This window comes from Mucilaginibacter agri, assembly GCF_009928685.1.
GTDB classification, from domain to species: Bacteria; Bacteroidota; Bacteroidia; order Sphingobacteriales; family Sphingobacteriaceae; genus Mucilaginibacter; species Mucilaginibacter agri.
The window spans coordinates 690,099-747,769 of the sequence record NZ_WWEO01000043.1; the positions used below are offsets into that span (position 1 = coordinate 690,099).

The following is a 57,671-nucleotide window of genomic DNA, read 5'->3' on the forward strand; positions in this document are numbered from 1 at the left end:
ACCAAGGAAAAGGTGATTGTAGATTGGGGCTACAATGCATGGGGAGGCAAGTATCCGCCGTTCGATCTGGACGATGTGATCCCAACCCGCATTGCTTACCAATTTGGGTTGCTTGTATACCATCCGGGTATTGTGATGGAAGGCGGTTCGGTTGATTTTAATGGTGCCGGCACGGTTTTAACCACCACAGCCTGCCTGCTCAATGAGAATCGTAACCCACATTTAACCAAAGAACAGATTGAAGAATACCTGCAAAACTACTACGGTGTTAAGCAGGTTCTTTGGCTGGGCGACGGCATTATTGGCGACGATACCGATGGCCACATAGATGATATTACCCGCTTTGTAAATGAGGATACCGTAGTTACCGTTGTAGAAAGCAATCCGGAGGATGAGAATTACCACATCCTGCAGGAAAATCTGGAAACCTTAAAAAATATGCGCCTGTTGGATGGCCGCCCGCTAAATATTGTGGAGTTGCCAATGCCGGATGCTGTGATTTATGACGATCAGCGTTTGCCGGCATCGTATGCAAACTTCTACATTGCCAATAGCGCTGTAGTGGTGCCAACGTACCGTTGCGATAAAGATGCGCTGGCATTGGAAATCATCCAAAATTGCTTCCCTGATCGCAAAGTGGTAGGTATCGATTCAACTGATATTATCTGGGGCTTGGGTAGCTTCCATTGCTTAAGTCAGCAGGAACCTTTGTAAGAGAATCAAGAAGCGAGAGTCAGGAATCAAGACGAGCTCCATCAACCAGCACGTCTTGTTCTACTATTTGCCGTTTCGAACGCATGTGAGAAATCTTTTGCTGTATGTTATTTACATTGTACAAGATTTCTTTCTATCGTTCGAAATGACAGATTTAAAATAAAATAGCATCATGCCAGAGATCACCCTACAAACCTTTATCGCAGCACCGCCAAAGGTTTGTTTTGATCTGTCGCTCAGCATCGATATGCATAAAATTTCAACCGCTCACACCAACGAAGAAGCTGTTGATGGTACTACCACCGGCCTTATTAAACTGGGCGAACATGTAACCTGGCGTGCCCGGCATTTCGGTATTTGGTTTAAGATGACTTCCAAAATTACCAGCCTTATACCTAACGAATCTTTTACCGATGAAATGATAAAAGGGCCGTTAAAATCAATCAAACACACGCATACATTTCAGCCTCAAAACGACGGCACGTTGATGACGGATGTTTTTCAGTTTGAATCTCCTTTTGGTGTGTTGGGATATGTGGTGGACAGGTTGATACTTGCTGCTTATCTCACCAAGCTTCTCATCAAAAGGAACAGCGTGATTAAAGAATATGCTGAGAGCGGGGGCTTAATTAGTTGAAATAAAATACCACGGGATATTTAGCAGGCCTGGTTTAAGATAAACATTTACATTTTGCCCTGTGTTAACTTCGTTATAGAGAGAACTTGGTACACTTTCGTCCTCCGAATTTGTTCGGGTTCCCCATTTACTGATTTCTAAATAATAAGTTGTTGATTTACCATGGGAAATGTGCTTGCTTAAAATAGTAGCATGGTAAGTTTTTGCGCTGCTAGAGTCAAATACGCAATTCAGGGCGACAACGCCTGCATAGCTATAGATGATAATAACGATGGCAATTGTATATCCAAATTTATAGGATTTCCTTAATTTATAGATTAAGAAAAAAAGGAATGCTAATGATATCGAAACTACAATAACAGGGGTAACACATTTGGCGTAATCAAGTAAATCGTAGTCAATCATCATCCTTAACAACAGCCCTGCGGCAAAAAGGAATAAAGCGGTAGAAAGAGTTGGGTACGCATTCTTTTTACTATCGTCAACCATAGTAATTGTACCTGCGTATACACCGAAAACAATAATGCAAATTACCGACAACAGTAAGTCAATTGATATCACTAACTGATAGGGTTTTGGAAATACAAGCAGCATAAAAAAGGTAACTATACCTGCTATGTTAAAATAGGTACAAATCTTTTTAACGGATGCCAGCTTTTTTTGCCGATCTTCTGTTGTAACACCAAGGTTTGTATCTTCTAAAATTGTCTGCAATTCTTCTTCATAAGCGGCAGAATCAAGGTCGATAAGATTGGTTTGCAGCCAGTGTTGTATTTCTTGCGAATTTCGCCAGTAGCTTATTCCGCTGATGCTTATTTTAGGATAGGCCGAAGAAATTGGTTTTATAAAAACATTGTCTTTTTCAGTCCTGTAGCCCTTTATATCTTTTATGGCTAATTCTTTACGTTTAATAGAGGTTTGTCTGGCAATACTGTCATGCGTAAGTATAATCTTGTTTTTGTCTGTATCAAGCCAGGCCCAATAAGCCAAAACGGCTACAGGTATAGCAATGGCAAGTAATATGTAAGGGTTTTCATCTTTCTGCGTTAACAGATACAAGCAATATGCTGCACCCGCAAACATGAGTAGGGCAAAGCCTTTAATAAATATTTTCCAGCCTTGTTTAAGGGTATACTCTTTTTCGGATTGTAGTAAGGTGGTTGAGGCGTTCATGCCCCGAATATAACTGATGCCAACTATTTCACCTAATTAACTCCGTTAACAATTCACTAACTTCGTGATATGGAAACCCTTGCAGCCAAAATCCCCAAAAAGATCTTCGCCCGCCAGCACGAAATTACTGCAGATTATCTGAAGGCTATAGATAAACACCTCGACGATGTTTTGGGCGGCAAGGTGAACGATATGTTCGAGATCAGGGATTTTGCAGAGCTGCTGCATATCCATCCCACGCATTTGAGTAATACCATCAAGTTGACCACGGGTAAAGCGCCCTGCTATTTTATAGAGCATCGCATCCTTGACATTGTGCGCCATCAGCTGGTGAATACCAATATGCCTATTGCCCAGATAGCCCGCAACCTTACTTACGATCCTTCAAACTTCACCAAATTCTTCAAACATTTTGAGGGGATGACACCAAACCAGTACCGCCAGGCGCATCAAAAAACTGAAACAGTCACCATTTAATCTGAAGTAGTCACCATAATATTGATTGCAACTATTTGGACATTTGTATTGTTCAAATTAACAATCAGACATTTATGGAAGCAACAAATAAAATAGCACTGGTAACCGGCAGCAGCCGCGGACTAGGTAAAAACGAAGCCATCGCACTGGCTAAAAATGGCAATGACGTTATTATAACCTACAACAGCCGTAAAGATGAGGCCGATAAAGTAGTGGCCGAAATTGAAGGCCTTGGCCGCAAAGCCGCCGCCCTGCAGTTAAACACTGCCGAAGCAAAAACTTTCGAAAGCTTTAAAGCGGCTTTATCAGAAACCCTGCAGCAGGTTTGGGGCACAGATAAATTTAATTTCTTAATCAATAATGCAGGTATAGATTGGGCAGCACCATTTGCCCAAACCACCGAGGAGCAATTAGACGCTCTTTACAACATCCACTTTAAAGGCGTGTTTTTACTAACCCAAACGCTACTGCCCGTAATTGCCGATGGCGGTCGCATCGTAAACACTTCTACGGGTTTGGCCAGGTTTTCAACACCGGGATATGCGGCTTATGCTTCCATGAAGGGTGCCATCGAAACATTAACTAAGTACATGGCCAAAGAGCTGGGCAGCCGCGGTATTACGGTTAATGCGGTAGCCCCCGGCATTATCGAAACCGATTTTACAGCCGCTGCACGCGAGCATCCGGGATTGGTTGAGTTCCTGTCGTCGCAAACTGCGCTGGGCCGTATCGGTCAGCCAGATGACATTGGAGGTGTGGTAGCATTCTTATGCTCAGATGCTGCTCGTTGGATCACCGCGCAGCGCATCGAGGCTTCGGGCGGGATGTTCCTTTAAGAGAATCAAGAATCGGGAATCAAGAGTCAAGAGAAGCTCTACAAGCGTCATTGCAGGCTACTGTAATGACGCTTTTTATTAAGGCTTTGTCCTGATTCTTGATTCCCGATTCTTGATTCTCTTCTTTTTCACCGCTTCATCAACCCCGTTTACCGAGTTTTTTTCACTAACAGCCAGTTATTAATTGGCATATGTGAGTTGTTATTATAGTTTTGAATCAGATTTTATTTCAGAACAATGAACAACGATACAATATATCCTAAAAAGGCTGGCAACGGTAAAGTAGTTGCCGGTCTGATACTGGTGCTTCTGGGCGCTATCTTGCTGTTCCAACAATTAGATATGATCATTGCACCATGGTGGTTATTCCGCTGGCCGGTAATACTTATTATAGTAGGTATATACACCGGCGCTAAGCATAACTTCAGAAACGCAGGTTCAACCATTATGATCCTGGTGGGCTGTATCTTCCTGGCAAACGATATCTTCCCCGGTTTTAACCTTTGGCATTTTATCTGGCCGGTAGTATTTATTATGCTGGGCCTTTGGGTTATTCTTGGTAAAGAAAAATTCAATAAGAGTTTCAAACGCAAATGGGGCCAGTATGACAATGCAGGCAATAGCTACTCGTATAACTATAAATACGAAACCGAGTGGGATGCTAAAGTAAACCTTGATGAAAATGGCAACCCAATTGAGCCAGAGCCAGGCCAAACTCAAACCAAATTTGCGCAAGGCGACGACCATATCGACACCACATCTGTTTTCGGAAGCGTACACAAACATATCCTTTCTAAAGATTTTAAAGGCGGCGAGGTGGTAAATGTGTTCGGTGGCACCGAGCTTAACTTTACCCAGGCCGATATCAACGGCAGGGTTTATATCGATATCACCCAGATATTCGGTGGTATTAAGATCATCGTTCCGCCGCACTGGCAGGTAACATCAGATATGGCAGCAGTATTTGCCGGTATCGATGATAAACGCCGCCCCGGAGCAATTCCGCTAAGCGCCGATAAAATTCTGATACTCAAAGGCACCTCGATATTTGCCGGGGTAGAAGTTAAAAGTTACTGAAAACACAATCACTAAATCACAAATCATCACCTAAAACAATAATTCATGAACTGGTACGTCGCAAAAGTTATTTTCCGCATCATCAGTAATGAAGGCAACAATCAGGCGCAGTTCGATGAGCAACTGCGCCTCATTAGTGCCGAAACCCGTTTCGAGGCTTTTGAGAAAGCAACCCAATTGGGTAAAGATAATGAAGACCGTTTTTTGAAGGATAGCAAGCAAACTGTTAAATGGCAGTTTGTAAACGTAGCCGAGGTTAACCAGCTTACCGAGCTGGCCGATGGCACGGAGCTTTATTGCAATATCCACGAAGCAGAGAATGCTGATCTATATATAGGCTGGGCTAATCACAGAGCCTCCCTTATTGAACTTGACAATTAAAAACTAACCGTTTTGAGTGCACCTGTATCAACCTTTGTAAACCTTCGCTGGGGCTTTGTAGCCTGCGGCGTTGTATGGACTGCCATACAGGTGTACCTTATTCACAGCTTTGGTTTTAACTGGTACATTGCGCTTACCGATAGCATTATAAGCTCGGTAGCTCTTGCAGCAGCTTGTTGGCTTATTGATAATACGCTGCGTTTTTATCAACCATCTAAAAGCAGCTACCTTAACTTGTTGATATGGTGCGGTATATTGGCCGGCATCTGTTTGGCTATATCGCGTTTTGCCTTACCACAGATCATCGGCGATGGTGAATACTTTGTGTTTGTGATTAAATCACTTATTCTACGCTATTTTACCAATTTTATGGCCATAGGCTGGATGGCAATGATCAGTTTAGTATGGTACGCCCAGCAAGACAATAAAGAGAATGAAAAGCGTAAAGCCGAAGCAGAGAAACTGGCTAAAGAGGCTGAGTTATATAATCTTCGCCAACAATTACAGCCGCACTTTTTGTTCAATAGCTTAAATTCTATAAACGCGCTAATTGGTTTTAAACCCGAAGAAGCCCGTAAAATGATTCACCAGCTCTCTGACTTTTTGCGTGGTACTTTGAAGAAAGACGACCAGCAGCAGGTTAGCTTAAGCGAGGAGCTGGCGCACTTGCAGTTATACCTCGATATAGAGAAAGTTCGTTTCGGGCACCGCCTGCAAACCGAGATCAGTTGCGATGACCAATGCCGCGTTGCCACACTGCCGCCTTTATTGTTACAACCCGTTGTAGAAAACGCCATTAAGTTTGGTTTGTATGATACCACCGGTAGTGTAGTAGTAAGCATAAGGGGAGAGGTAGAGGACGGCTATCTGGTGATAATTGTGCAAAACCCTTACGACCCGCAAACTGCCAAGCCAAGGCAGGGAACCGGTTTCGGTTTAAGTGGGATGCAACGCCGTTTACATTTGATATATACCCGCAACGATTTGGTTGAAACTTATGTAAATGATAATATCTTTACAACCATAATAAAAATACCTCAGGCATAATGAAACAAGTATTGGTCATTGACGACGAACCACTGGCACGCATGGTGGTTCTGGAATATTTGCAGGATTACAAAAACGATTTACAGGTAATGCAGGAGTGTGGTGATGGCTTTGAAGGAATGAAAGCCATTATGCAATACCAGCCCGACCTGATATTTCTGGATGTGCAAATGCCCAAGATCAATGGTTTTGAAATGCTTGAGTTATTGGAGCAACCACCTGCTGTTATTTTTACTACCGCTTTCGACGAATTTGCTATTAAAGCCTTCGAGGCTCATGCTATCGACTACTTGTTGAAGCCTTTCAGCAAAGAACGTTTTCAGAAGGCGGTCGATAAGTTCCTGGCGCAAAGCGGTAGCCCAGTACAACAGCAAAAGCAAACCGAAAGCTTGCTCGAAGCCGTGTCTGAATCGCCGGTACAGCATGATCGTATTGTGGTTAAAACCGGCACTAAGGTTAAGATCATCCCGGTAAATGATGTGCTCTACCTCGAAGCCGACGACGATTATGTAAGTGTGCACACCGCCGAAGGCTCGTTCCTGAAAAATAAGACCATGAGCTTCTTTGAAAAAGTGCTGGATACACGACAGTTTGTGCGCGTACACCGCTCCTACATTGTAGCCATAGACCAAATAACCCGAATAGATCCTTACGAAAAAGATTCCCACATAGCCATTCTGAAATCAGGCGCCAAAATCCCGGTTAGCAAATCTGGTTATGTGAAATTGAAGCAGGTTTTGGGGATATAAAGCCCGCTAGCCCCCTAAAGTGGGAATTGAAAATATAAAAACATCTTCATTACGAGGTACGAAGCAAACCCCGATTAGCAGATCCGCTATGTATAGTTTGGGATTGCTTCGTACCTCGCAAATGACGTGTGAAGATAAAAAAGCTATTTCTTTACCCCCAAAATACTCCAATCACTATCAGCCTTGGTAATCACCGTTCCTAACATTCCCAAGCCGGTAACATCCATCTCAATCAAATCGCCCGGAAGCAGCCATTGCGCAGCATAATTGGGGTCGTTAAGCAAACCGGTCCCATTCAGCTCGAGGAAACATCCTGTACCAACCGTGCCCGAGCCAATAACATCTCCCGGCAAGATATCACAGCCATAAGAGCAGCGCTCAATGATTTCGGCAAAAGTCCAGTCCATATCTTCAAAGTTGCCTGCGGATACCTGCTTGCCATTGATACGACAGTTCATTTGCAGGTTATAGGCATTGCCGGTGTGGCCGGGTTTGGCAGGTATCTTGTATTGTTCCAATTCATCGGGGGTAACCAGCCAAGGGCCTATAACGGTGGAGAAATCCTTACCTTTTGCGGGGCCAAGATTTAATAGCATTTCCTCCATTTGCAGGGTACGGGCACTCATGTCGTTCATAATCATGTAACCGGCAATGTAACTGTCGGCATCAGCGGCTTTAATGTTGCGTCCCTTCTTATTAATTACAATGGCAACCTCTAGCTCAAAGTCGAGCTTGTCAAAATGGTCGGGCATGCACTCAATTTCGCCCGGGCCTTGTATGGCGTTATGGTTAGTAAAATAAAATACGGGGTATTGGTCAAACTCTGGTATCATGGGCACCTTGCGGTTGCGACGGGCTGTTTCTACATGCTGTCTGAAAGCATAAGCATCGCGGCATGAAGCGGGGTGGGGTACGGGCGCCATGAGCTCAAAAAATAACTCTTCGCGGGCCTCCATGGCGCCGCTGCTAATGGCCTGATGCACGCGCTGGGCATGTTCCATTAATTCGTCTCCTTCGGCTAAAAAAGCGTTCATGTTATCGGGTATCAGCTTATCGCACGAGTGCAGATTATAGATATGTCCGTTAACAAATATGCCCAGGTGTTCCCGGTCTTCGGTTTTGTAGGATACTAACTTCATAAGGTTGGTAATAATGTGGTTATATCAAAACTAAAACAAATTTTGTTGCGTTAATATTATGCTTGCATATTAATTTTTAAGCATTAACTTCGTAACACCAATTAGTACGTTGAACCTATTTAGCCAGACATATCGCGTTCAGAAAATGATCTCTAACCGGATCGTTGCAGCTATTCGCTATGCTATGCTGTCGAAAATAGTGTTCGCTCAATACTCGGTTACCCAATAACCTTTTTTGCGGTCTGTATCAATTGCGATATAAGTAGCCGCATCTGTTTCATTACAACCAATTTCTTGCTGTAACGTTTTATTACTAACCAATTAGTAATCCATTATGCCATTTTATCATACGCTGGGAGAGGTCCCACATAAGCGTCATACCATTTTCCGTAAACCGGATGGTTCGCTGTATGCCGAAGAGCTGGTTTCTACCGAAGGTTTTTCGAGCATGTATTCGTTGGTATATCATTGCTATCCGCCAACTATTGTTAAAGAGTTGGGCGAACCTTATAGTGTAGAGCCTAAAATAGCCAGAGAAAAGCACCTGAAGCATACCAGCCTCATCGGGTTTAATATTAAGCCCGAGGATGACTACCTGCAAAGCCGGAAGCCTATATTGGTTAACAACGATCTGCATATCTCACTTGCCGCGCCACGCCAAAGTATGACGGATTATTTCTATAAAAATAGCCAGGCCGACGAGGTGATCTTCATTCATAAAGGATCGGGCACCTTAAAAAGTGGCTTCGGCAAAATTAAGTTCGAGTATGGCGATTACCTGGTTATCCCCCGCGGTACTATTTATCAACTGCATTTTAATGATACCGATAATCGCCTGTTTATTGTAGAAAGCTTTAGCCCAATTCGTCCGCCTAAACGCTACCGTAACGAATTTGGCCAGCTGATGGAGCATTCCCCCTATTGCGAACGCGATATTAAACGCCCGCAGGATCTGGAAACCCATGATGAGAAAGGCGACTTTAAAGTGCTGATCAAAAAGCAAGGCTTGATCTATCCCTACATATACGGCACGCACCCTTTCGATTTTATTGGGTGGGATGGCTTGCATTACCCATGGGCATTCTCTATTCACGATTTTGAACCGATAACGGGTCGGCTACATCAGCCACCACCGGTGCACCAAACCTTCGAAGGGCACAATTTTGTGATTTGCTCGTTCGTGCCACGCAAGTTCGATTACCATCCACAGTCGATACCCGCACCGTATAACCATAGCAACGTAGATAGCGACGAACTGCTTTACTATGTAGATGGCGACTTTATGAGTCGCAAAAACGTGGTTAAAGGACAGATAACCTTACATCCTGGTGGTATTCCGCATGGGCCGCACCCGGGTTCGGTGGAGAAATCAATTGGTAAAGAAAGCACGGAAGAATTGGCGGTAATGATAGACCCTTTCAGGCCACTGATGTTAACGGAAGAGGCGTTGAAAATAGAAGACCCCAATTATTATAAAAGTTGGGCGGAGTAAAAGCCTGAACCAGAATTTACAGAATTAAAGAATGATCCGAATTTCTGGAGTTAGGACATTAGATAAAATATCCAGGAAATACTAAAATATATAACTACTAAAAATTCCCTCTCCTCTGGAGAGGGTCAGGCTGAAGCAAAATGGAAACATTAACAATAGAACAACCGACAAAGACGCAAGATTTCCTGCCGTTGAACGGCACGGATTATATCGAATTTTATGTAGGCAATGCCAAGCAGGCCGCGCATTTTTACAAAACCGCTTTCGGATTTCAAAGCCTGGCGTATGCAGGTCCTGAGACTGGCGTGCGCGACCGCGTATCGTATGTATTACAGCAGGAGAAGATCAGGATCATGCTAACTACGCCCTTGCATTCGGAGCATCCGATAGCAGAACATATTAAAAAACATGGCGACGGTGTAAAAGCTTTGGCCCTTTGGGTTGACGATGCTTATGATGCCTTTGAGCAAACCACCAAGCGCGGCGCAAAAGCTTATCAGGAGCCACAAACCTTGACAGATGAACATGGCGAAGTACGTACCAGCGGCATTGTGCTGTATGGCGAAACGGTACACCTGTTCATCGAACGTAAAAACTATAACGGTACTTTTTTACCGGGATATAAAGAATGGAAATCTGACTACAATCCGGAGTCAACAGGCTTGCTTTATGTAGACCACTGCGTGGGTAACGTAGGCTGGCATAAAATGAACGAATGGGTAAACTTTTACGAAGACATTATGGGCTTCCGTAATATCCTGACGTTTGACGACAAAATGATCTCGACCGAATATTCGGCGTTGATGAGTAAGGTAATGAGCAATGGCAATGGTTACGTGAAATTTCCGATCAACGAACCGGCTGAGGGTAAAAAGAAATCGCAGATTGAAGAATACCTCGAATTTTATGAAGGCGAAGGTGTACAACACATGGCTTTGGCTTCACATGATATTGTAGAAACTGTAACGGCATTAAAAAACCGTGGTGTGGAGTTTTTGACTGTACCTAATACCTATTACGATGACCTGCTCGATCGTGTAGGCCATATTGATGAAGATCTGGAGCCGCTAAAAAAACTGGGTATCCTCGTAGACCGGGACGACGAAGGATACCTGCTTCAGATTTTTACCAAACCTGTAGAAGACCGCCCAACCGTGTTCTTCGAAATTATACAACGTAAAGGCGCCCGCTCTTTTGGAGCGGGTAACTTTAAAGCCTTGTTCGAAGCCATAGAACGCGAGCAGGAGCTAAGAGGCAATTTGTAACTGTTAACTGATTGATAGTAACCCAGAAATGGGTGGAGCCCCCGACGTGTCGGGGGCTTTTTTGTGTACCACAATATGCCTAATAGTTAATAAAAAAGGTGTTTTCACGGTATCAATACGGGTGATAATGCGGATTGCGCATTTTGGTCATTTTTTGTCTCTTTATATCATATTTGTTTAATAGACCTATACCTTATCAGAACCAAATAGAAGAGCCCTCTTCTACATCATCGCAGAATACGAAGCCCGCACAAGCGGGCTTTTGTAGTTAATGGGGTTTTCTTAATTTAGTATTTAACAAAACCCATTATCTGTAAAATCATGGCAATTCTCGATCCTCGCGTAGACGCTTACATTGCTAAAGTTCCCGCGTATGCAAAGCCGGTATTGGAGCATTTCCGCGACCTGGTACACCAAGCTGATCCCGACATTAAGGAAACCATTAAATGGGGACACGTACACTTCGATCTTAAAAGCCCAATTTGTTATATGGCCGCGTTTAAGGCGCATTGCAGGATGGGTTTCTGGCACAGCGGTATGTTGCCCGATCCCGAAGGGTGGTTTAAAGGCGGCGAAGAAGAAGGTCGCTTATACAAAATTACCGGCCTGGCAGATATGCCACCCGATGAAATCATTTTGTGGTATTTAAAGAATGCGATAGATAATAACAAGCAAGGTATTAAACCAAGTAAAGCTAAAGCCCAGCCAAAGGCCAAGGTAGAATTATCAATGCCCGATGATTTTGATGAGCTGCTTAACGGCCATGCCGCAGCCCGGGACAATTATGAGAATTTCAGCCCATCCAAACGCAGGGAATACCTCGAGTGGTTTGCCGATGCCAAAACAGATGCCACCCGGCTGAAGCGTTTAAATACTGCTATAGAATGGATTGCCGAAGGGAAATCGAGGAATTGGAAGTATCAGTAAGTACGACATAAAAAGGGTGTCATCCTGAGCTGCGTCGAAGGATAGCGGGCAGGCCATCTGCACCATACTTCGAGGCCCTCAGCATGACACCCCATATTATTATTGAGTATTATTACTCTATATAACTCTCCAAAATCTTAAACCCGGTTGAGGTCACCAGCTCAACCTTATCAATGGTCTTCGGTAACAACATGCAATCGCCCATTTTTACATCATAGCTTTGATCTGCGTATTTGATTTGGAAGGCGCCTTCAACACAAACGTATATTACAAATGAATCCAGGTTGCTGTAATCTTTTGAGGTGTTCTCGGTAAAGTCCATTACGTTGGTGGTAAAGTAAGGGCACGTTACCAGGTGAACGTCTTCGTTTTTCTTAGGCGTATACGCGGTTTTGTACTGGTTGTAAAACTTATAATCTATAGCGGCAAGGGCCTCTTCGGTGTGCAGTTCGCGTTTGTTGCCTTTATCGTCTACACGGTCGAAATCGTAGATACGGTAAGTAATGTCTGATGTTTGCTGAATCTCGGCAATCAGCAAGCCCTTACCAATGGTATGCACACGGCCGGCTGGCAAAAAGAACACATCACCTGCTTTAACGTCCTCGCGGTTAAGGATGTCCATAATGTGGCCGCTGTTCAGTTTATCTAAATAAATCTGCTCGTTTACTTCCTGGTTAAACCCGCTGATCAATGTAGAACCCGGATCTGCTTCTATCACATACCACATTTCGGTTTTGCCGAAAGAGTTGTGGCGTTTTTTAGCCAGCTCATCATTAGGGTGTACCTGGATAGAAAGGTCGTCATTGGCATCAATAAACTTAACCAGCAGTGGGAAGATATTGCCAAAGTGGTCGTATACCTTTTTACCTACCAGTTCATCTTTATATTGTTCTAACAAGTCGGCTAATGATTCGCCGTCGAGGCTGCCGCCGTCAACAACAGAAACATCGCTTTTTACGCCCGATATTTCCCAGGTTTCGCCACAGTTAGGCAAATCGCCAAAGTCTTTATGCAGGTAAGTTTCAATCTTGTGCCCACCCCAGATTTTGTCTTTGTAGATGGTTTTAAATTTTAATGGATATAATGATGACATGGTAAAATGTGTATGTTTCTTTAAAGTAATTTGCTAATAGTACGCCAGTTCACATAATTGCGAGGTACGAAGCAATCTCCAAACTACAGAGCAGTTCTGTATATCGGATGCTTCGACGTAGCTCAGCACAACAAACGCTTCGTTTTTCGCATGATGATGGCCGGCAAACAAATATATACATAAACAACAAAGGCCGCTTAATGTTAAGCGGCCTTTTCAATATACAAAAGCGAGAAATTACTTACCTAATTTAGCTTTCAGGTTTTCGTCAATTGCTTCTAAGAATTCTTCGGTGTACAGGTAGTCGGTACCGTGTTCAACTTTAGGTTTAATGGTGATAGCCAAATCTTTGGTCATTTTACCACTTTCTACAGTTTCGATACAAACTTCTTCCAGTGCTTTACAGAAATCGATCAGCTCCTGGTTGCCATCTAAAATACCACGGAACTCTAAACCACGGGTCCATGCAAAAATAGATGCAATTGGGTTGGTAGAAGTTTTGCGGCCGGCTTGATACTCGCGGAAGTGGCGGGTAACTGTACCGTGTGCAGCTTCAGCTTCCATAACGGTACCGTCTGGAGTAACCAGGGTAGAGGTCATTAAGCCTAATGAACCAAAACCTTGTGCTACAGTGTCAGACTGAACGTCGCCATCATAGTTTTTACAAGCCCAAACAAAGTTACCATTCCATTTAAGGGCAGATGCAACCATGTCATCAATTAAACGGTGCTCGTAAGTGATACCAGCATCAGCAAATTTTTGTTTGTAATCGTTTTGGTAGATCTCTTCGAAAATATCTTTAAAACGGCCATCATATTTCTTTAAGATGGTGTTTTTAGTAGATAAGTATAAAGGCCAGCCTTTCATTAAAGCCTGGTTAAAGCAAGCGTGAGCAAAGCCTTTGATAGACTCGTCGGTGTTGTACATTGCCAAAGCAACGCCATCGCCTTTAAAGTTAAACACTTCGAATGATTGCTCTTCGCCGCCATCTTCTGGTGTAAATTTGATAGTAAGTTTACCTTTGCCTTTGGTTACAAAGTCGGTAGCACGGTACTGGTCGCCAAAAGCGTGACGGCCAATGCAGATAGGTGCAGTCCAGTTAGGTACTAAACGAGGTACGTTGTTCATTACAATCGGCTCGCGGAATACAGTACCATCCAGAATGTTACGGATAGTTCCGTTTGGCGATTTCCACATTTGTTTCAAGCCAAACTCTTCTACACGGGCTTCATCCGGTGTAATGGTTGCGCATTTGATACCTACACCATATTGTTTAATAGCGTTGGCAGCATCAATGGTCACCTGATCGTTAGTTTCGTCACGATATTCGATACCAAGGTCATAGTACTTAATATCCAGATCAAGATAAGGCAGGATAAGTTTATCTTTAATAAACTTCCATATGATGCGGGTCATTTCGTCGCCGTCCAGTTCTACAACCGGATTTTCTACTTTAATTTTTGACATTTCTGATAAACTTTTGCGGTTAGTGGTTCCAAATATATAAAATTGAGTTTATCTAAACCGATTAAAACCGAAATGTATGACTTTGTAAATACATTTATACAAGAGTGTTAATGATTTGGAAAGGTTGACTTAATGTTGGTAATCTTATGATGCAAAAAATGGGTATCAATGGAATCATAACTTTAAGGACAATCTTTAACTTTGCGCTAATGGTAAAAAGAACCGCCTGCTGTTTTTTTGCATTACTGTTTTTTGCGAGCGGTGTGATACTGCCATTGGGCGATTTTTCGTTACTACGTGATATCCCCCAGATGTATAAGAATTATACGGCCGTTACCTCGGCAGATGAAATGGGAGCGATTGATTTTATTGGCGACTACCTGCTCCACGGAAAAGAAATTTTCGGCAACAATAAGGACGACAAAATACCAGCCAGCGGAAACCCGGTTCAGTTTCAGCATCAGGCAAGCCCTTTGAACGTGGTTTTTGTACAACCTACCGTCACTTTACTACTTGTGCCCGAAGTCGTGATAACTCATTCGCAATTTTATCAATCATTTTACCCCTCGGGTTACCGTAGGGTGCTGCTTCGCCCGCCGCATAGCTAGTCATAGCATTCGAAAATCTTAATCAATCTATTTATTTTATTATAATAGCCAATGGCATGCCTTCCCGTATCCATTGGCTGAAGCTATATGCAAATTCATGAAAAAAACCATCGTGCTTATTTTCTATGTGTTGTTATCTGCCACTTTGGTAACGGCACAAAATATCTTTAGAGCAAAAGTGGTTAATAATCAAACTAAAGCTTTGTTAAAAGGAGCCACCGCTGCTATACCCGACCTTAAAATCTCTACCAGTGCCGACACCAGCGGAATGATAACAATAACTAATATTCCAGATGGGAGCTTTGCAGTTACCATTACTTATGTTGGTTTTAGTGTGAGTAAGCTTGTTTATAAATTTCCTTTAAAGAACCCGGGGCAAATTTTTGAGATTGGTCTCGAACCGGCTTCGGGTGAATTGGCGGAGGTGGTAGTACAAACCACCCGTATAAATCAAAATCTACGGGATGTTCCCACCAGGATTGAAGCCTTGCCCTCCGAAGAGCTGGACGAGAAGAGTACCATGCGACCGGGCGACATTAAAATGTTGTTAGGTGAAGCAACGGGCGTCCATGTGCAGCAAACCTCGGCTGTGAGCTCAAACGCCAGCTTTCGGATTCAAGGTTTGGATAGCCGTTATACGCAACTTTTGCAGGATGGTATGCCTTTATATTCCGGTTTTTCGGGTGGCTTGAGTCTTTTGCAGATCAGCCCGCTTAACCTAAATCAAGTAGAGTTTGTTAAAGGTTCGGCATCGACACTTTATGGTGGCGGAGCCATAGCGGGCTTAATTAACCTCATTAGCAAAACCCCGCAGAACAGCCCCGAACTTACTTTCCTGTTAAACGGCACGAGTGCTAAGGGCGCAGATGCGAGTATCTACTATAGCGAAAAGGGTAAATCTGTTGGTGCCACTATTTTTGGCTCTTATAATCATAATGGTGCTTTCGATCCTTTCAATACAGGTTTTAGTGCAATTCCTCAAACTAACCGTTTTACAATTAACCCTAAAGTCTTTCTATACTTTAATGAGCGGAATACAGGCTGGTTTGGCATAAATACTACCTACGAGAACCGCTACGGCGGCGACATGCAGGTACTGGACGGTAACACAGATAATGTGCATCAGTATTTTGAACGAAATAAAACGTTCCGTTTTTCTACACAGCTATCGTTTACGCATAAAATTGATGAAGAAAGTCAAATTAATTTTAAGAATTCGATCGGGTATTTCGACCGGCGGTTGAGCGAGCCTGGCTTTGATTTCAAGGGCAAACAAGTTTCATCTTACAGTGAAGTAAACTACGTGCGAAACGGTGAAAAAGCTTCATGGGTGGCAGGTTCCAGCCTTGTAACTGATAATTTTATGGCGAAGCCACCACAAGATAACTTAAATTATAACCTTACTACCATAGGGTTATTTGCACAAAATACCTACAGGGCAACATCCTGGTTTTCGCTCGAAAGCGGGTTGAGGGTTGATGAGAATACGCCGGCGCCAGCTAGGCCATCAAATGGGTTTTTCTTTTTACCCCGAATAAATGCCTTGTTTAAAATAAACGCTCATTTAACCAGTAGAATTGGTGGTGGCTTAGGCTATAAAATGCCGTCATTATTTAACGATCAAGCAGAAGATGATGGATATCAGCATATCAAACCCTTAAATATTGGCAGTACCATGGCCGAGCAATCGAGCGGATTAAATGCCGATCTCAACTACAAAAGCGCACTTGGCGACGAAGCCTTTATCAATGTTAATCAACTGTTTTTCTATACGCATATCAATCATCCACTGGTGCTGCAAAACAATACCTTTATTACTGCCCCCGGGTTTTTAGCAACTCATGGAGCCGAAACCAACATTAAGTTGATTATGGATGAACTGGTGTTTTATTTAGGATACACTTACACAGACACCAAACAACATCTCAATGACATGCTCGGCACGCAGCCTTTAACCCCAAAAAATCAATTAAATTTTGATGCCACCTACGAAATTGAGGGCAGTTACCGTTTTGGAGCCGAAAGCTTCTATACAAGTTCGCAATTACTTAATGATGGTACAATGGGGAGAGGATTTGTAACCTTTGGTTTGCTGGTACAAAAAATGTGGAAACACCTGGATTTGTTTATCAATGCCGAAAACCTTACCAACCGAAGTCAAGCCAAATGGGGTAGCATTTATACAGGCAGTATTACCAATCCGGATTTTAAGGACATCTATACCCCGTTAGAAGGCGTAGTAGTTAACGCTGGTGTTAGGATTAAGCTTTTGAATAAATAGGGTTCGTTATTCAATAATTATTTTTCGCTAACTTGCTAACACAATCCCTCGTTGCGTGTGTTTTATAAGCACAGGTTTATACCGTAATATTTAAAAATACAACCTATGAGTAAACAACAATTTAATCCGGAGTTTAACGATGAAAACCTGGACAGAGATAAAAGAATAAGAGAAGACCTTGGTGAAGAACCTGCTGCGCAAGACTTGAAATATGATCCGGAAACTGATAGCTACGAAATAGAGGTTGATGGCGATGATCCGGACTACGATCCGCCCGCATTGTTCGATACAGCGGCTCCAGGGGGTAGTGATGCCAATTCTGACTATGACGAATCGAACCCTTACGATACCCGCGGTGAGTATGACAGGACCCGCTCAATAGAAACCGATGTTGATTCCTTAGGTATGCATATTGACGACGGTAAGATCACCGAATTAAGCCCGCTCGACGAAGAACTTTCGCGTACGCCGGAAGATGACCGTGACGATTTGGACGAAGAGGGTTACCCGAAAAACGACGGCGAATACAAGCAATAATACAAGCCATAAGAAGAGGGGCCGGCATTAACTGCCTGCCCTTTTTTGTTGCTGGTGCGCCAAAAACGTGCAATAATAGCAGCCGTAATTTCACAGTAATTTCATTTAATTATTACAAACGGAAAGCACTCAAAGGGGATTCATTCCTTTACATTTGATAACATTATGGCAAACCTATTTTCTCCTTTAACAATAAAAAATCTGCAATTAAAAAACCGTATCGTGGTATCGCCCATGTGCGAATATTCGAGTACCGACGGTTTTGCCAACAACTGGCACCTGGTACATTTAGGCAGCAGGGCAATAGGGGGCGCAGCGCTGATTATAACAGAAGCTGCAGCTGTATCGCCCGAAGGCCGCATCTCCTACGGCGACCTTGGGATCTGGAAAGATGAACACATCGAGAAGCTAAAGGAGATCACTGACTTTGTGCACGAGCAAGGTGCATATATAGGTACTCAACTGGCACATGCCGGCCGTAAAGCCAGTCGCGAAAAACCCTGGTTGGGTAACGCCCAACTGCTGGCGAATAACGAAAATGGGTGGGATACTGTTGGAGCGAGCCCCATTCCGTTTACAGAAACCGAACATGCCCCAATCGCGCTCGACAAGGCAGGTATCGAACAAGTAAAAGCCGATTTTAAAGCTGCAGCAATACGCGCCGATAAAGCCGGGTTTGATATGATTGAGTTGCACGGCGCACATGGCTACCTGATCAATCAGTTTTTGTCGCCCTTAACCAATAAGCGTACCGACGAATACGGAGGTTCTTTCGAAAACCGCACCCGCTTTCTGTTAGAACTTATTGACAGTGTACATGAAGTATGGCCTTCGGAGAAAGCTTTATTTGTGCGTATATCTTCTACCGAATGGGTCGATGGCGGTTGGACTGCCGACGACTCTGTTGCTTTGGTAAAAGTTTTAAAAACCAAAGGTGTAGACCTGATCGATTGTTCGAGCGGTGGTAATTCGCCATTACAGAAAATACCTATCGGCCCCGGATACCAAGTGGAGTTTGCAGAAAGAATAAAAAAGGAGGCCGATGTACTAACCGGAGCCGTAGGATTGATCACAACCTCCAAACAAGCAGACGAAATTATCAGTAATGGTCAGGCCGACTTGGTGTTGCTGGCTCGTGAGTTTTTGCGCGATCCTCATTTCCCACTGCGTGCAGCACACGAACTCAATGTTGACATTAAATGGCCCGATCAATACGACAGGGCGCAGTGGAGGAAGAAGTAAGAGAGTCCGGAAGTCGGAAAGACTGGAAGTCCGAAAGCTAAATACCTGTGCAAAGACATTAACAAATTATCAAATAGACAAATCAACAAATTAATCACACACTATGAAACGTACAGCAAACGCCCATTGGGCAGGCACACTTAAAGATGGTAAAGGCGAAATAACTACCCAAAGCACTACTTTAAACAAAACCCAATACTCTTTCAAAACCCGTTTTGAAGATGGTGTAGGCACTAACCCGGAAGAACTAATCGCGGCAGCGCATGCTGGTTGTTTTACCATGGCAGTAGGCGCAGCGCTTTCTCAGCAAGGCATTACCCCTGGCGATTTAACAACCGATGCTATTTTAGATCTTGATATGATTGCTTTGGAAATTAAAGGTATCCATCTTGATTTGAAAGCATCTGCTATCGATGGCGTATCTGAAGAACAATTTAAACAAATTGCCGAAGGCGCTAAAGCTGGCTGTATCATTTCAAAAGCACTGAGTGTGCCAATTACAATGGATGTAACTTACGGGGTATAAACGTTGATATGGTGTGTCATTGCGAGGAGGTACGACGAAGCAACCTCGTAGCCAATGCATAATCAACGCGCGACGAGGTTGCCGCGCTAACGCTCGCAATGACACAATTTTATAAGAACATATTAAAAAGAGCAGATAAACCAATCCGCTCTTTTGTTGTCTAATAGCTATATTTAATTATTATGGCTTCAAGCTCGCGTTCGCGCATTTCGATAACACTGGCGGTTACCCTGGCAATTGCTGCCTTTCTAATTTTCATGTTCTTTTATCTCAAGCATCAGTTTACGGCAACACATACCGAAGTTACTGAGGATGTGATGGTGCAAAAAATAACCAGCATGGGCAAGCTCGAACTGGTTAAATACTCTATGAAAGATGTGATAGAGAAAAAAGAAGTACACACCTTTTTACCCGATGAGAAAGTGCTGTTCCTGGCAGTAGGGGAGGTAACGGCTTGCATCGACCTTACTAAAATTAAGAAGGAAGATATTAAGCAAAATTTCAACCACGACACGGTAACTGTTATGATGCCCAAAGCCGAGATCTGCTATGTAAAGCTGGATCATCAACGGTCGAGGGTTTATGATATTACCGGCGCCATCTTCCCCGGCAACGCCAAAAATATGGTAGAAGATACCTACAAGCTTGCCGAAAAACGCCTACTGGATAACGCCAAAGAAATGGACATTACCACCAAGGCCCAGGATAATGCTTACCTGATATTTAAGCCTATGCTGGAGAATATTTCGGGTAAAGTGGTGATGATTAAGTTTAAGTAGGTTTAGGTGATAGCGGATTAATTTATTTGTTAAAAAGTCTATTGCTTTTTAATCCTATTAATCGATAATGATAGATTTGTGGAAACAACTATATGACTAAGATGCCTTATCAATGTTCCGTTTGTAACGAAGTACACCACGACTGGCCTGCAATAGCTTTTAATTCTCCTCATTATTATCATATTCTTTCGCAGGAAGATAAAGACAAACTAGCAACTCTTAGCGAAGATTGGTGCATCATTGATTATGGCGACCAGACTGACCGCTTCATTCGGGCCATACTTCGTTTGCCAGTAATTGATACCGATCAGACGCTTGAATACGGAGTATGGGTGTCAGTCAGTGAAAAGAACTTCGTCCATTATATGGACAACTTTAATGAAGATATCGAAGGCACCACTTTTTTCGGCTATCTCTGCAACCAAATTTCCGAGTACGATAACACCTTATCGCTCAAAACCAACGTTGTTTGCGGTTCCAAAGGTCAACGACCAGAAGTGTTTCCCCACAAAGACCAAGACAATGCCTTTGTACACGATTGCATTTATGGCATTACTCAGGAAGAAGCAGATAAACGGGTACATGTGTTGTTGAATTAACGGTCTAGTTATTAAATTTTAAGTGTAAATCTAACAATGAGGCATCCATTTTACACCATTTTAAATGTTATTTATCAAGCCATAATATGTTGGATATTAATTATTTTGAACGCATATTATAATGAGTTGATCATCCCTGAAAACTTAATGCATTCACCCGAGAAAGCTTGGCTGAAAATACTAATTGCCCTTACGGAAGGGGTTACAATGTTAATGATAGTTTATGTGAGTAATCGAGTCGCTTTAAGCGACACAGCCGATGATCTGCGTTCAAAACGTATTGTAAACAGAACCGGAAAAATACAATTAATAATTACAGCTTGTTTTATGATTGCAGTGATCTTAAATTGACCTGATTGGCACTTGCAATTATGTAATTCCATAGCTGGCGGAGCCTGCCGGCGTGACCAATAAACCCACTACCCCCAAAAAGCCCTCTCCTTTAGGAGAGGGCAGCACTATCATTGCACCTCGCACTAACATTCACGGGTGAGGTCTTCGGTCTTTAAAACCTTGTATACAACGCAATCTGCGCTACGTGGTTCATGGTATTGTTTGTCAATCCATTAATGTATTGGTTGAGGTAGCCTGCCTCTAAATCTAGCTTCCTGCTAAAGCGGTAGCCAAAGGCAGCGTATGCGCGGTTCTGGTCAAAAAAGGCGTTGTTGGTTTTATCCTTGTTTTGCACGTTCACAAAAACTTCGTTTTGCAGGCCTACAAAAGTGCCTTTGGTAAAGTCGGCGGTTTTTTGGGTAGGTATTACGCCGCGGATAAAATAGCGGAAGCGCTGGGCAAAAAATGCGTCGCTCGGCCCCTGTTTATCTACAAAGCGTTGCTCTAGTCTAAAGCGGTGCATAACAGCGGTGCGCTGTATTTTGTGGGTGTAAATATATTGCTCCCAAATACGTTGTTCGACACGGAAGGTATTTTCGGTATCAGTTACCCGGTGTGTTCCAGTAAATAAGTATCCAACCGTAGCTATCTTATTTTTCTTAAAGTAATAGCTAACGCCAGGGCGAATCAGTGGGTGTTTTAAATACTTCCAGTCGTCGGCAGATCGAAACTGGGCATCAAAAGCAAGCCCCCAGTGCTCTGAGAATTTTTGTGTATGAAACCATGCCCCCCAGCCCGAAAACTCTTGCTTGGTTTGTGCCTGCGCAGTAAACGCAAGTGTAACAGCCGCAAAAGCCATTAATAATTTTACTCTCATAAGTACCCTTAATTGTAAAGTTTGTAAGTTCTAAAAAAAAGAAATTGTTATAAATGATCTGGGGGCTTGATCGTCTGCAAATATAGGAATTCTGATCAATACCTAAAATATTAGGTATCAGACTAGTTACATTCAAACAGAAGTGTTATCTTAGAAGATTAACTCTAAAAGCTTCAAACAATTATGACTCCAAACTTTATCAAACGCCTGTGTTTATCAGTCGCAGGTGCTTTGTGTATGCTCATTGTGCATGCGCAGCCCCGGCTTCCGCAAAGCTATTTCTGGAAGAAATTACCTAACGGACTGGAAGTAGTAGTGATAGAAAATACGAAGGTTCCGTTAACCACTATCGAAATTGCGGTTAAAAATGGCGCATATACGGAAGGCCCCGAGTACAGCGGACTTTCGCATCTGTTTGAGCATATGTTTTTTAAGGCAAATAAGGACTATCCCGATCAGGCATCGTTTTTAAAACGTACCCAGGAACTGGGTGCCATCTGGAATGGTACCACCGATGTAGAACGTGTTAACTACTTCTTCACCTTTGATAAAGACAGTTTAAATGCAGGTTTAAAGTTCATGAACGCGGCTATCCGCTTCCCGATTTATCGCGAAGAAGATATGAAGAAAGAGCGCCCTGTAGTTGATGGAGAGTTTCAGCGTGCCGAAAGCGACCCGGGTTTCCAGATCTGGTACGAAACACAGAAGCATCTTTGGGGCGATCTGATTACCCGTAAAAATCCAATCGGAATCCACGAGATCATCAACACCGCAACGCCTGAGAAAATGATGATCATCAAGGGGAAATATTATGTACCAAACAATAGCTTGCTAACCATCTGTGGTGATGTAAAGCACGATGACGCATTTGCCATGGCCGAAAGTATTTTTGGAAGTTGGGAAAGCAGTGGCGAAGACCCTCAGGTAAAATATCCGATCCCGCCATTTAAACCTTTAGACAAAACCGAATACTACGTAAAAGAATCATCTATCGCACAAACGCCATATATGTTGTTCTCGTGGCAGGGGCCTGGTTTTGCTACAGACTCTGCCGGTACCTTAGCTGTTGATGTATTTAATACTATTTTGGGCCTTAACTCGTCAAAAATACAGCAAGCCCTGGTTGATAAGGGTTTGGCAACCGCCGCACAGGCAAGCTATCAAACTACGCGTTACACAGGTGAGGTTGATCTATATGTTCTGCCAAACCCTAATAAATTAAAAGAGTGCTATGACGAGGTTCAAAATCAGTTAAACCTGCTGGTAAAACCAGATTATTATACCGACGATCAGCTGAAAGATGCTAAAGCAATTCTACTGCGAAATGCTGTGCGTAATAAGGAAAAACCATCGTCGCTGCCTAGCCAGTTAAGTTATCAATGGTGCAGTACTTCGCTTGATTATTTTACAGATAACGACAGTAATTATCAAAAAATTACCCGTGACGATATAAACCGTTATGTACAAAAATATCTTGCAGGCAAACCAATGGTTGCCGGTATCATCATCAAACCCGAACTAAGTAAACAAACTAACGTTGCCTCTTTTTTTGCAGCTAAATAATTTTTATCGTCATGAAAAAAAGAATTTTTATGCTGCTTGTGGCAGCTACCTTATATAATATTAAGCCTCTACATGCGCAGAATAAGGCTTACGAAACCACAATTGATGGTGTTAAAGTAATAGTGCAACCCAGCGGTAATGATATTGTAGAGATACAAACCGTAATTAAAGGTGGCGTGCAAAACTATCCGGCAACCAAGCAGGGAATCGAGGCTATAGCGATGGATGCGCTTACCGAATGCGGCACGGCCAAATATCCCAAGAACGACTTTAAAAACCAGTTGGATAAAGTAAGTGCTCAGGTTTTTAGCGGCACCTACAAAGATTACTCCGTACTTCGAATGAACTGTATTAAGAGTGATTTTGAAACTGTATGGCCACTGTATGTATCAGCACTTAAAGAGCCGGCATTTGATGCTAAAGAGTTTGTCCGTGTTAAGCAAGATGAGATCAATAATTTGAAAGATGCCGATTCGCGCCCTGATGTGGCTATTAACAATTACGCCAACCAGGTAGCTTTCGCTAATCGCGACTATGCTAAAAATCCGTCGGGTACCGCCGCTATAATGCAAACCTTCACGCCGGATGAAGTTAAGGCCTACTATAAATCTGTTTTTGTAAAGTCGCACCTTACCATTGTTATCGTGGCCGATTTAAGCAAGGAAGAGGTGGAGACTAAAGTGAAGGGTTTACTGGCTGGTGTAAAAGCGGGCTCGCCATTTCAGCAGAAAAAATCATTCTTCAGGGTGTATAAAAATACTTTCTCGTCGCAGCCGCGCGAGTTGGCCACCAACTATGTAGTAGGAATAACCAGCGGTCCGCAACCAGGCAGCCCGGATTACGATGCGTTTTTGGTAGCAATGCGCATATTTTACGATCGTCACTTTTTAGATGTACGTACCAATAATGGCTTATCATATGCGCCGGGTGCGCAGTTTAGCAATGGCAGCACCTCGTTCGCCAAATTCTCGGTATCCACCACCCAACCAGATAAATATATTGCGGTGTTTGACAAACTGGTTGCCAAGATCAAAAGTGAAGGCTTTACTGCCGATGAGGTTAAAAATATGAAAACAACCTACCTCACAAGATTCTACAATACCCAAGAAACCAACAGTGCGCAAGCCAGTTCGATTGTATCTAATGAAGTTATTCAGGATAACTGGCAGCGCTCTTTAACCCTGGCAGATGATGTTAAAAAACTAACTCAGTCGCAGGTTAATGATGCCTTCCGAAAATACATTGGCAACATTGTTTGGGTTTATCAAGGGGATACCAAAAAGGTTAATCCGTTGCTATATACTAATGGTACAATGGGGGCTGATAACCCGGTTAGCCATTAATTAAACATTCGCATTTGACGCAAAGGCCGGCTTTACAACCGGCCTTTGTTATTTCTTACGGCCTTTACCCTCAATCATGGTGACTTCGGTGTTGCCATTCCTCCTTCGCCACACCTGGCCCATGTGCCGGGTAGGCACGTTGTCGCCCAATAGTTTGCCCCAGGGCTTGAGGTCATCTATGCGGTCGAAAACGATTTTGAGTACTGCAACAAATGGCACCGACAAAAACATACCCGACACTCCCCAAAGGGCGTTACCTAGCAAAACGATTACTATAGAAATCAAGGCGTTAATCTGTACCTTAAAAGATACCACTCTTGGAAACACGATATTGTTATCAATAAACTGAATAACGAGGTAGGCTATTACAATGCCAAATTGTGTAGAATAACCGTCTTTAGTAACTGTGGCCATCAGGATCGGTAAGGCGATAGCAATAATACCGCCTATATAAGGCAACATGTTTAAAATTGCACCAATAACGCCAAGGAGTATGGCATACTTAACGCCCAGTAAAAGCAATGCTACAGAGTTCATAATACCCACAATCAGCATTTCTATCAGTAAACCCACGATATAGCTTTGCACGGCCGATTTAGTTTCTTTCAAGATTTCTGCTACACGCGCCGAATTTTCTTCAGAGAATACTTCGTATAAAAAGCTTAAAATCAGTTGCTTGTAAAACAGCATCATAAAAGTATATACGGGTATCAGGAACACGATACCCAATGTGCCTAAAACGGTGTTGAGTGTACGGCCAACCAATGCGTCACCGCTGCTTAAGGCCTTTTTTACAAAATCTACCTGTTTCTGGGTTTCTACGCCAAAATGTTGATATATCCAGCCTTCGAGATCGGTTACGATCTCGCCGAATTTCTGTTCCAGCGTAGGTAATTGGTCGCTAAAAGAAGCAATTTGCGAGGATAAGAAATACATCAAGGCTCCAACAACTATAAAGCAAATAAGTAAGGACAACAGTATAGCAGCAACTTTAGGTATCCTATGTTTTTGAAACCAACTGCATAAGGGGTTTAATAGTATGGCAATCATCAGGGCAAAAGCCAACGGTACCAAAATATCACCCAGCGCCGATAGCATATAAACCAGCAATATCAGCCCGAATAGGATTACGGTGGTTTTAAGATAAAAAGGGTATTCTTTTACAGCCATATAGAGTGTTGAGGGGTATATTATAGTGAATAAAAATTTGGCTAATATGTTTTGATCTGAGACTTTTTTCCCTCTTGAAAGGGGTTAGGGGGGCTTTCTTGTCCTAGTTGTCCTGTTGTAGAATGACTCACCCTTGCCACCGCACGATCCCAACGCGCCCCCTCCAGGGAGGGGAATTGGATAACATTAAAATAAAAAAGGTTCTGCATTAAATGCAGAACCTTTCACTTTTTTACTTTGGCTTTTGCCTCAAAAGTCTATTTCAATATATTTTTCCAACTTACAAAATCACCGATGATCTTGTCTAGCTGATCTGCAGGCACGCGTTCTTGTTGCATTGAATCGCGATGGCGCAGGGTTACGGTGTTGTCTTCCAGTGTCTGGTGATCTACCGTGATACAGAAAGGTGTACCGATAGCATCCTGACGGCGGTAGCGTTTACCGATGGCGTCTTTCTCCTCGTACTGCAAGTTGAAATCCAATTGCAGGCTTTCCATAATTTCACGTGCTTTCTCAGGCAATCCGTCTTTTTTGGTGAGCGGGAAAATAGCAGCTTTAACCGGAGCCAGGCAAGGGTGCAGGCGCAATACGGTACGGCTATCTTGCTTTTCTTCGGTGCTCAGATCTTCTTCTTCGTAAGCATTGATCATGGTCAGCAGGAACATACGGTCCAAACCAATCGAGGTTTCGATTACGTAAGGGATGTAGTTACCATAAGGTTTGCCGTCTTCGCCTAATTCCGGATCGAAGTATTGCATCTTCTTTCCAGAGAATTTCTGGTGTTGGCTTAAATCGAAATCGGTACGGCTGTGGATACCTTCTACCTCTTTAAAGCCGAATGGGAATTCGAATTCAATGTCGTAAGCAGCATCTGCATAATGTGCCAGCTTAGTATGCTCGTGGTAACGGTATTTGGCGGCATCTGTACCTAGGGCCAGGTGCCATTTTAAACGTGCAGCTTTCCAGTGTTCAAACCATTCTTTCTGCGTGCCAGGGCGAACAAAGAATTGCATCTCCATTTGCTCAAACTCGCGCATGCGGATAATAAACTGGCGGGCAATAACCTCGTTACGGAAAGCCTTACCAATTTGGGCAATACCAAACGGAATTTTCATCCGGCCCGATTTCTGTACGTTAAGGTAGTTCACAAAAATACCCTGAGCAGTCTCGGGACGCAGGTAAACTTTATCAGCATCATCTGCAATGGCACCCATTTGGGTACTAAACATCAGGTTAAACTGGCGTACTTCTGTCCAGTTGCGGGTGCCGCTAACCGGGTCGGCAATTTCGTGCTCAACAATCAGTTCGCGTAAACGCTCCAGATCGTCGGCCTTTATAGCATCGTCCAGATCTTTCTGTAAAAGCTCCGCTTTATCTGTTTTGCCGTCCTGATCGTAACGGGCAATTTTATCTTCTAGTAATTGGTCGGCGCGGTAGCGTTTTTTCGAATCCTTGTTATCAATCATCGGGTCGCTAAAACCGCCCACGTGGCCGCTGGCTTCCCAAATTTTGGGATGCATAAATATAGCCGAATCAATACCAACGATGTTTTGGTTCATTTGCACCATGGCTTTCCACCAGTAGGTTTTGATGTTGTTTTTCAATTCAGCCCCAAACTGACCGTAGTCGTAAACGGCGCTTAAACCATCATATATCTCACTCGATTGGAAAACAAAGCCATACTCTTTGGCATGTGCAATTACATTTTTAAATAGTTCGTCGGTGTTTTTGCTCATAACGGGGGTAAAGATATAGATTTTTAGGAAGTTCATAGTTGATGGTTCATAGTTCATAGCGAGAAAAACTAACGAGTGAATAATAGAGGGGGGAATTGTAGAAAGTGGCAGAGGCAGTCCTCTTTTAAATAAGGATGTCATACCGAGTGTGGTTCAGAGAGGCCAACGCTTATGCTTCGAGCGCCTCAGCATGACAGCGCTTCTTTTTTATTTCGCTTTACTGCTACTGCCACTCACCACTGCTACTTCTTATGTGCTACTAAAAAAAATCTCAAATCTCGTATCTAAAATCTATTTTTACGCCATGAGTATCCGGGTTGAAGCATTGACCAAAATTTATGGTACGCAAAAGGCGGTAGATGGCATTAGCTTTAGTGCACAAAAAGGTGTAACAGGTTTTTTGGGGCCTAACGGTGCGGGTAAGTCTACCACTATGAAAATCCTGACGGGCTTTATTCCGCAAACTTCGGGCAAGGCCACGGTGTCGGGGTTCGATGTTAGTTCACAGTCGTTAGATGTTCGTCGCAATATTGGTTATCTTCCAGAAAGTAACCCGCTATACCTGGATATGTACGTAAAGGAATCACTTGCCTTTGTTGCCGGTATCCACAAAATAGCATCGCCCGAGGCGCGCATTGCCGAGGTTATAGAGCAAACAGGTTTAGGGCCAGAGCAGCATAAAAAAGTTGGGCAGCTATCTAAAGGCTACCGCCAACGGGTGGGGCTTGCTCAGGCCATTATTCATAATCCGGAAGTTTTGGTGTTGGATGAGCCTACCTCGGGGCTCGATCCAAATCAATTGATCGGCATCCGCCAGTTAATTACTGAGCTGGGGCAATCTAAAACTATCATTCTCTCTACACATATTATGCAGGAGGTTGAGGCTGTTTGCGGGCAGGTGATTATCATTAATAAAGGTTGTATTGTTGCCGATAACAGTCTCGAAAAACTTCGTGCAGATAACGACGGACAATCGCTCGAGCAAATTTTTATTAAACTCACCAATAATTAGTGTTCGTGCGCGGCGTTTAAAAGAAGCCTGTCTATACTTTATTCATTTACATGAAATACCCCATTCTGTTATTATTCTGCATATGCCTTTTTCAGCTTGCCAATGCGCAGGACGATATTGGCGGGCGAAATGCTTTTGCTGTTAGCGCCGGGTTTGAGCTTGGTTTGCCTACACAAAGTATTTACAGCGTAGGTTTGGGCGGATCATTGAAACTGGAAGTTCCTGTCGCGCATAAATTCAGCCTGTCTGCAACCGGAGGCTTTACTACCATGACTTACAAGAGCGCTTTTTCGCGTGCATTCGGTGCACCAGGCAGCGATACTTACGTGCCATTAAAAGGTGGGGTAAAATATTATGCCTCACAAGGATTTTACTTAGAAGGCGAATTGGGAACGGCCATTGAAACCTCGCACGATTCGCGCAGTTTATTCGCATGGTCATTAGGGCCGGGCTTTGTAATACCGGTTAACCACGGCAAAAGTGGCGTTGATTTGGGGTTTAGATACGAAAGCTGGGGCGGTAGCGAAGTGAGACAGACTGCGATAAGAGTGGGTTATCGGTTTGGATGGTGATTGAGGTTGCCTCACCCCGACCTTCTCCGAAGGAGAGGGAGTAAAGAAATAACATAGAGACAGGGAGGAACTTTAAAGAGCGTTGGCCTGGACAGAAAAGCGTGACCGAGGGATGGTCTCGTGCGGTGGAGCTTTTTTCTGTCTTGATTTTTTGGTTACTTTTGGATCAAGCCAAAAGTAACTAAGCCCCTGCGGCTATGAGCAGACTAACGATAACATTAGTACTACTTATTATAAATAGCAGCAACTTTGCGTCGCAATGAGATGCTATATCAAAAGATAAAAATATTCGTATACACAACCAAATGTTCACAATACTTAAAAAAGAAATAACCTTATACCTCAGCTCCATGGTGGCCTATATTACCATTGGGGTGTTTTTAATTGTACTCGGGCTGTTTTTATGGGTATTTCCCGATACCGGTATACTAGATTATGGATACGCCAGTTTAGAAAGCCTTTTCAATACAGTACCGTACCTTTTTATGTTCCTGATTCCGGCTATAACCATGCGGTCGCTGGCCGAAGAGCGCAGGGAAGGTACGTTCGAATTACTGGCAACACGGCCGATAACTTTCGGACAAATTATTATGGGCAAATACTTTGCCTGCGTGGCTTTAGTGCTGTTTGCTTTATTGCCAACCTACGTTTACTATTATTCGGTTACGGTATTGGGCAACCCGCAGGGTAACATTGATAGTGGTGCGGTTATCGGCTCGTATATCGGTTTGTTTTTGCTGGGTTCGGCTTTTGTTGCTATCGGGCTATTTGCTTCGGCTATTACCAAAAACCAAATCATTGCTTTTACTATCGCCGTATTCCTGTCGTTCTTTGTTTTCAGTGGGTTCGATTCGCTAAGCCAGCTGCTATCAATGCAAAACTCGGGAGTGGAAGAACTGGGTATTAGCACACACTATAATTCAGTAAGCCGTGGTGTTTTAGATACGCGCGATCTGTTCTATTTTGTGGCGCTTACTACTTTATTTATCTTATTCGCGCTCGTTGCACTTAAACTTCAAATGCAGCGAAAGTTGCTGCAAAATGATGTTTATATCTATTCGGGTGTTTTTGTGCTGGCCATTGTTGCGGCTTTGATAGGCTTTACACGGGTGGATTTTACTAAAGAAAAGCGATTCACACTTTCACCTGTAAGCCAGAACATGATGGATAGCCTGCGAGCCCCTGTTAAGGTTACAGTTTATTTACAGGGTGATAATTTGCCCAGTGGTTTTAAGCGCTTACAACGCGCTACACGCGATATGCTGAACGATATGCAGGCTTACAGCCACCGCAAATTGCAGTTCGAATTTGTTGATCCGCTGAAAGGGCAGGCGCAGGCTGAGCAAGACTCAACCATTAAAAATATGATGGCCGGCGGTATTGAGCCGACCAATCTTTCGGTAAAAACAGATGACGGTTTGATCCAGAAACTGATTGTACCGGCCGCAGTAATTACATCGGGCGATAAACAAGTGCCGGTTAATTTATTGCAGCGCCGCATTGGTTTGGGTGATGATGAGGTGCTTAACAATTCGATCCAAAATCTGGAGTATGCTTTTGCTTCGGGCATTAAAAAGGCAGTAACTGGCGGCAACCAGCAAATAGGTTTTGTTGAGGGGCACAATGAGTTAAACGATGTACAGCTGCACGATGCAATTAATACCCTGGCAAGCAGTTTTATGGTGGGAAGGGTAGACTTAAAGAAGATCTCTTTAGCCGATTTGTTGCGGGTGAAATTATTGGTAATAGCTAAACCCGAGAAGCCATTTGTTGAACAAGAGAAATTTAAGATAGACCAATACCTGATGCATGGCGGCAGTATCTTATGGTCGGTAGACCAGGTTAGTGCCGAGTTGGATAGCCTGCGCAATCATGAAGGGGAACAACTGGCTTTCAATAAACAGTTAAACCTCGACGATCAATTATTTACCTATGGGGTTCGCATTAACTATGATCTGATTGTCGATCTCAATAGCACGCAAATTCCGGTTGCTACGGGTAGTGTAGGGGGGCAGGCGCAAATACAAATGGTGCCTTGGTTGTTTTATCCGTTATTGGTTCCGGTATCGCGCAATGCCATTGTTAAAAATGTAGACGGCATTAGTAGCGAATTTATTAGTACTATGGATACCTTGGGTGTAAAAGGGGTAAAGAAAACAATTTTGCTTACCACTTCGCCCTATAACAATAAAATATCAACCCCACGGATGTTGTCGTTGGCGGCCATAGAACAGCAGCCAAACCCTAAGGCCTTTCAAAATCCACCTAAAACGGTTGCCGTTTTGTTGGAAGGTAAATTTAAGTCTGACTTTATGAACCGTCCTGTTCCGGAAGGCATTAACGAGCAGGTAAACGTGCTGCAGCAAGGCCAGCCAGCCAAAATGATCGTGATTAGCGATGGCGATATTTTTAAAAATCAGGTAGGATCTGATGGCTCGCCATACCCATTGGGTTACGACCATTATAGCCGACAAACCTATGGCAACAAGAGTTTGCTGTTGAACATGGTGGATTACCTTACCGGCGATACCCGATTGATAGCCCTGCGTACCAAGGAGATACAGATAAGGCCTCTTAACAGAGCCCGTGTGCGTAACGAAAAATTATACTGGCAGCTGGTAAATAATATTATCCCTCCAGCGTTAGTGTTAATATTTGCTATTTTTCAACATTATTTACGCAAACGAAAGTATGCGCATTAATTTTTTTACTTTTGATTGATTAACCCATCAGGAATGAGATTTATTGTTTCTACATCAACATTACTAAAGCAATTACAGTCGGTAAGCGGCGCGTTAAGCAACAGCACCGTATTGCCTATACTGGAGAACTTTTTATTTGAGATTAAAGAAGGCAACCTAACTATATCTGCCACCGACCTGCAAACCAGCATGACTACCTCACTGTCTGTTGAAGCAAAAGAAAACGGAAGAATAGCTATCCCGTCGCGCATATTACTAGATACCTTAAAATCATTACCGGAGCAGCCGGTGGCTTTTTCTGTAGATGATAAAACCTTTGCTATTGAGATCAACGCTGGCGATGGTAAATATAAACTGAGCGGCGAGAACGGTGAGGACTTCCCTAAAATTCCGGTTGTAGAGAATGCAACTTCTGTGAATTTACCGGCATCTGTATTGGCCGAAGCCATTAACAAAACCATTTTTGCGGTAAGTAATGATGAGCTTCGTCCCGCTATGACGGGGGTATATGCGCAGCTGTCAACCCAGTATTTTACCTTCGTAGCTACCGATGCGCATAAGTTGGTACGTTACCGTCGTAAAGATGCCAAGGCCGAAAGTACTACTTCTTTCATCCTTCCTAAAAAAGCTTTAAACCTGTTAAAATCATCGCTACCTGCTGATGATGTTAACGTGGCTATTGAATACAACAACACAAGTGCTTTCTTTAAATTTGGCAACATTAATTTGGTGTGCCGTTTAATTGACGAGCGCTACCCGGATTACGAGGCTGTTATCCCGCAAAATAATACCAACAAGCTTACTATAGATCGTCTATCGTTCCTGGGTTCGCTTAGTCGCGTGGCTATCTACGCTAATAAAACTACCCACCAGGTAAGGTTAAAGATTAGCGGCAGCGAATTGAATATTTCTTCTGAGGATATCGACTTCGCTAACGAAGCTCATGAGCGCTTAACCTGCCAGTACGAAGGTGAAGACCTGGAAATCGGTTTCAATGCCCGTTTCTTGATCGAAATGCTGAAAAATCTGGCTTGCGTAGAAGTTAACCTCGAAATGTCGACCCCTAACCGTGCAGGTTTATTATTGCCCGTAGGTGGCGACGAAAACGAAGATGTGTTAATGCTGGTTATGCCGGTAATGCTTAATAGCTACGCCTAAGGATAATTGAAAATTTTTTATAAGTCCGGACGTTAAAAGCCGGACTTTTTTGTTGAATAATACTAAAACCTGTTTGCAACTGTTATAATGCAGGCAGAAACTAAATGAAACTCAGAACCGGACTTATATTATCAGCACTGATTGCGGGCTTATGGTCGTGCAACAAGGATGCTAATGCCCCGGCAGATAACACGCCATCTACCAGCCTAAATGTGGTTAATACCATTACTACAGACACGCTTAATTTTTATCTGAACGGTACAAGGCAAAATAGTGTGTCGAGTATTTATACCGGCGGTGCTACGGGGTATCTATCGGTAAAATCAGGCAGTCAGAGTTATCAGTTTAAGAAATACGGTCGTAGCGAAGTGTTATTTACCAAAACATTGGTATTGGATACCATTCCGGTGAAGTCTACGATAAGAACAGATACTATTAAAAATGCTACAACCGGTGCCGTAACCACTATAACCAAAAAACTAAAGGGCTATTCTTTTTTTGTAACCAGCGAAGATGTAAGCAAAGCATTTTTATTAAAAGACACACTAAAGCTTAATAGCGACAGCGCTACGGTGCGTTTTGTGCATACAGCTGACGGCGTGGGCGCGGTTGATGTAAACATAGGAGGGGCAAGTTTCACAAATGTGAGTTATGGTAATGCAACCCAGTTTAAAACTGCGTTAATTGGAAGCAATAGAGTGGTTACAGTTTCTTTAACTGGCAGCACGGTTGCCAAGGCAACCCAACGTTTTCTTTTATCGAGCTCTACGGCTTATACTTTCTACATAAGAGGGGTTCCCGATGGAACGGGTAAATCGGTATTTACGGTAGGGGCAGCACAGGGGAATTAATTTTGTATAATAAGGATATGGCCGAAAAAAGCAATACATATATAGGTAAGATGTTGACGCTATTGGTGGCAGGCATTATGATTGCGCCGCTTATAACGTCGTGCGGTAAAACCAGCACCGGAACTGCCAATAGTTATAACTCACGGCTAGTGGTTGCCAATTTAAGTCCGGATATAATGCCTGTGGATTTGTATATAGATAATAAGATACAGAATCCTGGTACTGGTACAGCAACAACGGCCAACGTAAATGCTTACCGTTTTCCTACTCCAACAGATTACGTTTATTTGCAGATCATCAACTCGCCGCTTCAAATTCGATCTGACACGGGCCAACGCTCGGTTCTTTTTTCTACAGATAGCGTACCGCACCAGAATTCAAAATACACGCTCTTTGTGACCGGGATGAAGGCCGATAATAATATAGGTTACGTCTTTTTAACTGATACCGATAAGGTTGCCCCTGTGGGTAGAGGTAAAATCAGGTTTGTTAATGCTTCGCCGCGTTCGGGCGCGTTTGATATCTATGCTAATCAAACCATTGCATTTAAGAACATTGCGTTTAACAAGGTTTCGCCCTGGTTAGAGATGCCTGCAGGCGATTACGATTTTAAAATATATGCCAACGGTGATCAGACTACAGTGCTGAAAGAAGTTAAGCAAACTATTTCCGACAGTAGATTATATACGATGTATAGCTATGGGATAGTAGGCCGTACCGATACTGCGGCATTTAATACCGGATTGATCACCAATAAATAATAAGTAGCCCGATATTGGGCTATATTTTTATTTTTGTTCCAAAATCAAGCATTTTGGAACTGATAAAAAGCATTATAGACTTTGTTCTTCACATAGACAAACACCTTAGTCCGGTAATAAGCCAGTACCAAGGTTGGACTTATCTCATTCTCTTCGTAATTATTTTTGCAGAAACCGGCTTTGTGGTTACCCCATTCCTTCCGGGTGATTCATTGCTGTTTGCAGCAGGTGCATTGATCGCTGCGGGTGATACTGGTTTAAATATTTATGTACTGGCGATCATCTTAATTGTCGCCGCCTTCACTGGTAATACATTAAACTACTTCCTCGGTAATTATTTAGGCGAAAAAGTATTTAAGCCCGAAAACAAAGTGTTGAAGTTAGAATACTATACCAAAACTCAGGACTTTTTTACCAAGCACGGCCCGATAGCAGTGATATTAAGCCGTTTTATCCCAATTATCCGTACCATTGCTCCGTTTGTAGCAGGCGTGGGCAGAATGCCTTTTTTACGTTACAGTCTTTATAATATTATTGGCGGCGCGGCATGGATCATACTGTTCCTATTTGCCGGATACATGTTTGGTAACCTGCCTTTCTTTAAAACGCATTTCTCAGTAATTACCATCGGTATTATTTTGGTATCGGTTGTTCCTGTTGTCTGGGGATTGATGAAGAGCAAAAGGGAGAAGGCTGTATAAGAGAGGGGAATCAAGAATCGAGAGTCAAGAATCAAGACGCTTATTCAGTCGTGTTATGAAGAAAGCGAATTGTCAGGCTGGCATTCGAAGCCTCCGGTTAAAGAACGGTTGTTTTTTACATCGTTTTATATTGGGAGTATAATAAAGATGCATTATCATTATTGTATTTTCTTCCTGTTCGGAAAAATCAGGAGGGGTTTCTTAAACGCCGCCTCCTCTTTATCCAATATCGCTTTGTCCTCCACACTCATTTTAACAGCGATCAACTTATTCAGATCAGGCTGTCCCGCATCCACCCAGGCCGAATACCAGTAACTGCCTACGGCGAGCATGGCCGTGCGCATGCGGCGTTCCACCATACCATGCAATAGCCTGTTATAGGCTGCACAGTATTCGGGCGAGTAATCGGTAATCTTGCGGGTGCCGCGTTCCTGCTGGCTGTATTTTTTATCGGTAGGGAAGGTCTTGTTTAATATCTGCTCAAAACGGACAACTGAATCCACACACCTAAACGAGCTTCGGCATAAGATAAAAGCTTCGGATAATGGGTTGTCGATATAACGGGCTTTGCCATTGTATAAATGATATTGAGCGAAAAACTGTTCGGGCAATCGGCTTTCCCACAAAGCATGCAGGCCTTTCTGATTGGTGAGCTGGCCATCGTAATTAGTGCTTAGGTGCAATGGCACACAGGCGTCAGATACATAATGGCCTAAATCGGCAGAGGTATGGAGGATGCCGGTTGTGTCATGTGCCTTAAACGCGCGCACGAGTTTATAGTACTGATATTGGATAGTCCAGGGTACGGTGCCGTATTTGATCAGGGTATCTTTAGTGTATTTTGCGGCAGCATCATTCCATTTATGAGGGATAGTTTTAAAAGGCGCTTTGCCATAATAATCGGCGTCTAAGAAATGACGGGGCGCTTCGGTGCTGTCGTTATAGCGGCGTTTATCGGCAGTAATAGAGTGTTCGGTAATGTAATTGATATTGCTTTTATAAAAAGTAGCCATGCCTTTAGGTAAAATAAACACGGCAAGGTGATGGATACGCTGATGAGCAAAAAAGCCCCAGGATGAGCAAAGCGTTAAGATAGAAAGCGCTAAAAAAGAGCGCAAGGCAGGTTTCATGCCCAAATATATAAAGCGTTGGTTAAAGCACTGTAAATGAAAAGCTTTTTAATTTAGTCGAAATACGGTATCTTTGTGGGGCATAAGATAATACGCTTTAAAGTTTTTTCAAAAAGGATTTGATTTTAAAAATATTCGTCTTATATTTGCAGTCCGAAAAATAATAAAGAATACTTAGCTAAAATGGCAAATCATAAATCATCAATCAAAAGGATCAGAGCTAACGCTGCGAAGCGTCTACGCAACAGATATCAAGCTAAAACTACAAGAACCGCTATTAAGAAATTAAGAGGTTCTACTACAAAGGCAGATGCAACTCCGCTTTTGAGCAAGGTTATTTCTATGCTTGATCGTTTAGCTAAGAAAAATGTGATCCACAAAAACAAAGCTTCGAACAATAAATCAAAGCTTACTAAGTTTGTTAACGGCTTAGCATAAGCTAAAACTAACCAAATATACAAGAGGGATAATGCCGCAAGCATTGTCCCTTTTTTGTTGCCGCGAATTTTGATAACTTCCCCTCGTGGAAACATACGAAACCAAGATCAGCATTAAAGCCTGGGCCGAAGAAGACCGCCCCCGCGAAAAGCTGAACGCCCAAGGACGCCGGGCTTTAAGTGATGCCGAACTGATTGCTATACTGATCGGCTCGGGCAACCGCGACGAGTCGGCCGTCGAACTCAGTAAGCGTATTTTACATCACTACGATAACGATCTTAATAAACTGGGTAAGGTTTCAGTAGCCGAACTTTCTAAATTTAAGGGTATTGGCGAGGCCAAAGCTATTTCCATTATCGCAGCGCTCGAACTAGGGCGCCGCCGTGGCGAAACGGAGGCCAAAGTGCCGGATATTATCACTGGTAGTCGTTCGGCATGGCAAATACTGCGCCGCCATTTGGTTGATCTTAACCACGAAGAATTTTGGATATTGCTGCTTGGCCGCAACAACAAAGTGATTGGTAAAGAGTTGATCAGCAAAGGCGGCTTATCTGGCACGGTTGCCGACCCTAAGGTGATCTTTCATGTGGCTTTACAACACCAGGCATCATCCATTATACTAGCACACAACCATCCCTCGGGCAATTTAAAACCCAGTCAGCAGGATATTGATCTAACTAAGAGATTATACCAGGCAGGAAAAATCCTGGAGATCAATGTATTTGATCATTTAATTATTACAGATGAGGGGTTTCTGAGTTTTGCTGATGAGGGGTTATTGTAAAATGTAGGGTTTTTCATTCCCCTCTCGAGAGGGGTTAGGGGTGTGTTCTTTCGACAAGTTAATGCCGCGGAAACACACCCCTGTCAACACACATCCCGCCGCGCCCCCTAGAGAGGGGGATTGGTTGTATGGTAATTTTCCGTCAGTCAAATCGTTAGGTAACAAACCAAACTTTATATCATGAAACTTTCAAACCACGTGTTTAATGTTGGCCTATTAATTTGCCTTTTGCCCTTAGCGCTTGCTTTTACAAAGAATTCAAAGGTTAATCATGCATACAAACCATCAACAGATACGATTATTCCACCCAGGTTTGAAACAGACACGTTGAAGTTTTTGGCATCCGATTCTACAGTGGTTGATAAAGATCAGCACACAGTTAGGTTATATGGCAAAGCCTGTATTACCAATAGTTCAACGCGTGTTAATGCCGATTACATTGAATATAATACCGATGAGAAGATAGGCACAGCAAAGGGCAATGTGATTTTGTACGATATCGGCGAAAATGTTATGGCTAAATCATCTGAGGCTGTGCTTAGTTTGAAGTAGGATCCAGCGCTGTCGCAAGTTTAGCGAAGCGTAACTTGTGAATAAATCTATTATAAGCTTCCAGCTTACGTAAGGTGAAACCTTACTTCCTAATTACCACAGGTTGGAAACCTGCGGTAGCAGTTAAGTATTGGGCAAAAGGATTAGATTGAGTAATTTGAAGGAGCTTTTTAAAGCCCTTTGTAAAAAGCATCTTCACATCTGCATATTTTCACATCTGCACATCAAAAAATTCTATCTTTGCCGATTATCATCACATCAAATGAAGATATCTTATAATTGGCTTAAAGAATTTATACAAACAGATAAAACGCCGGCTGAAATTTCACAGATCCTAACCAGCACCGGTTTGGAGGTGGAAAGCCTGGAAAAGGTACAGGCTATTCCGGGTGGACTGGAAGGCCTTGTAATTGGTTATGTTAAAGATTGTGCCCAGCACCCCAATGCCGACCGTTTACGTGTTACCCACGTTGACGTAGGCGCTGGCGAAGACCTGCAGATTGTTTGCGGAGCACCCAACGTGGCTGCCGGGCAAAAAGTAGTTGTTGCCGTTGTAGGTACAACCGTTTATCCAACACACGGCGAACCATTTAAAATAGCGAAATCAAAGATCAGGGGAGAGGTATCCGAAGGGATGATATGTGCCGACGACGAGATTGGCTTGGGCGAGTCGCACGAGGGTATTATGGTATTACCAGAAACAGCAGTAGTTGGCACATTGGCTAAAGATTACTTCAGCCTGAACGACGATTACATGTACGAGATCGGTTTAACGCCAAACCGTGCTGACGCTGCATCGCACTTGGGCACTGCCCGCGATGTTGCCGCCTACCTGCGTACGCACATCACCAAACCCGATGTTTCTGCGTTTGCAGTAGACAATAATGACCTGGTTATCCCGGTTGAGGTTGAAAGTAAGGCGGCTATCCGTTATAGCAGCTTAACTATTTCGGGCATCAAAGTTGGCGAATCACCAAAATGGTTGAAAGAACGTTTGGCTGTAATTGGCGTACGTTCTATCAATAACGTGGTGGATGTTACCAACTATGTATTGCACGATCTTGGCCAGCCATTGCATGCTTTTGATGCCGATAAAATTACCGGCAGCAAGGTTATTGTAAAAACAGTGGCCGAGGGAACTCCATTTGTAACGCTCGATGGAGTAGAGCGCAAGCTGAATGCCGACGACCTGATGATTTGCAATACAGAGGAACCAATGTGTATTGCAGGTGTATTTGGTGGTTTAACGTCTGGCGTAAGCGATGAAACTACCAGCATACTTTTAGAGAGCGCTTACTTTAACCCGGTTTCTGTACGTAAAACATCGAAAAGATTTGGGTTGAAAACTGATTCATCTTTCCGTTTCGAGCGTGGTACCGACCCGGACATGACGGTGTTTGCTTTAAAGCGTGCAGCCCTTTTAATTAAGGAAGTGGCAGGCGGAAGTATTTCATCCGACATATCCGACATATACCCGGCGAAAGCTGAGGCCTTCCAAGTGGAGTTTGGCTATAAAAATGCCGTTCGCCTGATAGGTAAAGATATCCCTGCTGCCGAGATCAAGGCGATTATTGAAGCCTTGGATATCAAAGTAGAAGAAGAGAGCGCAGAAGGCTTATTATTAGCTGTGCCGGCATACCGTGTTGATGTTACCCGCGAGGTTGACGTAATTGAGGAAGTGCTGCGTATTTATGGCTATAACAATATCGAAATCCCAACGCAGATCAGAGCTTCGTTAATTACATCGGGTAAGCCTGAGCGTGATACTGTTCAGCGTGTTATTTCTGAGCTGTTGACTGCCAATGGTTTTAACGAAATGCTGGCTAACTCATTAACCAGCTCGAGCTATGCTACTGATCTGGAGCATGCAGTTAAAATTTTAAACCCGTTAAGCAGCGATTTGGATATTATGCGCCAAACATTACTGTTTTCGGGCTTAGAGGCTGTTGCACATAACCAAAACCGTCGTAATGCTAATGTTAAGCTTTACGAATTTGGTAAAGTATACAGCGTTAAAGAAGATAAATATACCGAGAGCCGTCAGCTTTCATTGTTTATCAGTGGTGCAAACCAGGGCGAACAATGGGGACACAAGCAAGAGCAGGTGTCGTTCTATCACCTGAAAGGTGCCATTGACGAATTGGTTGACCGCCTGAACCTTAACGATTACAGTGTTGAAGACGTAGCCGATGACGAATTAGCTTACGGTTTGCAATACAACTATCGTGGCGGTAAAACGCTGGTGAAATTTGGTTCGGTACAGGCTCCGGCATTGAAAAAGGCTGATGTGGAGAAAGAAGTTTTCTTCGCGGTGTTCAATTTCGATCTGATCTTGCAGTTAGTTCAAAAAAATAAGATCACTTACCAGGAGGTATCCAAATTCCCGGCAGTGAGACGCGACCTTTCGATGCTGGTTGATAAGGCAGTAACCTTTAACCAACTGAAGCTGATAGCTCAAAAAACAGAGCGCAAATTGTTGAAGGAAGTGAACGTGTTCGACGTTTACCAGGGCGATAAACTGCCGGCGGGAAAAAAATCGTACGCACTGAGCTTTATTCTACAAGACGAGGACAAAACGCTCACCGACAAGGCTATCGAGGGTATAATGCAGAAATTAATTTATAACTTAGGAAAAGAAGCAGGAGCGGAAATCAGGAAATAGTTTGAGATGGGCAAAATATTCAATCCGTATTGCTGTTTTGAATGAACCCGAATATCTGAAATCCGAAACAAAGAAGCATGCCATCAGTAGCCGAACAGTTATTAGCAGTCACAGAGAAAGCCGAGCGTTTAATAGAACTTTGTAGTATTTTGCAGGAAGAAAACGACCTGCTTAAACGCGAACGCGAAGAGTTGAATACTGTCATAAAAGAGAGCAAAGGCAAGCATGTTGAGCTGGAAGAAAAGCTTCGTGTATTGAAAATGGCTAAGTCATTTTCAGATACTAATGAAAAAAGCCTTGACATCAAGCAAAAAATTAACGAATTTGTGCAGGAAATTGATAAGTGTATTGTGTTGCTGAAGAAGTAACGCAAAAAAGTGAACAAGCTCAATGGGAGAAATCTCCATAAAAATAAATATTGCTGACAGAGTTTACCCCTTAAAGGTAAGCATGGAAGAAGAGGAAATAATACGCAGGGCTGCTAAGCTGATCAACGATCGCCTGAAAGAATATCAGGAGAACTATGCAGTTAGAGATAAGCAAGATTTGCTTTCAATGGCGGTATTGCATTATGCAACAGCATCATTAAAGGCAGAGCGTAAAGTAACGGACGAGGATACGCAAGTAGCCGATAACGTGTACAAACTGGACCAGTTATTGACCAATTTTTTCTCTAAGTAATAACGTTCTTATACACAAAAAGAGCAACATTTAACCGCGGTTAAATTTGAAGTTTCACGATTAAAAAGGAAGTGCTGTACGATTATCGGACCAGTGGCAGGTGCATAATGCCATGATGTCCCAATGATAGCAGCGTTTTTTTGCATTGATGACACTTGAAATTTACTTGCGGTTTTTTTATATATACATATAACCATTATGAACATACTCTATATCATCATCGGACTGTTAATAGGCGCCTTCATCGGCATTGCCATCGGCCGATTTCTTCTACGGAAGCTATTTAAAGAACAGGAAACATCAGCTCAAAATAAAGTAAAGAAGATTTTAAAGGATGCGGAAAACAACGCCGAGATCCTGAAAAAGAACAAGCTGCTGGAAGCAAAAGAGAAATTTTTGCAATTGAAAGCTGAGCACGAGCAGGAAGTTAATTCTAAAAATAACAGCCTCAATCAACGCGAAAACTCTTTAAAACAGAAAGAGCAATCATTAAACTCTAAACTGGAGAACGCTAACCGCCGCGATGCGGAGGTTGACAACGTGCGTAAAAACCTGGAGCGCCAAACCGAGGCTGCTGTTAAAAAGCAGGAAGAGGTTGAGCATTTAAAACAACAACACTTACAACAACTGGAAACCATTGCAGGCATCAGCGCCGAAGAAGCAAAAAACCAGCTTGTAGACAACCTGCGCGAAGAGGCTCGTACTAAGGCCATGATGCAGATCAAAGATATTGTTGATGAGGCTAAGCTAACCGCTACCAAAGAGGCGAAAAAAGTGGTTATTCAAACCATTCAGCGTACTGCTACGGAAAGTGCTATCGAGAATACGGTTTCTATCTTCAACATCGAAAACGACGAGATCAAAGGCCGTATCATCGGTCGCGAAGGTCGTAACATCCGTGCGCTGGAAGCAGCAACCGGTATCGAGATTATTGTTGACGATACGCCGGAAGCAATTATCCTTTCTGGTTTCGATCCGGTTCGTCGTGAAATTGCGCGTTTGGCCATGCACCGTTTGGTAACAGATGGGCGTATCCACCCGGCACGTATCGAAGAGGTAGTGGCTAAAACCAAAAAGCAAATTGAGGAAGAGATTGTAGAGATTGGCGAGCGTACCGTGATAGATTTAGGTATCCACGGCCTGCATCCGGAGCTGATCCGCATGGTGGGACGTATGCGTTACCGTTCGTCTTACGGCCAGAACCTGTTACAGCACTCTCGCGAGGTAGCTAACTTCTGTGCTACTATGGCTGCCGAATTAGGGTTAAATGTAAAACTGGCTAAACGTGCCGGCTTACTGCATGATATTGGTAAAGTGCCTGATGATAACCCGGAATTGCCACACGCAATTTTAGGTATGCAATTGGCCGAGAAATATAAAGAGCATCCGGAAGTTTGCAATGCAATCGGTGCTCACCACGACGAGATCGAAATGACTTCAATGATTTCGCCAATTATTCAGGCTTGTGATGCTATATCTGGTGCCCGCCCTGGCGCACGCCGCGAGGTGGTAGAAAGCTATATCAAGCGTTTAAAAGAGCTGGAAGAACTTGCTCTGTCATATCCTGGTGTAGAGAAAACATTCGCAATACAAGCCGGTCGCGAGCTGCGCGTAGTGGTTGAAAGCGAAAAAATAAGCGATGCGCAATCTGAAATACTGGCAGCAGATATTTCAAACCGTATCCAAACCGAGATGACTTATCCGGGCCAGATCAAAGTTACCGTGATCAGGGAAACCCGTTCGGTAGCGTTTGCTAAGTAAGATTTCTCCAAACCTCTCCAAAGGGGAGGCTTAAAGAATATTTTGATACAAAACATTAAGTATTGAAACCAAATACAAAAACTTCTTCTAAAAACATCAGTGGGGCCCAGCGCCCCATTGATGTTTATTTTACACTGTATAACCAGCAATATCCATCTGTTCGCGAAAAGTTGATATTAGCTATTATTTTGTTGGCGCTTTATTTCGGGCTAATGGGGCTGATATGGATCATACCATTTCCGCATCCCAACTGGATGGGTAGTTATAAAGACTACTTTAGCTGGGCCTCCTTTTATATTGCGGGTATGGTGTACTACTGGTATAAGCAGTCGCCAATCTTATCTTACTTCCTGCTGATCATTCTGTTTGCTTTTTCGTATGGTGCGTCGCAACTGGCAGAAATGGGCGCGCTGGTTGGCCCGCCGGTATGGACTATTTGCGGTCCGATAGTGATAGCGGCGTTGATTACTTTTTATATGGTTACCAAAAAGCGTAACGGTGTTCCGTTTATAAACAGTATGCTCCGAATGCCTGTATGGTTGGTTGGTTTCCTTGGGAAAAAGCTCGGTGTTAAGTTTTAAACAACATAAGGACGTGTATTTATTAATCTCAAACTAAAGTAGTTAACCCTTAGTTATTGAAATTATTGTTAAGTATAAGTTCAATCAATGTATAAAACATAATCATGTGTTAACATTGGCTTAATATTATTAGAGAACCTTTGTGCTCAAATTGAACACAAAATGAAGAAGCTCTACTTAATTCTCTTATCCGTTCTCACAATCGGCTTTATTTCACCGGCCAGCGCGCAGTTAACAAGCGCGACAATCAGTGGTAAAGTTGTCGATTCAAAAAACGTTACTATGCCGGGTGTTACCATTACGGTATTAAACACCAGCACCGGAACCCGTTATGGCGCACAAACCAACGCCGACGGCCGTTTCAGCATTCCTAACGTTAACCCAGGTGGCCCGTACACTATCACAGCCTCATTTATTGGTTACAAAAAAGAAGAGCGTAACGATCTTACCTTATCTTTAGGTAACGCCACTTACAATTTTCAGTTATTAGAAGAAAGTACTGCTTTGAAAGAAGTTACTGTACGTGCTACAGGTGGTGCAACTAAAACTGGCGCCAGCACACGTATCGGTCAAAATGCTATCAAAACGTTACCATCTATCAACCGTAACTTTCAGGATTTAACCCGTACTACTCCTCAAAGTAACAATAACTCTTTCCAGGGAACCAACTTCCGTTATAACAACGTAACGCTGGATGGTGCTATCAATAACGATGCGATCGGTTTCAGCCCTTCATTAGGTGGCCAAACCAATGCATCTGGCCAGGTAGGTAGCAGTACCCGTACCAGCCCTATCCCAATGGATGCAATCCAGGATATACAAGTTTATGTAGCGCCTTTCGATATCAAAATTGGTAACGTATTGGGTGGTAGTATTAACGCTGTAACCCGCAGCGGTACAAATGATGTTAGCGGTGCTTTTTATAGCTATGGCCGTAACGCTACTTTGGTAGGTAAAAACAATGCTTCTGCAGCAGCAGGTGGCGATGGTTCTAAAGAGCCAAGTGATTTCCACGATTACCAGATCGGTGGCCGTTTAGGTTTCCCTATCATCAAAAACAAATTATTCTTCTTCACCAACGAAGAGATCAACCGTCGTCAAGATCCGGTTATCTCCGGCGCTGGTACCGCTGGTTCTGCTAAGATCTTAAGCTTACAGGATGCACAAAATCTTGCAGCAGCATTTAAAGCTTACAGCGGGCAAGATGCAGGTACTTACAACAATACCAACATCTACTCTAAATCTAACAAGTTCTTTAATCGTTTAGACTGGAATATCAACGATCACAACCAGTTAACAATCCGTAACAACACCATTAGCTCTGAAGCTACTAACTTAGAGCGCGACCAGTCTAACTTCCGTTTTGGTGGTATCGACTATGTATCGCATAACAACTCTAACTCAACTGTTGCCGAATTAAAATCAAGATTATCAAACTCAGCTAACAACAGTTTATTGGTAGGTTATTCAAACGTACACGATTATCGTGACCCTACTTCGAACCCTGCTTTACCGCAAATCGAAATCACTGGTAACTCACCAGGTACCACCATTTTTATGGGTACTGACCGTGAAGCTGCTATATTTGATATGCACCAAAAAACTACCGAGTTAACTGATAACTTTACTTTAACCAAAGGTAAACACACCTGGACTTTCGGTACACACAACGAGTTTTATAACATTACTTATAACTTCGTTAACGCATGGAACGGTCGCGACGCGTATGGTAGCATTGCAGCGTTTTTGGCTAACAGCCCATCTCGCGTACGTGCTAACTACAACTACACCAACAACACCCGCGATTATATCCTTAGCAACCCATCGGCACAGTTTAAAGTTAACCTGTTAAGCTTATATGGTCAGGATGAGATCCAGTTAACTGATAACTTCAAATTAACTGCAGGTATCCGTTTTGACTATGCTGATGTTCCTAATAAGCAGCCGTTAAGCTCTAAAACAACTGGTGCACCGGTTGATCCAAACTACGGTAATACCTTTACTTATACTTTACCAAAAGATATCCAGAACAAATACCTGAACAATGTAGAGATCAACCCACGCGTATCATTTAACTATGATGTTAATGGCGATCAAAGCGTTGTTCTGCGTGGTGGTAGCGGTTTATTTACTGGCCGTGTACCTTTCGCATGGTTTGGTTATGCGTTCTACAACAACGGTGTAACTTACGGTGCATATGACAAAAGATCATCAGCTGGTCCGTTCACTCCAGGTACTAACCCGGTGCAAGCGCCTTCAAACGGTGGTTTAGGTTTTGTTAATCAACAAATCCCTGCGGTTAATACCAGCGCAAGCGGTGCAACCCAAGTGGATATGATCGACAACAACTTTAAAATGCCGCAAGTATGGAGAAGCAGTTTAGCTGTAGATTATACTACTCCAGATCAGTGGAAATTTAGCTTGGAAGGTATCTACACTAAAGTTATCCATGATTTGAAATTCCAACAGGTTAACACTACCGACCAGGTAGCTTACTACCCTTACGATACTCAAAAACAACAGCCAATATTTGTTAATACTAAGCCAAACGCTTTATACACCAACGCTTACTTATTATCAAATACAAGCCAAGGTTACCGTTACAGCGCAACAGCTTCGATTGCTAAGCTTTTCCAACTGGGTGCTTTAAGTAACTTAAACGCTAGCGTTGCCTACACTTACGGTCACTCTAAAGACGTAACCAACGGTATCCGTAACTCAATGGAGTCTAACTGGCAATTAAACCAGGCTTTAAATCCAAACAACCCTGGTTTAGCTAACTCTAACTTTGATATCCGCAGCCGTATCGTATCAACCCTTAACTATATGGTTAACTGGGATAACGCTAAAAACTACACTGCAAACTTTACCTTCTTCTTCAGCGCGCAAACTGGTAACCCATACACTTATGGTTTCTATCCAAACGCTATCGATGGTACTGGTCAGCAAGTTAGTTTAGCTTACATTCCTAAAGTTGGCGAAACTGTTAAATTCTTTAACGACATTGCTGGTGGCCAAACTGCAGCACAGCAAGCAGCAGCATTCGACGCCTTTATCGATGGTGACAAATACCTGAAAACTCGTCGTGGTAACTTTACCGAGCGTAACGCAGCGTTTACACCATGGAACAACCAACTTGACTTCCGTTTTGCTCAAGACTTTAAATTTGGTAGCGGCAAACGTAAACAAGTTATTACCTTCACTTACGATATCGTTAACTTAACCAACCTGTTGAACAAGAAATGGGGTCAATACTACTTCTCTCCAAACACTTACAACTCAACATCTAGCGTAGGTTTAACACCAGTGAGTGGTGCAGGTACACCTTCATTTGCAAACGTACCAACAACTTATCCTAAGTATACATTCACTAACCCTGGATTACCATACTCAGTTGATTACTTTGCTTCACGCTGGCAAATGCAGTTTGGTGTGCGTTACGCATTCTAAACAGATTTTTCAAAATAGTAATTATAAAAAAGGCTCCCGATTGGGAGCCTTTTTTGTTGATGAAATGTGCCGTTCCAGACTAAATTGACAAACCGCAGGCCCATTCACATTTAACTATACATCTCCTGCATTCTTGAGTTTGCTTTCTTGTAAAGAAATAACTTTAACTATAAACTTTACAAACTATGAAAAGAAAGCTCACCTATGCAGCATTGTTATTAATCGCTGCTTCATTAACCAATTGCAAAAAAGCAACGGAAACTAATCCGGAACCCACGGCCGTGGAAAACCAGCTCGAGGCGAGCTACGGCAAGCCTGTGCTGACAGCGGTGGTAGCACCTAATACTGTTGAAACTATTGCGGGAATGGTTTACCAATCGGGACCAAAACTGGTTGACGGGACCGCCAGTACTGCACGTTTTGACAACCCTTTTGCCCTTGTAATGGCAAAAGACGGCAGCTTGCTGATTGGCGATATTAATAACAATGCCGTTAGAAAACTATCTCCACAAGGCACAGTATCTACTTTGCAGTTACAAGCTAATGCTAATGGCGAACGTATTTATAACCCTACCTGGATAGGCTTGGACGACAACGAAAACCTGCACGTGATATGCCTTAATGTTGATGCAGCGGAAGGTTATAGTCAGTCGTGGATTTTTGGACCTTCGGGCAATGTGGTAGCCTCGTGGTGGTATATGTATGGGTACTTTTCCTGCATGGCTAAAGACCCGTATGAAAATACGCTTTGGTTTAGCGACGGTACGGATATAGGTAAGCATAAACTGGGTGCAGGTGGCAGAATAGGCATAGATTATATCAAGTATGACATGAGTAAATTACCCGAAACTAATGAGCGGGGCCGCGCCTTCGACGCGATGTTTGTTGGCTACAACGGTGTAAAGTATGTGGCTTTACAAAACATGATTTATAAGCTTACTCCAAGCGGTGTTTTTGAGCGGATATTTACAAATTTTACGTTTTCGCAGATATCAAGCATCGTAGCTAATAAAGATAGTCGTACAATTTACGTCGCCGATAACGGGGCTATCAGAAAAATTGAAAATAATAAAATCACAACCATTGTTGGGCCTAACGCAGCCCACCCAGATTACCGCGATGGCGTAGGCTCGGGTGCGGATGTGCATGCAGGCCAGCTGATATTTGGTAAAACCGAGAACATCATCTACTTTACTGACAACTACGCCCAAACAGTGCGCAGGCTAACGTTAAAATAACACACCTACATATAAAAGGAAAGCCCTTTAGCAATGCTAAAGGGCTTTCCTTTTATATCATTTTTTAATTACCATCTTCTGTGTGGGCCGTGGTATCTGTTATGAACCACAACTACACGACGTGGGCCATAATAACCGTGACGTACATAAACAGCTCTGCGGTAATAGCCGCGATGATATCTCGGGCCATAGTAAGCAACCGGAGCTGGCTCATAGTAAGCAGGCGCAGGGGTATAAACTACAGGAGCTGGTGCGTAATAAACAGGGCGTGGCGGAGGTGTACCAATATTTAAACCTACATGTACGCCTACTTGTGCTTTTGCAGCGTTGATTGTAAACAAGGCAACTATTACTGCTAAAAAGGTTATACGTTTCATATTCGATGTATCTTATAAGTAAATGATGCTTTAAACATCGTTGTTATACCAGTAGGACAAGTATCATGCCGGAGGGTTTAAGCGTTTTATCGGTTTGGTTAGTAAATAGCATGTAAATAGCTGTTTTTGAGGGATAAAAAATGGAATAGTATAGCCTTTGATCCCTCATATATTGTTGCGAGGAAGAAAGCAATCCCGTAGCTATACATATACAATTTGTATAGTGCAAACTGCATAGCAGGAGGGCTTTGAGAGCCTAGGCCATGCAGAACCCGGTTGAAAAAGTAGATTAAAAGCCCCTCTCTTTGGAGAGGGGTTTGGGAGAGGTGTTATAAATTCTTTGCCAGTTTCAGCATCATTTCCTGCGGCACCTTTTGTAGGTCGAGTACCAGGAAGCCATCCAAGCAGTCGGCAAACTTTGGATCGATGTTGAAGCAAATGATTTTGGCGTTAAGCGATATGTACTGGCGCAACAACACCGGTACTTTCATATTGCGGGTTTCCAGTTCAGAGATCAGGTTGTCGAGGTTTTTAAAGCTGTCCTCGCCGGTTAAAAGGAGTTCGGCATCGATGCTTGAAAAGTCGACCTTAAATTTCTTGCGAGGCTTCACATACTCAGCCATTTCATGGTCAAAATGATTACGTGTTATATAATCAACAATAAGCGACTTAGAGAACTTAGAAAAGCTATTGCTAATACTTGCCGGGCCTATAAGATAGCGATAACGTGGGTTATCGATCAAAAACTTCAAAATACCTTTCCACAATAAAAACAGTGGAAGTGGTTTTTGCTGATATTCCTTACGAATCCATGAACGGCCTAGCTCCAGGCTGCGTTTAAGCACCGAGGTAAATTCGGCCTTGATTTTAAATAGGGTAGAGATGTAAAAACCCTTTTTACCCATGCTGTAAAATATCTCATCGCCCAGGCCAATGCGATAAGCGCCAACCACCATTTTAGCTTCGGTATCCCAAATAAAAAGGTGGTTATAGTAAATATCATATTCGTCGAGGTCGGTACTTTTGTTAGTGCCTTCACCAATTTCCCTGAAGGTTATCTCCCGTAAACGCCCTATCTCGCGGATCACATGGGGTATGGCCGAGGTGGGGGCCACATATACTTCGTACGCTTTTTCCTTAGTCACGAGGTAGTCCTCGCGAAGCCCGTCAATCTCCGCAGATAAAATATCTGCACTGACAGCCTCTTCAATTTCTTCAGGTCTTTTCTTAATCTTGAAAAGTTCGCGGGGTTTGAAGATCTTTTTATCCTCTTCTAAACCTGTACCCAGCGCATAGGTTTTTGCACGTAAGAAGTTAAGTAACTTGGCGGGGTCTTTATTATCGGGCACCTCCTGAATATTAATTGGCTTGCCAATACGCAGTTTAATGGTTTGCCCCTGTTTATTAAACAATTCCGATGGTAGCTTAGCCGTGCGCAATGCAGGGTGGATCATGCTGAGCAGGTTAAACAGCACACCATTATTGCCATGAAAATAAATTGGTACAACCGGCGCCTTTGCTTTTTGAATGATCTTGCCCACTACCGGGTGCCAAAGGCGATCGGTAACCTGTTGTTGTTCTACCTTAAATGTAGATACTTCGCCCGCGGGAAAGATGCCAATAGGTGTGCCATTATTAAGCAGCTCGAGGGTAGATTTTATACCACTAATACTTGATGAATGCTCAATATTTTCGAAGGGGTTTACAGCAACAAAGTAATCACTTAGGTTAGGGATCTTTTTTAATAAAAAATTAGCCATTACTTTTGCCTCTGGCCTAACCATGCATAATATTTTCAGCAATATCATGCCCTCAATACCACCATAAGGATGGTTGGCTATGGCAATAAATGCACCGTCGGCTGGTATATTTTTTAGTTCTCGCTCGTCAAACTCTATTTTAACGCCGCAGCCTTCTAAAATAGCGTCAACAAAATCGGGGCCTTGTTTGGGTTGTGCCTGGGCAAACAGATCGTTTACCTGGTTTATTTTCATAATTTCCATCAGAAAGGCCGCCAGTCCGGGCATCTTCAGCTTATCTAACTTAGTGGCCTTTGCAAATTCTTCTGTGGTAATTACCTTCATATTTTTCTTATACAGATGTTGGTGTTTGTAACTCCAAATTTATTTAATTTAAACCGCTATTACGGCCTCCGGTATGAAAACCTCACTTAAAAATTACCTCTCCATAACAAAGAAAGAATGGAACGGCCTGGTTATACTGGTTGTACTGATAATATTGGTTTTATTGGTTCCGTATGCATACCGGGTGTTGCACAAAGATAAGGTAATAAATTTTAACGACTTTGACGCTGTTGCTGCACAACTTCCGGCAATGGATTCGGCGAGTGTAGACGACGTCAGTAAACCGGCATCGCCAGTCCTCTTCAATTTCAACCCCAATCACCTGCCAGATGACCAATGGCGCAAATTGGGTATGAATGAAAGGCAGATAGCTATGATTGATAATTACCAGGCTAAAGGCGGCAAGTTTTATAAAAAGGCCGATCTGCAAAAGATGTATTCCATTACTGCAGATGACTACAAGCGCCTCGAACCCTACATCCAATTACCAGCCGATATGCCCGCTGCAATTATCGATATCAATCGTGCAGATTCTGCATCGTTGGTTACGCTCAAAGGCATCGGTCCAGCCTACGCCATGCGCATTATTCGCTACCGGGATAAATTGGGCGGTTTCTATAAAAAGAATCAGCTGAAAGAAGTTTTCGGTATTGACGAAGAACACTATCTGTTGATCAAGGACCAGCTTAAACTAAATCCTGCTTCAATTCATAAACTCAACATCAACCAAGCCACTTTCGACGATCTGCGCCGATATCCATATCTCAGCTACAAACAGATTAACGCTATTATTCAGTACCGAAATGAACACGGTGATTATGATAATTTTGATGACCTGAAAGATGTGGCGATTTTGGATGATGTTACTTTGAGTAAGGTTAGGGCTTATTGGATATTTAGGTAGTGTGCTTATGGTTGGTACGATGAACCTTGTCATGGAGGTGCCCTAAGCCCCAATTTGCATAGGTCAGCGCTAAGATGAGCGTTTGTCCCGCTCAGTTGCCGCGGGTTGGCTGTTACTTTGGGGCGCCAAAGTAACCAAAGCGCCTGTTGGCAAGAGGCTTCTTTACGCACAAGGCCTGCCGCACAAACAGTCACAACACACAGGCCGGGATCTTTTGCCCCGCTTACGCCCGCACGTATCCAACCCGTCTGTCAAATCTCCAATGCCTCTCCCTACACACTATCCACCATTGTTCTGCCTGCTTTTGCCCGAAGCTATTTGCCAACTTAAGGAAAAATAGAAATTAGAAACTGCTCGCACAGTCCTAAGGTCGGCTAACCCATGTGGCCTCTTGATTTTCGGGTAGCACTTCCCCTGCCCAACTATTGACTTTCATAGAAAATAAAGCAGCCACGACTTTTCTTTTTGGTTCTTTTTCTTTTGAGAGAAAAGAAAAAGAACATCCATTGACACTTCATAACCTACACTACCCACCCTAATGAAAAACGAATTCTGCGAGATTTGAGTCATTGCTTTGTAGGGCTGAGATTGCTTTCCCGATAACTATCAGAACTGGCTTTACCTCGCAATGACACGTGGATAAAAGAAGCTACGTATTATCCCCTCTTATCAACAAACTTAACCGCTTTCCTAACCGTTTCCGGGAACTGCATTTTCTGAATCTCTTCGGCAGAAACGTATTTAATATGCGGACTAACCCTTAGCCTTGCTTGCAAATAAGCGCGGATCTGATGATCGCATTCTTCGGTATAGGCTGCCGGGAGGATGTAGAGCAACACTTCGTCGAGGCCAACATCATTAGGGTAAACTTCTACCACATAATCTCGTATTTCTTCACGCTCGTTCAGGATGTCGAAAAGCGCCGGTGGGTAAAGGGTTGTGCCTTTGAATTTGATCATTTGCTTTTTGCGACCGAGAATAGGGGATAACCTCCAGCTCGGGCGACCGCATGCGCAGGGCTCGTCAAAATACATACAGATGTCGCCGGTTTTGTAGCGCAGCAAGGGCATGCCCTCAACACCAAGTGTGGTGATGGTCAGTTCGCCGGGTGTGTGGGGACCGACAGGCTGTTCGTCGTCGTTTAGTATCTCGGCAATCATCAAATCTGGCTGATAGTGCCCGCCGCGGCCTTCGCTGCACTCGGTAAATGCGGTTTGCATTTCGGTAGAAGCGTAAGTCGAATAAAGATCGATATGCCACGAATCGGTGATCTTCTTCCCTAAAATATTGAGCGAGAAATCAGTGTTACGGATATTCTCGCCAATGCAAATAGCTTTTTTTACTGATGATGCGTTAATGTCTATTTTATTATCCTTAGCATATTGGATCAATTTCAGCATAAAAGATGGTACAGCAACAATTGCTGTAGGCTTTAATCGCTTAATGGTTTCCCATTGCAACGATGGTACACCCGGACCCAAACGAATAGCCCCTGCACCCAGTTTACGCAGACCGAGATAATAGGCCATGCCAGCCATAAACTGGCGATCAAGGGTAAGCATGAGTTGGAAGATATCGTCTTTGGTAGCACCAGCGCTTAGAAACGAGTTATACTCGTTGAGAGCCAGACGGTCGAGGTCTTTATCGGTAAGGGCAACCGTAACTGGCCCGCCAAGTGTGCCCGAGGTTGATGTATATTCTATTACCTTTTCAGCGGGCACGCATAAAAAGTCGAGGTTGCGTTGCTGCAAATCTTCTTTGGCAGTAGTGGGTATGCGGGTTAAATCGGCAACGGTTTTAATGGTGCTGATGTCGATGTTATGTTTATCAAACAATTCGCGGTAGTAAGGCGAATGCTGCGAAAGGTAAACCAGTAATTCGCATAGTTTTTGCTCTTGCAGAAGTGTGGCTTCGGTAGCCTGCTGTGCTATCATCTATTTCTCTATAATTACCACTGCCTGCGCCATTGTTTTCACATGCGATAATGATACCATAATATTGGTAATACGCATAGGAGCAAGGGTTTCGGCAGTTTGGCCCGACAAAAATATTTCGGGCTTTCCGTCTCCATTATTAATTACTTCAACCTCTTTAAAGGTAGTGCCGGTTAGCCAGCCAGTGCCAAGGGCTTTAAAAAAAGCTTCTTTGGCGGCAAAGCGCGCGGCATAGTGCTCAAATTTATTGGTTTTTGATTCGCAATAGTTAATTTCTTCAGCCGAAAATATCATTTCGCGAAACTGGTCCGACTTATTCATCGCGGCAGAAATCCGGACTACCTCAACTAAATCTGTCCCTAATCCGGCAATCATTTTTTATTATCTTGCATCTTTAAAAATCAAATGTAATAAAAAAGCCAAAGCCCTTGCTAGTGGCTAACATAAACCGCTGTGAAGCAGTTTTATAACATATATTTCAATTTTTTGCTTTAACATGTTTATTAAAAAACTTTTTACAGGTGCTCTATTTTTTCTGCTTACCCTACCCGTATTTGCCCAAACCCAGCACAGGTTTAAAGACATGATATTTAAGGATGTCACCATCGACGAGAATATCAACTACTCCAACAGCTCCGACAAAAAAGCACACCTTTTTGATATTTATCAGCCACATGATGACACCGCCCATAAACGCCCGTTGATTATCTGGATGCATGGGGGAGGCTTCAAATTTGGGTCGAAAGAAGCCAAAGGCATTAAACTGTGGAGTAACACTTTTGCGCAACGCGGTTATGTGTGTGTAGCTATTAACTACAGCATGAGCAAACGTCCTGCAATTTTCGGCATTAGTATTAGCGACCTGCAAAAAAGCACTTACTACGCCGTGCAGGACCTGAAACAAGCTATTGATTATTTTAAACTGAATGCCGAAAAGTATAAGATAGATACCAATAAAATTATATTAGGCGGCAACTCTGCCGGCGGGATTATGGCCCTGCAAGCCGCATATAGTAACAATGCCGAGCTGGGCGAATTGGTGGGCCTCACCAATGGGGAAGCCGATATGCACTCTAAAAAGTATCTGAACATAGCAGGGGTAATTAACTTTTGGGGGGCAATATTTGATATCCACTGGCTTAAAAATGCCAAAACGCCTATTGTACAGGTTTATGGCAGCACTGATGGAACCATAGATCCCGGCCATAAAGGCACGCCGATGTATGGTGCAGCCTCGATTCACAAAGAAGCCGACGAGCTGAAGATTCCCAACGTGGTAAAAGTTTACGAAGGTTACTCACACGAATTACAGAAGCATTTTAACCCGATATTTTCTCCCGGCAAAGACACCGAAGAGCGCTGGGCACAAGCAGGCCAATTTGCTGCCGACTTTTTATATGAACAACTATTTGAGGTAAAGGTAAAGCCCAATAAAAAAGGAGCCAAACCAAACGCTACAACGCTCGACTATCGCACCATGTGGAAAGCCCCTGAAAAGAAAGCGGAACCCGTTGCAGAAAAACCGAAATCCGCCGCCAGTAAAAGTGCACCTGTAGTAGAAAAACCCAAACCCGCCGCCATAGACACGGGTACATCTTTAGATTACCGCACCATGTGGCCAAGTGAAGGTAAACCTGCGGCTAAGAAGAAGCCGAAGAGTTAGGGAGAGGCGTTCCAATCAAGAAATCTTCCACTACGTCATTACTAGGTACGAAGCAATCCCCGACCCAAAATATTTTGTTCTAAACTTTAATGTTGTTCAACGCTATCAAAAATGAACGAAATTCAAAGCTTACTTGTCAATCAACATGAATTTACAGCTAATCAAATAATTGATGCTTTAGAAAAAGTTGGTAAAAGAGGTGATATAATTATAATAAAGAATGACGGATTAAGATCATCAGATAATTATACCGTTGTTATTAGCTCAGGCAGTAATAAATTTGATGGTATCAGATACGACGACGTTAATTTAAGTAATGCAGTTAAAAAGGCATTAAAAGATTATGCCGAAGTTATCTAGAGCTTTCCTCTAGCTAGAATACGCTTGCTGTGTATATCTAGCGCCTATCTGTTTGCTTCAAATACTAAAGGACTCAGCATATTGATTTTTCTAAATATTTTCTTACCGGGTATTGAAAAAAAAGATAGTATATCGGCGCGAAAGGTGTCGCTGGTTGAATTTGGGGGGCAGTCTTCCATTTTTATAAAAACCGGTTGCACTATTGGATCGCTTTCAACTGCTTTGTGATTGAACGTTTGCGGAGCCCAGTTTCCATCTGTACTTTCAACCACAAATTTTATTTCATTCCCATACGCCGCTAATGCTGTTTTGCTACCAAAAAGTTGAACGTTAGAAACCTTTCCTTTGGAACTAATGGTGAATTGTGCAAATATTGCCGCTGTTAGGCAGGTATCTATTCGTTTTCGTCTTAACGTATCAAATTTACTAAACAAGGTATTGTGCATGTCTCTTTCCCCTGTTTTATAATAAGCATCATGATTGGCCGATTGAGCGTGAGCGAGGTTCACATTACCTATTAAATAAACGGTAAGTATTAAAATAACATGGTTGCGTAGATTTTTCATGATTTTTATTTTAGCAATGAGTACCGCTTGCTATCGCTTTGATATTTGGTGTTTGTAGTAGCGAACTATTAATACGATATCTATTTCTTTGGAGTTTCAAATTGAATCCAAACCAAATCCTCTTTTCTGCGTTTAACAAACTGACTATTTATTTTTTGATACCCTACATAATGAACATTGCTAAAATTATTACGGCCGTTGCCCTAACTATAATAACTGTTGACCTTGCCGAAGCGGCTCCGGTTACTAAAGCGTCTACTAGCGAAGTAGCTGGCTTTCAGTTGCCACCGCCGCCTCCGCGCCCGCCGTTGCCGCACAGGCGTTATCACCGTAACCGTCGGTATGCAAGTCACCACAGTACGTTACACATACGTTTACCAAAACCGCCGCCACCACCGCCGCGACCACGTTTATAAAAGCTTTTAATTGTGATCTATTTTTAACGCAGTACCAGAAATCTGGTGCTGCGTTTTTATTTTAAAAGCACTAGCGTGTTGGCTCTTGGCTCTAAAAATATTATCTTTGCCCATGCAAGAAAAAATCCTCATTCTTGACTTTGGCTCTCAGTTTACACAACTCATAGCACGCCGTGTCAGGGAACTCAATATCTACTGTGAGATCCACCCGTTCAATAATTTTCCAGAAGTTGACAGTACTGTAAAAGGTATCATCCTTTCGGGT

The 57,671-nt window shown here is 43.1% G+C and carries 56 protein-coding genes (2 of these 56 cut by a window edge); 43 read left to right on the forward strand and 13 right to left on the reverse strand.

All coding sequences use genetic code 11. The annotated features are described in order from the left end of the window. Together GSY63_RS16035 and GSY63_RS16040 are read left to right on the forward strand one after the other, a co-directional pair. Nucleotides 1-714, forward strand: the 3' portion of a protein-coding gene (locus GSY63_RS16035) for an agmatine deiminase family protein (RefSeq protein WP_166586813.1). 348 nt of this gene lie to the left of the window's left edge; the window shows 714 of its 1,062 coding nt (coding positions 349-1,062); the start codon falls outside the window, past its left edge; the stop codon is at nt 712-714. Nucleotides 715-886: 172 nt separating this feature from the next. Continuing rightward, on the forward strand, nt 887-1,351 hold the full coding sequence (locus GSY63_RS16040; protein WP_166586814.1) for an SRPBCC family protein: 465 nt from the start codon (nt 887-889) through the stop codon (nt 1,349-1,351). Here GSY63_RS16040 and GSY63_RS16045 read toward each other — a convergent pair. Next, a complete protein-coding gene (locus tag GSY63_RS16045; protein ID WP_166586815.1) occupies nt 1,340-2,524 on the reverse strand; it encodes a hypothetical protein in 1,185 nt (394 codons plus the stop codon). The two genes, GSY63_RS16040 and GSY63_RS16045, sit on opposite strands and share 12 nt — an antisense overlap. A 69-nt stretch (nt 2,525-2,593) precedes the next feature. On the opposite strand from GSY63_RS16045, the gene GSY63_RS16050 reads away from it, so the two are divergent. The 6 genes from GSY63_RS16050 (at nt 2,594) to GSY63_RS16075 (ending at nt 7,091) form a co-directional block, all read left to right on the forward strand. Continuing rightward, nucleotides 2,594-3,001 carry a helix-turn-helix domain-containing protein gene (locus tag GSY63_RS16050; protein WP_166586816.1) on the forward strand — a complete coding sequence of 136 codons (408 nt, stop codon included), beginning with the start codon at nt 2,594-2,596 and terminating at the stop codon, nt 2,999-3,001. A 74-nt stretch (nt 3,002-3,075) separates the two neighbouring features. Further along, nucleotides 3,076-3,837, forward strand: coding sequence for an SDR family NAD(P)-dependent oxidoreductase (locus GSY63_RS16055; RefSeq protein ID WP_166586817.1), 762 nt, complete (start codon nt 3,076-3,078; stop codon nt 3,835-3,837). 237 nt (nt 3,838-4,074) lie between these two features. Then, nucleotides 4,075-4,914: a LiaF transmembrane domain-containing protein gene (locus GSY63_RS16060; protein WP_166586818.1), complete on the forward strand. Its 840-nt coding sequence runs from the start codon at nt 4,075-4,077 to the stop codon at nt 4,912-4,914. 45 nt (nt 4,915-4,959) lie between these two features. After that, nucleotides 4,960-5,295: a DUF4288 domain-containing protein gene (locus GSY63_RS16065; protein WP_166586819.1), complete on the forward strand. Its 336-nt coding sequence runs from the start codon at nt 4,960-4,962 to the stop codon at nt 5,293-5,295. A gap of 12 nt (nt 5,296-5,307) precedes the next feature. Beyond that, entirely contained in the window at nt 5,308-6,342 is a 1,035-nt protein-coding gene (locus GSY63_RS16070; RefSeq protein WP_166586820.1) for a sensor histidine kinase, read from the forward strand. Further along, nucleotides 6,342-7,091 (forward strand): LytR/AlgR family response regulator transcription factor, encoded by a 750-nt coding sequence (locus GSY63_RS16075; protein WP_166586821.1) that lies wholly within the window; start codon nt 6,342-6,344, stop codon nt 7,089-7,091. Before GSY63_RS16070 ends, GSY63_RS16075 begins: the two co-directional genes overlap by 1 nt. Nucleotides 7,092-7,234: 143 nt before the next feature. On the opposite strand, the gene GSY63_RS16080 is transcribed toward GSY63_RS16075, so the two are convergent. Then, nucleotides 7,235-8,230, reverse strand: a complete 996-nt coding sequence (locus tag GSY63_RS16080) for a fumarylacetoacetate hydrolase family protein (RefSeq protein ID WP_166586822.1) — start codon at nt 8,228-8,230, stop codon at nt 7,235-7,237. A gap of 334 nt (nt 8,231-8,564) precedes the next feature. Between GSY63_RS16080 and GSY63_RS16085 the strand changes: the two genes are divergently transcribed. The 3 genes from GSY63_RS16085 to GSY63_RS16095 all read left to right on the forward strand — a co-directional run bounded on the left by GSY63_RS16085 (nt 8,565) and on the right by GSY63_RS16095 (nt 11,914). Beyond that, nucleotides 8,565-9,722 (forward strand): homogentisate 1,2-dioxygenase, encoded by a 1,158-nt coding sequence (locus GSY63_RS16085; RefSeq protein ID WP_166586823.1) that lies wholly within the window; start codon nt 8,565-8,567, stop codon nt 9,720-9,722. 140 nt (nt 9,723-9,862) lie between these two features. After that, on the forward strand, nt 9,863-10,987 hold the full coding sequence (gene hppD, locus GSY63_RS16090) for a 4-hydroxyphenylpyruvate dioxygenase (protein WP_166586824.1): 1,125 nt from the start codon (nt 9,863-9,865) through the stop codon (nt 10,985-10,987). A gap of 321 nt (nt 10,988-11,308) precedes the next feature. Next, nucleotides 11,309-11,914: a YdeI/OmpD-associated family protein gene (locus GSY63_RS16095; protein ID WP_166586825.1), complete on the forward strand. Its 606-nt coding sequence runs from the start codon at nt 11,309-11,311 to the stop codon at nt 11,912-11,914. Between the two features lie 112 nt (nt 11,915-12,026). Here GSY63_RS16095 and GSY63_RS16100 read toward each other — a convergent pair whose 3' ends face one another. After that, entirely contained in the window at nt 12,027-13,007 is a 981-nt protein-coding gene (locus tag GSY63_RS16100; protein WP_166586826.1) for a type I phosphomannose isomerase catalytic subunit, read from the reverse strand. Nucleotides 13,008-13,244: 237 nt separating this feature from the next. Beyond that, nucleotides 13,245-14,474 carry an NADP-dependent isocitrate dehydrogenase gene (locus tag GSY63_RS16105; RefSeq protein ID WP_166586827.1) on the reverse strand — a complete coding sequence of 410 codons (1,230 nt, stop codon included), beginning with the start codon at nt 14,472-14,474 and terminating at the stop codon, nt 13,245-13,247. Nucleotides 14,475-14,683: 209 nt separating this feature from the next. On the opposite strand from GSY63_RS16105, the gene GSY63_RS16110 reads away from it, so the two are divergent. The 8 genes from GSY63_RS16110 (at nt 14,684) to GSY63_RS24695 (ending at nt 21,397) form a co-directional block, all read left to right on the forward strand. Beyond that, entirely contained in the window at nt 14,684-15,082 is a 399-nt protein-coding gene (locus tag GSY63_RS16110) for a hypothetical protein (RefSeq protein WP_166586828.1), read from the forward strand. A gap of 97 nt (nt 15,083-15,179) precedes the next feature. Continuing rightward, nucleotides 15,180-17,363 (forward strand): TonB-dependent receptor, encoded by a 2,184-nt coding sequence (locus GSY63_RS16115; protein ID WP_166586829.1) that lies wholly within the window; start codon nt 15,180-15,182, stop codon nt 17,361-17,363. Nucleotides 17,364-17,468: 105 nt separating this feature from the next. Next, entirely contained in the window at nt 17,469-17,900 is a 432-nt protein-coding gene (locus GSY63_RS16120; RefSeq protein WP_166586830.1) for a hypothetical protein, read from the forward strand. A gap of 165 nt (nt 17,901-18,065) precedes the next feature. Then, nucleotides 18,066-19,142, forward strand: coding sequence for an NADPH dehydrogenase NamA (namA, locus tag GSY63_RS16125; RefSeq protein ID WP_166586831.1), 1,077 nt, complete (start codon nt 18,066-18,068; stop codon nt 19,140-19,142). Between the two features lie 103 nt (nt 19,143-19,245). Continuing rightward, nucleotides 19,246-19,668: an OsmC family protein gene (locus GSY63_RS16130; RefSeq protein ID WP_166586832.1), complete on the forward strand. Its 423-nt coding sequence runs from the start codon at nt 19,246-19,248 to the stop codon at nt 19,666-19,668. A 182-nt stretch (nt 19,669-19,850) separates the two neighbouring features. After that, nucleotides 19,851-20,447 (forward strand): DUF4230 domain-containing protein, encoded by a 597-nt coding sequence (locus GSY63_RS16135; protein ID WP_166586833.1) that lies wholly within the window; start codon nt 19,851-19,853, stop codon nt 20,445-20,447. A gap of 92 nt (nt 20,448-20,539) precedes the next feature. After that, nucleotides 20,540-21,046, forward strand: coding sequence for a DUF2199 domain-containing protein (locus GSY63_RS16140; RefSeq protein ID WP_166586834.1), 507 nt, complete (start codon nt 20,540-20,542; stop codon nt 21,044-21,046). Nucleotides 21,047-21,082: 36 nt separating this feature from the next. Continuing rightward, complete coding sequence (locus tag GSY63_RS24695; protein ID WP_208094561.1) at nt 21,083-21,397, forward strand: hypothetical protein; 315 nt, start codon at nt 21,083-21,085, stop codon at nt 21,395-21,397. A gap of 154 nt (nt 21,398-21,551) precedes the next feature. On the opposite strand, the gene GSY63_RS16145 is transcribed toward GSY63_RS24695, so the two are convergent. Then, nucleotides 21,552-22,256, reverse strand: a complete 705-nt coding sequence (locus GSY63_RS16145) for a DUF2490 domain-containing protein (protein WP_166586835.1) — start codon at nt 22,254-22,256, stop codon at nt 21,552-21,554. Between the two features lie 183 nt (nt 22,257-22,439). Here GSY63_RS16145 and GSY63_RS16150 point away from each other — a divergent pair, with 183 nt between their 5' ends. Further along, complete coding sequence (locus tag GSY63_RS16150; RefSeq protein WP_243749245.1) at nt 22,440-23,819, forward strand: M16 family metallopeptidase; 1,380 nt, start codon at nt 22,440-22,442, stop codon at nt 23,817-23,819. Between the two features lie 11 nt (nt 23,820-23,830). After that, on the forward strand, nt 23,831-25,162 hold the full coding sequence (locus GSY63_RS16155) for a M16 family metallopeptidase (RefSeq protein WP_166586836.1): 1,332 nt from the start codon (nt 23,831-23,833) through the stop codon (nt 25,160-25,162). 48 nt (nt 25,163-25,210) lie between these two features. Here the strand turns inward: GSY63_RS16155 and GSY63_RS16160 are convergent, their stop codons facing one another. Continuing rightward, a complete protein-coding gene (locus GSY63_RS16160) occupies nt 25,211-26,332 on the reverse strand; it encodes an AI-2E family transporter (protein ID WP_166586837.1) in 1,122 nt (373 codons plus the stop codon). Nucleotides 26,333-26,589: 257 nt separating this feature from the next. After that, nucleotides 26,590-28,068, reverse strand: a complete 1,479-nt coding sequence (locus tag GSY63_RS16165) for a glycine--tRNA ligase (protein WP_166586936.1) — start codon at nt 28,066-28,068, stop codon at nt 26,590-26,592. A 304-nt stretch (nt 28,069-28,372) separates the two neighbouring features. Here GSY63_RS16165 and GSY63_RS16170 point away from each other — a divergent pair, with 304 nt between their 5' ends. The 7 genes from GSY63_RS16170 to GSY63_RS16200 all read left to right on the forward strand — a co-directional run bounded on the left by GSY63_RS16170 (nt 28,373) and on the right by GSY63_RS16200 (nt 35,825). Continuing rightward, entirely contained in the window at nt 28,373-29,080 is a 708-nt protein-coding gene (locus tag GSY63_RS16170) for an ATP-binding cassette domain-containing protein (RefSeq protein WP_166586838.1), read from the forward strand. A gap of 50 nt (nt 29,081-29,130) precedes the next feature. Then, nucleotides 29,131-29,652 carry a hypothetical protein gene (locus tag GSY63_RS16175; protein WP_166586839.1) on the forward strand — a complete coding sequence of 174 codons (522 nt, stop codon included), beginning with the start codon at nt 29,131-29,133 and terminating at the stop codon, nt 29,650-29,652. 305 nt (nt 29,653-29,957) lie between these two features. Then, entirely contained in the window at nt 29,958-32,354 is a 2,397-nt protein-coding gene (gene gldG, locus GSY63_RS16180) for a gliding motility-associated ABC transporter substrate-binding protein GldG (protein WP_166586840.1), read from the forward strand. Nucleotides 32,355-32,387: 33 nt separating this feature from the next. Next, nucleotides 32,388-33,512 carry a DNA polymerase III subunit beta gene (gene dnaN, locus GSY63_RS16185; protein WP_166586841.1) on the forward strand — a complete coding sequence of 375 codons (1,125 nt, stop codon included), beginning with the start codon at nt 32,388-32,390 and terminating at the stop codon, nt 33,510-33,512. 104 nt (nt 33,513-33,616) lie between these two features. Further along, complete coding sequence (locus GSY63_RS16190) at nt 33,617-34,363, forward strand: DUF4397 domain-containing protein (protein ID WP_166586842.1); 747 nt, start codon at nt 33,617-33,619, stop codon at nt 34,361-34,363. Nucleotides 34,364-34,380: 17 nt separating this feature from the next. Continuing rightward, nucleotides 34,381-35,124: a DUF4397 domain-containing protein gene (locus tag GSY63_RS16195; RefSeq protein WP_166586843.1), complete on the forward strand. Its 744-nt coding sequence runs from the start codon at nt 34,381-34,383 to the stop codon at nt 35,122-35,124. A 53-nt stretch (nt 35,125-35,177) separates the two neighbouring features. Next, nucleotides 35,178-35,825 (forward strand): DedA family protein, encoded by a 648-nt coding sequence (locus GSY63_RS16200; RefSeq protein ID WP_166586844.1) that lies wholly within the window; start codon nt 35,178-35,180, stop codon nt 35,823-35,825. A 158-nt stretch (nt 35,826-35,983) separates the two neighbouring features. Here the strand turns inward: GSY63_RS16200 and GSY63_RS16205 are convergent, their stop codons facing one another. After that, a complete protein-coding gene (locus GSY63_RS16205; protein ID WP_166586845.1) occupies nt 35,984-36,955 on the reverse strand; it encodes a zinc dependent phospholipase C family protein in 972 nt (323 codons plus the stop codon). Between the two features lie 183 nt (nt 36,956-37,138). On the opposite strand from GSY63_RS16205, the gene rpsT reads away from it, so the two are divergent. The 10 genes from rpsT (at nt 37,139) to GSY63_RS16255 (ending at nt 49,102) form a co-directional block, all read left to right on the forward strand. Further along, nucleotides 37,139-37,393, forward strand: coding sequence for a 30S ribosomal protein S20 (rpsT, locus tag GSY63_RS16210; protein WP_166586846.1), 255 nt, complete (start codon nt 37,139-37,141; stop codon nt 37,391-37,393). 85 nt (nt 37,394-37,478) lie between these two features. Continuing rightward, a complete protein-coding gene (radC, locus tag GSY63_RS16215; RefSeq protein WP_166586847.1) occupies nt 37,479-38,177 on the forward strand; it encodes a RadC family protein in 699 nt (232 codons plus the stop codon). 180 nt (nt 38,178-38,357) lie between these two features. Continuing rightward, nucleotides 38,358-38,729, forward strand: coding sequence for a hypothetical protein (locus GSY63_RS16220; protein WP_166586848.1), 372 nt, complete (start codon nt 38,358-38,360; stop codon nt 38,727-38,729). 262 nt (nt 38,730-38,991) lie between these two features. After that, the gene (gene pheT / locus GSY63_RS16225) at nt 38,992-41,391 is read left to right on the forward strand and encodes a phenylalanine--tRNA ligase subunit beta (RefSeq protein WP_166586849.1); all 2,400 of its coding nucleotides are present in this window, start codon (nt 38,992-38,994) and stop codon (nt 41,389-41,391) included. 77 nt (nt 41,392-41,468) lie between these two features. Continuing rightward, nucleotides 41,469-41,759, forward strand: a complete 291-nt coding sequence (locus GSY63_RS16230) for a hypothetical protein (protein WP_166586850.1) — start codon at nt 41,469-41,471, stop codon at nt 41,757-41,759. Between the two features lie 22 nt (nt 41,760-41,781). Further along, nucleotides 41,782-42,072: a cell division protein ZapA gene (locus GSY63_RS16235; RefSeq protein WP_166586851.1), complete on the forward strand. Its 291-nt coding sequence runs from the start codon at nt 41,782-41,784 to the stop codon at nt 42,070-42,072. A gap of 198 nt (nt 42,073-42,270) precedes the next feature. Continuing rightward, nucleotides 42,271-43,833 carry a ribonuclease Y gene (rny, locus tag GSY63_RS16240; RefSeq protein WP_166586852.1) on the forward strand — a complete coding sequence of 521 codons (1,563 nt, stop codon included), beginning with the start codon at nt 42,271-42,273 and terminating at the stop codon, nt 43,831-43,833. Between the two features lie 62 nt (nt 43,834-43,895). Beyond that, nucleotides 43,896-44,414, forward strand: coding sequence for a hypothetical protein (locus GSY63_RS16245; protein ID WP_166586853.1), 519 nt, complete (start codon nt 43,896-43,898; stop codon nt 44,412-44,414). A 162-nt stretch (nt 44,415-44,576) separates the two neighbouring features. Then, nucleotides 44,577-47,864, forward strand: coding sequence for a TonB-dependent receptor (locus tag GSY63_RS16250; protein ID WP_166586854.1), 3,288 nt, complete (start codon nt 44,577-44,579; stop codon nt 47,862-47,864). A gap of 185 nt (nt 47,865-48,049) precedes the next feature. Further along, complete coding sequence (locus GSY63_RS16255; protein ID WP_166586855.1) at nt 48,050-49,102, forward strand: NHL repeat-containing protein; 1,053 nt, start codon at nt 48,050-48,052, stop codon at nt 49,100-49,102. 68 nt (nt 49,103-49,170) lie between these two features. Here the strand turns inward: GSY63_RS16255 and GSY63_RS16260 are convergent, their stop codons facing one another. Both GSY63_RS16260 and GSY63_RS16265 read right to left on the reverse strand, forming a co-directional pair. Further along, nucleotides 49,171-49,479 carry a hypothetical protein gene (locus GSY63_RS16260; RefSeq protein ID WP_166586856.1) on the reverse strand — a complete coding sequence of 103 codons (309 nt, stop codon included), beginning with the start codon at nt 49,477-49,479 and terminating at the stop codon, nt 49,171-49,173. A gap of 329 nt (nt 49,480-49,808) precedes the next feature. Next, nucleotides 49,809-51,563 carry a lysophospholipid acyltransferase family protein gene (locus GSY63_RS16265; RefSeq protein WP_166586857.1) on the reverse strand — a complete coding sequence of 585 codons (1,755 nt, stop codon included), beginning with the start codon at nt 51,561-51,563 and terminating at the stop codon, nt 49,809-49,811. A gap of 73 nt (nt 51,564-51,636) precedes the next feature. Between GSY63_RS16265 and GSY63_RS16270 the strand changes: the two genes are divergently transcribed. Beyond that, nucleotides 51,637-52,467: a helix-hairpin-helix domain-containing protein gene (locus tag GSY63_RS16270; RefSeq protein WP_166586858.1), complete on the forward strand. Its 831-nt coding sequence runs from the start codon at nt 51,637-51,639 to the stop codon at nt 52,465-52,467. A 656-nt stretch (nt 52,468-53,123) separates the two neighbouring features. Here GSY63_RS16270 and GSY63_RS16275 read toward each other — a convergent pair. Together GSY63_RS16275 and acpS are read right to left on the reverse strand one after the other, a co-directional pair. Beyond that, on the reverse strand, nt 53,124-54,401 hold the full coding sequence (locus GSY63_RS16275) for a phenylacetate--CoA ligase family protein (RefSeq protein WP_166586859.1): 1,278 nt from the start codon (nt 54,399-54,401) through the stop codon (nt 53,124-53,126). Beyond that, nucleotides 54,402-54,776, reverse strand: coding sequence for a holo-ACP synthase (acpS, locus tag GSY63_RS16280; protein WP_166586860.1), 375 nt, complete (start codon nt 54,774-54,776; stop codon nt 54,402-54,404). A gap of 121 nt (nt 54,777-54,897) precedes the next feature. Here acpS and GSY63_RS16285 point away from each other — a divergent pair, with 121 nt between their 5' ends. Together GSY63_RS16285 and GSY63_RS16290 are read left to right on the forward strand one after the other, a co-directional pair. Continuing rightward, nucleotides 54,898-56,064: an alpha/beta hydrolase gene (locus GSY63_RS16285; RefSeq protein ID WP_166586861.1), complete on the forward strand. Its 1,167-nt coding sequence runs from the start codon at nt 54,898-54,900 to the stop codon at nt 56,062-56,064. 111 nt (nt 56,065-56,175) lie between these two features. Continuing rightward, on the forward strand, nt 56,176-56,424 hold the full coding sequence (locus GSY63_RS16290; protein ID WP_166586862.1) for a hypothetical protein: 249 nt from the start codon (nt 56,176-56,178) through the stop codon (nt 56,422-56,424). Nucleotides 56,425-56,468: 44 nt separating this feature from the next. Here the strand turns inward: GSY63_RS16290 and GSY63_RS16295 are convergent, their stop codons facing one another. After that, nucleotides 56,469-56,990: a hypothetical protein gene (locus tag GSY63_RS16295; protein ID WP_166586863.1), complete on the reverse strand. Its 522-nt coding sequence runs from the start codon at nt 56,988-56,990 to the stop codon at nt 56,469-56,471. Nucleotides 56,991-57,160: 170 nt separating this feature from the next. Between GSY63_RS16295 and GSY63_RS16300 the strand changes: the two genes are divergently transcribed. Both GSY63_RS16300 and guaA read left to right on the forward strand, forming a co-directional pair. Next, nucleotides 57,161-57,406, forward strand: a complete 246-nt coding sequence (locus GSY63_RS16300; RefSeq protein WP_166586864.1) for a hypothetical protein — start codon at nt 57,161-57,163, stop codon at nt 57,404-57,406. Between the two features lie 112 nt (nt 57,407-57,518). Next, nucleotides 57,519-57,671, forward strand: the beginning of a protein-coding gene (guaA, locus tag GSY63_RS16305; protein ID WP_166586865.1) for a glutamine-hydrolyzing GMP synthase. 1,377 nt of this gene lie beyond the right edge of the window; only the first 153 of its 1,530 coding nucleotides appear in the window; it begins with the start codon at nt 57,519-57,521; its stop codon lies off the right edge, out of view.

Excerpts from the sequence above, each read along its gene's own strand:
- GSY63_RS16040 (WP_166586814.1), top strand. The coding sequence starts at position 887 with ATGCCAGAGATCACCCTACAAACCTTTATCGCAGCACCGCCAAAGGTT.
- GSY63_RS16045 (WP_166586815.1), bottom strand. The coding sequence starts at position 2,524 with ATGAACGCCTCAACCACCTTACTACAATCCGAAAAAGAGTATACCCTT.
- GSY63_RS16050 (WP_166586816.1), top strand. The coding sequence starts at position 2,594 with ATGGAAACCCTTGCAGCCAAAATCCCCAAAAAGATCTTCGCCCGCCAG.
- GSY63_RS16055 (WP_166586817.1), top strand. The coding sequence starts at position 3,076 with ATGGAAGCAACAAATAAAATAGCACTGGTAACCGGCAGCAGCCGCGGA.
- GSY63_RS16060 (WP_166586818.1), top strand. The coding sequence starts at position 4,075 with ATGAACAACGATACAATATATCCTAAAAAGGCTGGCAACGGTAAAGTA.
- GSY63_RS16065 (WP_166586819.1), top strand. The coding sequence starts at position 4,960 with ATGAACTGGTACGTCGCAAAAGTTATTTTCCGCATCATCAGTAATGAA.
- GSY63_RS16075 (WP_166586821.1), top strand. The coding sequence starts at position 6,342 with ATGAAACAAGTATTGGTCATTGACGACGAACCACTGGCACGCATGGTG.
- GSY63_RS16080 (WP_166586822.1), bottom strand. The coding sequence starts at position 8,230 with ATGAAGTTAGTATCCTACAAAACCGAAGACCGGGAACACCTGGGCATA.
- GSY63_RS16085 (WP_166586823.1), top strand. The coding sequence starts at position 8,565 with ATGCCATTTTATCATACGCTGGGAGAGGTCCCACATAAGCGTCATACC.
- hppD (WP_166586824.1), top strand. The coding sequence starts at position 9,863 with ATGGAAACATTAACAATAGAACAACCGACAAAGACGCAAGATTTCCTG.
- GSY63_RS16095 (WP_166586825.1), top strand. The coding sequence starts at position 11,309 with ATGGCAATTCTCGATCCTCGCGTAGACGCTTACATTGCTAAAGTTCCC.
- GSY63_RS16100 (WP_166586826.1), bottom strand. The coding sequence starts at position 13,007 with ATGTCATCATTATATCCATTAAAATTTAAAACCATCTACAAAGACAAA.
- GSY63_RS16105 (WP_166586827.1), bottom strand. The coding sequence starts at position 14,474 with ATGTCAAAAATTAAAGTAGAAAATCCGGTTGTAGAACTGGACGGCGAC.
- GSY63_RS16110 (WP_166586828.1), top strand. The coding sequence starts at position 14,684 with ATGGTAAAAAGAACCGCCTGCTGTTTTTTTGCATTACTGTTTTTTGCG.
- GSY63_RS16115 (WP_166586829.1), top strand. The coding sequence starts at position 15,180 with ATGAAAAAAACCATCGTGCTTATTTTCTATGTGTTGTTATCTGCCACT.
- GSY63_RS16120 (WP_166586830.1), top strand. The coding sequence starts at position 17,469 with ATGAGTAAACAACAATTTAATCCGGAGTTTAACGATGAAAACCTGGAC.
- namA (WP_166586831.1), top strand. The coding sequence starts at position 18,066 with ATGGCAAACCTATTTTCTCCTTTAACAATAAAAAATCTGCAATTAAAA.
- GSY63_RS16130 (WP_166586832.1), top strand. The coding sequence starts at position 19,246 with ATGAAACGTACAGCAAACGCCCATTGGGCAGGCACACTTAAAGATGGT.
- GSY63_RS16135 (WP_166586833.1), top strand. The coding sequence starts at position 19,851 with ATGGCTTCAAGCTCGCGTTCGCGCATTTCGATAACACTGGCGGTTACC.
- GSY63_RS16140 (WP_166586834.1), top strand. The coding sequence starts at position 20,540 with ATGACTAAGATGCCTTATCAATGTTCCGTTTGTAACGAAGTACACCAC.
- GSY63_RS24695 (WP_208094561.1), top strand. The coding sequence starts at position 21,083 with ATGAGGCATCCATTTTACACCATTTTAAATGTTATTTATCAAGCCATA.
- GSY63_RS16145 (WP_166586835.1), bottom strand. The coding sequence starts at position 22,256 with ATGAGAGTAAAATTATTAATGGCTTTTGCGGCTGTTACACTTGCGTTT.
- GSY63_RS16150 (WP_243749245.1), top strand. The coding sequence starts at position 22,440 with ATGACTCCAAACTTTATCAAACGCCTGTGTTTATCAGTCGCAGGTGCT.
- GSY63_RS16155 (WP_166586836.1), top strand. The coding sequence starts at position 23,831 with ATGAAAAAAAGAATTTTTATGCTGCTTGTGGCAGCTACCTTATATAAT.
- GSY63_RS16160 (WP_166586837.1), bottom strand. The coding sequence starts at position 26,332 with ATGGCTGTAAAAGAATACCCTTTTTATCTTAAAACCACCGTAATCCTA.
- GSY63_RS16165 (WP_166586936.1), bottom strand. The coding sequence starts at position 28,068 with ATGAGCAAAAACACCGACGAACTATTTAAAAATGTAATTGCACATGCC.
- GSY63_RS16170 (WP_166586838.1), top strand. The coding sequence starts at position 28,373 with ATGAGTATCCGGGTTGAAGCATTGACCAAAATTTATGGTACGCAAAAG.
- GSY63_RS16175 (WP_166586839.1), top strand. The coding sequence starts at position 29,131 with ATGAAATACCCCATTCTGTTATTATTCTGCATATGCCTTTTTCAGCTT.
- gldG (WP_166586840.1), top strand. The coding sequence starts at position 29,958 with ATGTTCACAATACTTAAAAAAGAAATAACCTTATACCTCAGCTCCATG.
- dnaN (WP_166586841.1), top strand. The coding sequence starts at position 32,388 with ATGAGATTTATTGTTTCTACATCAACATTACTAAAGCAATTACAGTCG.
- GSY63_RS16190 (WP_166586842.1), top strand. The coding sequence starts at position 33,617 with ATGAAACTCAGAACCGGACTTATATTATCAGCACTGATTGCGGGCTTA.
- GSY63_RS16195 (WP_166586843.1), top strand. The coding sequence starts at position 34,381 with ATGGCCGAAAAAAGCAATACATATATAGGTAAGATGTTGACGCTATTG.
- GSY63_RS16205 (WP_166586845.1), bottom strand. The coding sequence starts at position 36,955 with ATGAAACCTGCCTTGCGCTCTTTTTTAGCGCTTTCTATCTTAACGCTT.
- rpsT (WP_166586846.1), top strand. The coding sequence starts at position 37,139 with ATGGCAAATCATAAATCATCAATCAAAAGGATCAGAGCTAACGCTGCG.
- GSY63_RS16220 (WP_166586848.1), top strand. The coding sequence starts at position 38,358 with ATGAAACTTTCAAACCACGTGTTTAATGTTGGCCTATTAATTTGCCTT.
- pheT (WP_166586849.1), top strand. The coding sequence starts at position 38,992 with ATGAAGATATCTTATAATTGGCTTAAAGAATTTATACAAACAGATAAA.
- GSY63_RS16230 (WP_166586850.1), top strand. The coding sequence starts at position 41,469 with ATGCCATCAGTAGCCGAACAGTTATTAGCAGTCACAGAGAAAGCCGAG.
- GSY63_RS16235 (WP_166586851.1), top strand. The coding sequence starts at position 41,782 with ATGGGAGAAATCTCCATAAAAATAAATATTGCTGACAGAGTTTACCCC.
- rny (WP_166586852.1), top strand. The coding sequence starts at position 42,271 with ATGAACATACTCTATATCATCATCGGACTGTTAATAGGCGCCTTCATC.
- GSY63_RS16250 (WP_166586854.1), top strand. The coding sequence starts at position 44,577 with ATGAAGAAGCTCTACTTAATTCTCTTATCCGTTCTCACAATCGGCTTT.
- GSY63_RS16255 (WP_166586855.1), top strand. The coding sequence starts at position 48,050 with ATGAAAAGAAAGCTCACCTATGCAGCATTGTTATTAATCGCTGCTTCA.
- GSY63_RS16260 (WP_166586856.1), bottom strand. The coding sequence starts at position 49,479 with ATGAAACGTATAACCTTTTTAGCAGTAATAGTTGCCTTGTTTACAATC.
- GSY63_RS16265 (WP_166586857.1), bottom strand. The coding sequence starts at position 51,563 with ATGAAGGTAATTACCACAGAAGAATTTGCAAAGGCCACTAAGTTAGAT.
- GSY63_RS16270 (WP_166586858.1), top strand. The coding sequence starts at position 51,637 with ATGAAAACCTCACTTAAAAATTACCTCTCCATAACAAAGAAAGAATGG.
- GSY63_RS16275 (WP_166586859.1), bottom strand. The coding sequence starts at position 54,401 with ATGATAGCACAGCAGGCTACCGAAGCCACACTTCTGCAAGAGCAAAAA.
- acpS (WP_166586860.1), bottom strand. The coding sequence starts at position 54,776 with ATGATTGCCGGATTAGGGACAGATTTAGTTGAGGTAGTCCGGATTTCT.
- GSY63_RS16285 (WP_166586861.1), top strand. The coding sequence starts at position 54,898 with ATGTTTATTAAAAAACTTTTTACAGGTGCTCTATTTTTTCTGCTTACC.
- GSY63_RS16290 (WP_166586862.1), top strand. The coding sequence starts at position 56,176 with ATGAACGAAATTCAAAGCTTACTTGTCAATCAACATGAATTTACAGCT.
- GSY63_RS16295 (WP_166586863.1), bottom strand. The coding sequence starts at position 56,990 with ATGAAAAATCTACGCAACCATGTTATTTTAATACTTACCGTTTATTTA.
- GSY63_RS16300 (WP_166586864.1), top strand. The coding sequence starts at position 57,161 with ATGAACATTGCTAAAATTATTACGGCCGTTGCCCTAACTATAATAACT.